This window comes from Alphaproteobacteria bacterium, from assembly GCA_041396705.1.
Classification (GTDB): Bacteria; Pseudomonadota; Alphaproteobacteria; order CALKHQ01; family CALKHQ01; genus CALKHQ01.
Genome location: JAWKYB010000011.1, coordinates 115,344 through 171,858 on the forward strand (window position 1 = coordinate 115,344; position 56,515 = coordinate 171,858).

A 56,515-nucleotide genomic window follows, 5' to 3' on the forward strand; every position below is an offset into this window, starting at 1 on the left:
TGTCCGCCGCCCGCGCGTTGCTGGCGGCGAAGGTCAGGCCGTCCAGGCGCATGAAATAGACGACGTCGGCCCCGGTGGCGCGCTGGGCGGCGGCGGCCAGCGAATCGCCGAGATCGGAGCGTGCGGCGTTGCCCTGAGCGTCGAACAGGTCGATCACGTCCGGCCGGCTGGCGAGCAGGTCGGGCAGGGCGGCGAACTTGCCGAGCTCGCCGGCCAGGTTGGCGACGAACAGATCGAGGCTGGCCTCGGCGCCGGCGCGTGCCTCGCCGCGCGCGCGGTCCCAAGCCCAGCCGGCGACGACCCAGACGACGACGGCCGTCGCCGCGGCGACCGCCAGCGCCGCCGCGGCAAGCCGCAACGCCCCGCGGCGCGGCGCCTCGGGGCGCGGTTCGGCCGGCGCCGGGATCGGATGCCTGTCGTCGAGGGCGGGAAGCTCGCTGGCCATGCGGGCATCGTGCACCGCCGGCCGGCGCGCGTCGAGATGTCAGCGGCCGCCGCCGCGGCCGGTCACGCGGTGCCGTTCAGCCGGCGTAGCTCCATTGCTGGAACGGCGGCGGCTCCATCAGGCTGGGGTCGTTGGGCCCGCGCTGCAGGTTCTCCAGGTGGTAGTCCAGGGTCCACGGAATGCCCTCGTCGCCGCCGCAGCATTCGGTGAACACGCCCTGCAGCTTCACCTGCAGGAAGATGCCGTCGTCGGTCAGCCAGGCCTCGCCGTGCAGGCTGGCGAAGCCCTCGCCGTCGTCCCAGTCCAGCCTGACCCGCGTCACCGTCTCGCCGAGCAGCGTCTCGCGGCCCAGCGGCTGCGGCACGATGCCGAGGTCGAGCACATAGGGCTCGAGCACGATCGGCGGGAACAGGCAGCAGGGCGTGCTGGCGCCGAACTCGGGCTCGTCGCCCCAGAACAGCATGTCGCCGACGTCCGGGCGCACCATCACGGTGCTCTGGGTCTCGTTGTCGTAGACCCGGCCGCGGATGCCGTTGACGATGGCGGCGTCGACGTGGCCGTCGGCGTGGACCATGTCGGCGATCCATCCGGTCCAGGGCGGCAGTGTGCTGCCGTTCGGCGGCTCGCTGCGCTGGGCGTTGCGGTTCAGCGCGCCGCCGTCCTCGATCACGCGCAGGAACTCGACATTGGTCTGCTCGACCGGCGTCAGCGTGACGTTCTGGCCGACCGGCGCGTACCACGACCGCGCGCCGAAAAAGCGCTGCAGGTCCTCGCTGTTGAAGCGATAGCCGTGGCGGGCGAAGATCTCGTTGCGGGCCAGCCGCAGCTGGTAGCCGGCCATGTAGCGGACATCCTGGTTGGTCAGCGGCCGGTCGTCGGAGAACGGCAGCACCTCGGCCCCGGCGCAGTCGGCGCTGTCGGTCGCCGGCGCGCAGTAGCCGGCCCCGAGATAGATCTCCTCGCAGATGCCGTTGCCGGCCAGCGAACAGCTTTCGTCCGCATGCGCCGCCGCCGACAACAGGACCATGCCGGCGAAGGCGCCCAGTCTGCCGAACCGAAGCATCGCGCCCCTCCTCTTTCCCAGGCGCCACCGGCTTAGACCGGCGGCGGGGCGAATTCAAGGCGGCGGTCAGCCGCCGTGCGGGCGGGCGCGCGCCATCAGCGCGCAATAGGACTGCGGGTCGATGTTGCTGCCGCAGGCCAGCACGACGACGTGACGGCCGGCCAGTTCCGCCTTCAGCGGGCCGAGCAGGGCGGCCAGCGCGCTGGCCCCGGCCGGCTCGACCGCCAGCTTCAGGTCGCGGAAGCTCAGATCCATGGCGTCGATCATCGCCTGGTCGTCGACCACGACCACGTCGTCGACATAGGCGCGGACCAGATCGAAGGTGCCCTGGGTATGCAGCGGCGCGCCCAGGCTGTCGGCGATGGTGTCGACGTGCACCTTGGCCGCCGGCGCGCCCGCGGCCAGGCTGTCGCTCATGCCGCGCGCACCGGCCGGCTCGACGCCATAGACCGCGATGCCGGGCTTGACCTGCTTCAGCGCCGCGGCGATGCCGGCGATCAGGCCGCCGCCGCCGATCGGCACGATCACCGCATCGACGTCGGGCGCCTGCTCGGCGATCTCCAGCCCGATGATGCCGGTGCCGGCCACGGTGTGCGGGCCTTCGAACGGGTGGATCAGCGCCCGGCCTTCCTCGTCGCGCAGCCGCATGCCCTCGGTGAAGGCGCCGGCAATGTCCTCGGCCAGCGAGACCTCGGCGCCGTAGCCGAGGCACTGCGCGACGCGGTACTGGCTGGCCTTGCGCGGCATCGCCACCTTGGCGGTGGTGCCGAGCTGGCGGGCGGCATAGGCGACCGCGATGGCGTGGTTGCCGGCGGAGACCGCGGTCACGCCGCGGGCACGCGCCTCGGCGTCCAGCAGCATCATCACGTTCAGCGCGCCGCGCGGCTTGAACGAGCCGGTGCGCTGCATCAGCTCCAGCTTGACCGAGACCCGGGTTCCCGCCCCCAGCAGCCAGGGCAGTCCGCCGCCGTACCAGGGCACCAGCGGCGTCTCGATCAGGTGCGGCATCACCCGTTGCCGGGCCTGCCGGATCGCCTCGAGCGGCAGCAAAGCCTCGTCCGCCATCGCATCCTCCGTCGGCCCGCCTCGGGCGCCGACCTTAACGGCAAAAGAAAGGGCCGCGGAACGGATTCCGCGGCCCTCGCATCGTCGGGAAGGGGCCGGACTTAGAAGTCCATGCCGCCCATGCCGCCCATGTCCGGGGCGCCGCCGGCCGGGGCCTTCTTCTCCGGCCGCTCGGCGACCATGGCCTCGGTGGTGATCAGCAGGCCGGCCACCGAAGAGGCGTCCTGCAGCGCGGTGCGCACGACCTTGGTCGGGTCGATGATGCCGGACTTGAACATGTTGACGTACTTGCCCTCCTGGGCGTCGTAGCCGTAGTCGCTGTCCTTCTGCTCCAGCAGCTTGCCGATGACGACCGAGCCGTCGTCGCCGGCATTCTCGATGATCTGCCGCGCCGGCGCCTGCAGCGCACGGCGGACGATTTCGATGCCGACGCGCTGGTCGTCGTTGCCGGGCTTCAGCTTGTCGAGGGCGCGGATGCCGTAGAGCAGGGCGCAGCCGCCGCCGGCGACGATGCCCTCCTCGACCGCGGCCCGGGTGGCGTGCATCGCATCGTCGACCCGGTCCTTCTTCTCCTTCACCTCGATCTCGGTGGCGCCGCCGACGCGGATCACCGCAACGCCGCCGGCCAGCTTGGCCAGCCGCTCCTGCAGCTTCTCGCGGTCATAGTCCGACGAAGTCTCGTCGATCTGGCTGCGGATCTGGTTGCAGCGGCCGACGATCTCGGCCTTCTTGCCGGCGCCGTCGACGATCGTGCTCTCCTCCTTGGTGATGGAGACCCGCTTCGCCCGGCCCAGCATGTCGAGGGTGACGTTCTCGAGCTTCACGCCCAGGTCCTCGGAGACGACCTGGCCGCCGGTGAGGATCGCGATGTCCTCCAGCATCGCCTTGCGGCGATCGCCGAAGCCCGGCGCCTTCACCGCCGCGACCTTCAGGCCGCCGCGCAGCTTGTTGACCACCAGGGTTGCCAGGGCCTCGCCCTCGACGTCCTCGGCGATGATCAGCAGCGGCTTGCCCGACTGCACCACGGCCTCGAGCACCGGCAGCATCGACTGCAGGTTCGACAGCTTCTTCTCGTGCAGGAGGATGTACGGGTCCTCCAGCTCGCAGACCATCTTCTCGGCGTTGGTGATGAAATACGGCGACAGGTAGCCGCGGTCGAACTGCATGCCCTCGACCACCTCGAGCTCGGTCTCGAGCGACTTGGCCTCCTCGACCGTGATCACGCCCTCGTTGCCGACCTTCTGCATCGCCTCGGCGATCATCCGGCCGACCTCGGCGTCGCCGTTGGCCGAAATCTTGCCGACCTGGGCGATCTCCTCGTTGGTCTTCACCTTCTTGGAGCGCTTCTGCACGTCGTCGACGACGGCCTCGACCGCCATGTCGACGCCGCGCTTCAGGTCCATCGGGTTCATGCCGGCGGCCACGGCCTTGGCGCCCTCGCGCACGATCGCCTGGGCCAGCACCGTGGCGGTGGTGGTGCCGTCACCGGCCAGGTCGTTGGTCTTCGACGCCACCTCGCGCACCATCTGCGCGCCCATGTTCTCGAACTTGTCGCCCAGCTCGATCTCCTTGGCGACGGTCACGCCGTCCTTGGAGATGCGCGGTGCGCCGAAGCTCTTGTCGAGCACGACGTTGCGGCCCTTCGGCCCCAGCGTCACCTTCACCGCATCGGCCAGGATGTCCACGCCGCGCAGCATGCGCGTACGGGCATCGGCGCCGAACTTCACGTCTTTAGCAGCCATTCGTCATCCTCCTCAGTCAAACCGGGCCCTGGCTCCCGCGATGGATCGCGCGCCGCCGGGGACCTGTCTGCGATTTCAGCTGTCGTCCGCGGGATCCGGCCCGCCGACGGGTCGGGGTCAGGCGGCCTTCTTCGACTTGGCCGGCTTGACGACCTCGATGATGCCCATGATGTCGGATTCCTTCATGATCAACAGGTCCTCGCCGTCGATCTTGACCTCGGTGCCCGACCACTTGCCGAACAGGATGGTGTCGCCTTCCTTGACGTCGAGCGCCACGATCTGGCCCTGCTCGTTGCGGGCGCCGGGGCCCACCGCGATCACCTTGCCCTGCATCGGCTTCTCTTTCGCCGTGTCCGGGATGATGATCCCGCCGGCGCTCTTCTCCTCGGCATCGATGCGACGCACGACCACACGGTCATGCAACGGCCGAAACTTCATGTCGATCCCTCCACGCACATCCACTTCGTGATATCACTGTCACCGATCGGGTCGGCTTGCCCGTTCGCGTCGACGCGACGGATGCCTGTTAGCACTCTCCCCTGCCGGCTGCCAAAGCAGGTAGGAAAGTGGCGAATTCCTGTCAAGGGATGTTTCCCGCGGCTGGCGAAAATTTCAGGCCGGCGCGGCGCCTGCCGGCCGGCCATGGCTGGCAGCACTCCGCCGGATCGGCTGCTAAGTTATTGATTTAACACTCCTTTTACCTTGCGTTTGGCACGCTGGTTGCTAACCATCGTGGAAGCGCCGCTGCGCGCCGTACCACCGCAGGTAAAAGGATGGTGCCATGTCGCAGGACTCGTTGACCGCCCGGACCGCCGGAACGACCGATTTCCGTCGCCAGTGCGCGAACTGGCGCCTGACCACCGCGGAAATCCTCTACCGCATGCCCGATCATCCCTCGATGCTGCAGACCTTCATCTGGCAGAAGCTGGACCTGCCGCCGCGCTTCCCGGAACTGCTCAAGTTCCTGGCGTTCTGGGAAAGGAACATCGAGGGGCCGCTGCATTCGGTGCGGGTCGGCCACGTCGACATCATCGCGCCGGGCCGCTGGCGGGCGCTGGAGTCCGCGGCGCTGGTGCACTGAGCGCGGCGGGCCGCCTCCCGCGAACCCGGTCGGCGGCCGGCCGCCTCAGCGGGTCTGGTCGGCGGCCAGGCCGTTGCCCGCCGGGTCGGTGCGGGCCAGGAAGCCGTCCGGGTCCAGCGGATCGCCGGGCTCGGGGTCGGCGGCATCCGCCGGCCAGTCGCGCAGCAGCTGCTCTGCCAGCGCGCGCGCGATCGGCAGGGCGCGGTCGCGGGTCAGGCCGATGCGCAGCCGCGGGTCGTAGAGCATGCGGATGGCGGTGGCGTCGAGCGCGGTGAAAGTACGCATCCGCGCCGGCGCGCCCTGCTCCAGCACGCTGCGGTTGCCGTTGTCCTTCGGGTGGGCATAGAAGCCGACCGCGTGCATCAGCTCGTGCGCCATGCAGTTGTCCAGCCACATCGTCTCGCCGACCGGGATGTAGATGTCGGCGGTGTCGATGGCGCCGGAATCCGGCTCGTACTGGGTCAGGCACAGGGTGTCGGCCGAGCCGGCGCGCTGGGTCACCTCGGCGCTGGTGGTCAGCGAGATGCGCAGGTTGGCGTCCTCGCGCCGCGTCACCCGCGCGATGTCGGCGCCGGACAGCAGGCGGAACCGCTCCAGGTGCCAGTCGAGCCTGGCGATCATGCCGCTGGATCCGCCTTCGATATGCACCCGGATCGGGCCTTCCCAGCGCGACAGCGGCTTCGGCACCGTCCCGGCCGAGCCGAACATGCTGTTGTCGTCCTGCAGCGCGATGGAATCGAAGAAGCCGACCAGCTGGTCCAGCGAAGGCGGTTCCGCGGCCAGAGCCGGCGCGGCCAGCATGGCGGCGAAGGCCGCCGCCGCCCAGGGTGCCCGTCTGTGTCCGGTCATCGCGCCCGTCCTTTCCGGCGTGGTGGTGTGTCTGCGCCCCATCCTGCGCGCGAATGCGGCAGCGGTGCGGCGCTCAGTGCTTCGTTGCGTCGGGCTTCAGCACGCTCGCGATCGCGTCGGTGGCGTAATAGCCGAACGGCGGCGGCACATGCAGTCCCGACGCCGGATAGACGTCGACGAACATGTTGACCCGCGGCCGCTTGCTCAGGTTGCGCACCGAGTGCCGCTTGCGGTTGTTGAAGTCGTATGCGCGGCCCTTGCGCATCTTGAACTTCTTGCCGTCCACCTTGTACTCGACGCCCTCGGCATTCGACAGCGGCACGTGGATGCGGTGCGCCTTCTCCGCCATCGGCTGGCCGTCGATATGCGGCGCGATCACCGCGCCCGGCTCCAGCCGCACCAGCGCGATCCGGGTGACCACCGGATGCGGGTATTTCAGCAGCGCCAGCACCTGGTCGATCACCGGCTGGATCGCCGCCTCGTGCGCCGGCCAGTCGGGGAAGGTGTAGATCGGCCCGACGTCGGTCTCCTGCTTGTCGATCGGCATGAACGGCCGCGGGTCGCGTCCGGTCTGCTTCGCCCATTTCTCGATCAGCTCGCTGATCTCGACCATGCGCCACGGGTTGCGCCAGCGGTCCCATTCGTGGCGCATCAGGATCGCCTTGGTCACCGCATGCACGCCGTCGGCCAGCACCTCCTGGCGGAAGGCGTTGGCCTCCCACTGCGCCTCGCTCAGCGTCTCGACATGGGCGATCAGGCCCGACACGTCGACCTCGCCCAGCATCTTGAACGGCACGCCGATATCCATGGCCTCACCCCATGCGCATGGCGGCATCCGCCGCCGGGATCACGTCGAACGGCTCGATGAAGATGGCGGAGGTGCTGTTCTGCTCCGCCTTGTCCTTCTCGACGAAATGCTGGAAGCGGAAGCGCGCGCCGCGCACCAGGCGCTCGATCGCGGCGGTCCGGCCGGCATCCTGGTCGCGCAGCAGCATGGCCGGCACCCGGCCGGCGGCGAATGCGGACTCCAGGTTTTCCAGCAGCTGGAAGGTCGGAAAGTAGGTCGCGGCCGAATCGAACAGGATCGCACCGCCCGGCGCCATCACCGGCAGATAGGTCGCCAGGATGCGGATCACGTTCTCCGGCCGGTGGTTGTAGTCGACGAACAGGAAGTCCAGCGTGCCGCGCGGGGTCGGGAAGGGCGGCAGCTCGGATTTGTGGTAGGTCAGCCGTTCGGCCACGCCGAAGCGGCGGGCGTGCTCGGCCACGAATGCGGCCATCGTCGTCGTCGCCGGCATTCCGAGCCGGTCGAACGGCAGCTTGGCGGCGATCGCCGGCCAGGCCTGCTCGTTGTCCACCGTCAGCAGGCGACCGTGGCCGTTCTCGCACAGGGCCTGGGCCATGCAGAAGGCGGTGGCGCCGGTGCCGCAGCCCAGCTCGATCACATGCTCGGGGCGGCGGATGCGAACCAGGCTGTAGAGCAGGAAGGCGATCTTCTCCGATCCGAAGATCGGGCCGATGTGCCTGGCGAACTCGAAAGCGGACTGCACCGGCGCTCCCCCAGTCGTGCACCCTGGTGTTTGGCGCAGGCGCCTCCGCTTGGCAACATCGGCGCGGCAATTGGTGGCGTCGCCGGCCCGCCGGCGGGTGGCCGGCGGGCCGCCGCCCGGCCTCAGGCCAAGTGCTCGCGGAAGAAGGCGAGCGTCCGCTCCCACGCCGTCGCCGCGTCCTCCTGGTCGTAGGCCGCGCTTGTCGGGTTGGCGAAGGCGTGCTGGGCCGAATACCAGTGGTCGGTATAGGTCTTGCCCGCCGCATCCATCGCCGCCTCGAAGCCGGCGACCATGTCGTGGTTGATCCACTGGTCCTGCTCGGCAAAGTGGCCCAGCACCGGGCCGGCCAGCGGGGCGAGGTCGTCCGCGCTCTTGGCCACGTTGCCGTAGTAGATCACCGTCGCCTCGACCGGCCGGGCCAGCGACGCGTTCAGCGACCAGCCGCCGCCGAAGCACCAGCCGACGGTGCCGACCGGGCCGCTGACCGCCCGGTGCGCCTTCAGCCAGTCGATCCAGGCGCCCAGCGTCGCCGTCGCCTTGGCGCCGTCGACCGCACCCATGTAGGTCTGGGCGGCCTCCGGCGTGGTGGCGACGTTGCCGTCGTAGAGGTCGACGGCAAGGGCGACATAGCCCTGGTTGGCGAACTCGGCCGCCACCGCCTTGATCTGGTCGTTCAGGCCCCACCATTCGTGGACCAGCAGCACGGCCGCGGCGGGCGTGGTCTGCGGCAGCGCCAGCGCGGCGCTGGCCTGGCCGTGGCCGGGCAGGTCGATCGTCACGGTTTCCAGGCCTTCCGCCGCCGCCCGGGCCAGCTTCGGGTCGGCAAGCACGGCGGCCAGCGGCGCCGCCGCCGAACCCGCCACCATGCCGCGCAGCACGTCGCGTCGCTTGATCTCCATCCTCGCTCCCTCCTTATCTGTTCGGGCCGGTCTGCCGGGCAGAGGCCCGTGCCAGAATTGGCCCCGTCGCACACGGAGGGAAGGCCGGCGATGTTCAAATCTTGGTCAGCACGGCTGGCGTTCGTCGCGGTCGCCGCGATGCCGTCGGCCGGCTGTGCCGACGGACTGACCAACCCGCTGCTGGAAGCCGGGCCGGTTCCGCTGGTGGCGACACCGGTGCCGCTGTGGCCGGGCGACCCGTCCCGCACCGCGCTCGGCGCGCTGGACTTTCGCGGCGGCGTCGAGCTGGACGGCGCCGGCGTCGGCTTCGGCGGCATCTCGGCGCTGGCGCTCGATGCCGACGGGACCGGCTTCCTCGCCCTGTCCGACATCGGCTTCTGGGTGACCGGCCGGCTGGTGTTCGAGGACGGCCGGCTGGCCGGAGTCGCCGATGCCGTCGCCGGCAGACTGCGCGATCGCGACGGCGCACCGGTCGACCGCGCGCTGCGCGATGCCGAGGCACTGGCCGTGGTCGGCGACGGCACCGTGGCGGTGGCGTTCGAGCGCGAGCATCGGGTCTGGGCCTATGCGCCCGACGCCGCCGGCGGACTGTCCGGCGTGCCGACGCCGATGCCGATGCCGCCGGGGCTCGCGGCGGCGGCGCGCAACGACGGGCTGGAGGCGCTGGCCCGGCTCGCCGACGGCCGCTGGGTCGGCATTGCGCAGGACCTGGCCGATGCCGACGGCCGCATGGGCTGGATCGGCAGCGGACCGCCGCACGCCATCGACTGGCAGCCGTTCCGCTATGCCGCCGCCGACGGCTTCGACGTGGCCGACGCCGCGGCGCTGCCGGGCGGCGACCTGCTGGTGCTGGAGCGCAGCATCGGCCTGCTGACCGGCGCCCGCGCCCGGCTGGTGCATGTGCCGGCGGCGGCGCTGCGGCCGGGCGCCGTGACCGCCGGCACCGAACTCGCCTGGCTGGCGCCGCCGCTGACGGTCGACAATTTTGAGGCGGTGGCTGTGGCGCGGCGGGCCGAGGGCACCGTGATCCTGATCGCCAGCGACGACAACTTCCAGCCGTTCCAGCGCAGCCTGCTGCTGGCGTTCCTGTGGCCGAACTCACCGCCGCAACGGCCTTGATTCGGCACAGAGATTGACAGGGACATGCCCGTCCATGAGACTCGCTGCCCGGGCATGTTGACAGGGGGAGGCCCGAAGTGACCGACCAGCGTCGTCTACGGAGGGCCGGGGCCGGCCGCGGCGGATTCGTCGCGGCTGCCGTCGTCCTGGGCGGAACATGTCTCGCGCCGCCGCCGGCGGCCGCGATCGCACCCGAGGCCTTCCTGCAGCTGCCTGCGGTGGAGGCGTTCAAGGCCGGCCGCTTCCAGGAGGCGATCGACGGCCTGCGCGCCCTGCCGATCGCGGGGCCCGAGGACGCGATCATCCTGCGCTACATCGCACTGGCCTATCAGCAGCTCGGCGACCACACCGCGGCGGTGGCGGCGATCGACGAGGGGCTGGCGGTCGCGCCGGACAACGCCGCGCTGTACTACTTCCGCGCCGTCTCGCTGCTGGAACTCGGCCGCGCCGAGGACGCGCTGGCGGCGCTGGAGCGGGTGCAGGCGCTGGCGCCGGACAGCCTCTACGCCCAGCAGTCGCTGCAGATGACCGCGGCGCTGCGCGCGCTGACCGGCGGGGGTGAGGCGCCGGCGGCCGCGGCGGAATCGACCTGGCAGGCCAGCCTCGAGGCCGGCGCGCAGTACGACAGCAACATCCCGGCCGCGCCGGACGGGTTCGGCAGCAAGACCGGCGGGTTCCGCCTGTTCCAGCGCGCGACCGGCTCCGGCGAGCTGTGGCGGTCCGGCGCCTGGCGGCAGACCGTCCAGGGCGAGGCCTATTCCAGCGAGCACCTGGACAGCGAATTCGGTGACTTCAACACCATCACCGCCAGCCTGGGCACCGGGATCGACTGGCAGACCAGTGTCGGCGATGTGCCCGCGTCGCTGGGCCTCGGCTACGGCTTCGAGGCGACCTGGGTCGGCGGCGACCCCTACAGCCGCATCCACACGGTCGACCTGACCGCGCTGGCCGCCCTGGACGAGGACTGGCTGACGCAGCTGCGCTACGGGCTGTCGCTGGAGGAGTACGAGGACGACGGCGTGCTGCCGACCATTACCTCGCGCGACGGGGTCGGCCACAGCCTGGGCTTGACCCAGTACTGGTTCGTCGATGGCCGCGACAGCTTCCTCTACGCCGGCTACGCCTTCGGCTGGACCACCGCCGAGGGCAGCAACTTCGACCGCCGCTCGCACACGCTGATCGGCGGCGGCTTGACCCGCGTGGTCAAGGACATCCGGCTCGATGCAGGCGTCACCTACCTGCATGAGGACTATCCCGACTTCATCGGACCGCAGCAGCGCCGCACCGACCGCTTCGACCTGACCTTCGGCGCCGCCAAGGAGATCTTCGACAACACGGAAATTTCAGCGTCGTGGACCTATATCGACGAGAACTCGTCGATCGACGTGCTCAGCTACGACCAGCACGTCGCCACCGTGTCGCTGATTGTTTCATTCTGAGGAGGGAATGATGCGCGTTTCGTCCCGATTGCTCCTCGCCGCTGCAATAATCGCCGCCGCCGCCCCGGCCCTGGCCCAGAACGATGCCGACCCGGCCGCGCAGGCCGCCGGCGACCAGCAGGTCGATCTGGCCCTCGGCACGCTGGATGCGCCGCCGCCGCTGCGGCTGTCGATGGCGCTGGAGCCGCCGGCGCTGGGCGTCGGCTTCCGCGGCCGCCAGCCGTTCGACCAGCAGCCGCCGGCAGCGCAGAGCGACTTCAGCGATCCGACGGTCACCGTCAACCCGCGCGGCTCGAAGCCCTGACGGGCGACGCATCATGATTTGAACCAGATCGGCCGTCACCGCGTCTGAGCGGATGAGCGGGCCCGACATCGGGATGGACAAACGTGAACAACCCCGTGCCATCGGATGCCGAACTGCTCAGCCGGGTAGCCGCGCAGGATCGCCAGGCCATTGCGCCGCTCTATGAGCGATATCAGCCGCGCGTCTACCGGTTCCTGGTCCGCATGGTGAAGGACGGTGGAATGGCCGAGGAACTGGTCAACGAGGTTTTCCTGGATGTCTGGCGCGGCGCCGGCCGGTTCGAAGGCCGTTCCTCGCCGTCGTCCTGGATCTTCTCGATCGCCCACAACAAGGCCATCAGCGCGCTGCGCAAGCGGCGCGAGGCGCCCCTGGACGAAGACGACGCGATGGAGATCGTCGACCCGGCGGCGCTGCAGGACGAGACCGTCCATCACGGGGACATGCGGCGGATGATGAGGGCGTGCCTGGACCGCCTGAGCCCGGAACACCGCGAGGTGATCGAACTGACCTACTATCAGGAGCTTTCGGTCAAGGAGATCGCCGAGATCGCGGATGTGCCGGAGAACACGGTCAAGACGCGCATGTTCCACGCTAGGAAACGCCTGCGCGCGATGCTGGGATCGCAAGCCGGCGGGGACGGGATCCAATGACCGACAATCTGACGCTCGACGGGCCGCGCGACGACCTCGAGGCCCTGCTGCCCTGGTACCTGAACGGCACCGTCAATGCGGACGAGCGCCGTGCGATCGACGCCTGGCTGGCCGAGGATGCGCAAGCCCGCCAGCTGCTGCAGGCGATGCGCGAGGAGCGCGAGATCGTCGACGAGGACAGCGACGCGATCGTCGTCCCCGATGCCAAGGCGGGCCTCGCGGCGCTGATGGCGGCGATCGATGCCGAGACGCCGGCCGCCCGGCGCGAATCGGCGCCGCGGCAGGCCGTGCAGGCCCGGCCCGGCCTTCTCGCCCGCATGGCGGCCTGGCTGCCGACCCCCGGCCATCGCCTGGCCGCCGGCCTTGCCGGCGTGCTGGTGATCGCCCAGGCGGCGGCGCTGGCCGTGGTGCTGTCCAGCGGCGGCGGCGAGGGCGGCGGCGCCGAGCCCGGCTTCCGCGTCGCGTCCGGCGGCGAGGCGGCGGCGACCGGGCCGCGCTTCATCGTGATGTTCCCGGAGACGATGACGATGGCCGATGTCGACGCCTATCTGTCGGCCCAGCAGATGCTGATCGTCGACGGGCCGCGCGGCGGCATGTACCAGATCGCGCCGGCGTCCGGCGAAGCCGACGAGGCCGCGCTGGCGGCCGCCGAGGAGAACCTGCGCAGCGACCCGCAGGTCCAGTTCATCGGCCGCGCCGAGTAACCGCACCGGTCGCTTGCCACGGGGGGGCACCATGTTCCGCCGCCTGTTGATTTCGCTGTGGATCGCTTTCGCCGCTGCCGCCTTCGCGGCGGCGGCGCAGGCGCAGCAGAACAACCCGTTGGGCGGTCCGGTCAACCAGCCGCCCGGGGGCGGCAGCCGCGTCAACCCGGTGCCGCTGCCCGATCCCGGCCACGCGCCGGTGACCCTGCCGCAACTGCCGCAGCTGCCGTCGCTGCCGCTGGGGCCGGCGCCGCTGGCACCCGGCGCCTTCTTCGACAACCAGGTGCTGCTGCTGGTGCCGATCGGCTCGCCGCCGGGGGCACCGCAGCAGATCGCGGCACCGCTCGGCATGGGCGTGCTGCGCGAGTTCGACCTCGCGACCATCGGCCTGCACGGCGCGGTGCTGTCGCTGCCGTCGACGCTGGACGTGGTCACGGCGATCGAGTTCCTGACCCTGACCCCGAACGCACTGGCGCAGCCGGTCTATCGCTACGGCCTGACCATCGGCCCGCAATACGCGCTGGACATGATGCAGGTGGACGCCGCGCACCAGTACGCCACCGGCTCCAGCGTCACGGTGGCGGTGATCGACACCGCCGTCGATGTCGGCCACCCGGCGATCGCCGCCCGCATCGCCGGTATCCAGGATTTCATCGGCGCCGGTGCGCCGGACGTGCACGGCACCGCGGTGGCCGGCCTGATCGCCGGTGCCGGGGATGTGGCCGGCGTGGCGCCCGGCGCCCGCATCCTGGCGGTCACCGCCTTTCCCGGCGGCGGCGCCGACGGCGCCACCGACCGCATCGCCCAGGCGATCGACTATGCCGTCGCCGCCGGCGCCCAGGTGCTGAACATGTCGTTCGCCGGCCCGGCCGACCCGGTGGTGGCGCAGCTGGTGCAGGCGGCGCTGGCGCGCGGCCGCACGGTGGTGGCGGCTGCCGGCAACGGCGGGCCGAGCGCCGCGCCGAGCTGGCCTGCGGCGGTGCCTGGCGTGATCGCGGTGACCGCGACCGGCCCGGCCGACGAGGCCTATTCCAGCGCCAACCGCGGCAGCTACATCACCATCGCCGCACCCGGCGTCGACGTGCTGCCCATCGCACCGCAGGGCCGGGTCGGCATCCTGTCGGGCACCTCGATGGCCGCCGCCCATGTCAGCGGCCTGGTCGCGCTGATCCTTGAGCGCTATCCCGGCGCCAATCCGGCCCAGGTCCGCGCCCTGCTGGAGCGGACCGCGCACGACCTCGGCGCACCCGGGCGCGACACGGTGTTCGGCGCCGGCCTTGTCGACGCGCTGACCGCGCTGCAGACCGGCCTGTGACCGCACGCCGCCCGGCTTGCCGGGCGCGCGCCGATCGGCCAAAACTCGCCTCCCGGACCAGGGAGGGAAAGCCGCGATGACCAAGGGCCCCGGCATCTACGATGCGCCGTTCCTGCAGCGCGGACCGGCCAACCACATGCCGCTGACGCCGCTGACGGCGATCGCGCGGGCGGCGCAGGTGTTCCCCGACCGGCCGTCGCTGATCGACGGCGACCGCCGTTTCACCTGGGCGGAGACCTATGCCCGCTGCCGCCGGCTGGCCAGCGCCCTGTGGCACCACGGCGTCGGCAAGGGCGATACCGTGGCGGTGATGGCACCCAACGTCACGGCGCTCTACGAAGCGCATTTCGGCGTGCCGATGGCCGGCGCCGTGCTCAACGCGCTCAACACCCGGCTCGATCCCGGCACCATCGCCTTCATCCTGGAGCATGGCGAGGCCAAGGTGCTGATCGCCGACACCGAGTTCGCGCCGGTGGTGAAGAAGGCGCTGGCCGAGATGGCCAGCCCGCCGATGGTGGTCGACATCGCCGACCCGCGCGCCCAGGACGGCGAGCGGCTGGGCGACCGCGACTACGAGGCGCTTCTCGACGACGGCGACCCGGAGTTCGAGTGGCTGATGCCGGACGACGAGTGGGACGCGATCGCGCTCAACTACACCTCCGGCACCACCGGCAACCCGAAGGGCGTGGTCTATCACCACCGCGGCGCGCTGCAGGTGGCGACCGACAACATCCTGGTCTGGGGCCTGCACGGCCATCCGGTCTATCTGTGGACGCTGCCGATGTTCCACTGCAACGGCTGGTGCTTCCCGTGGACCCTGGCGCTGCTGGCCGGTACCAGCGTCTGCCTGCGCCGGGTCGAGGCCGAAGCGATCTACGGCGCCATCGCCGCGCACGGCGTCACCCACCTGTGCGGCGCGCCGATCATCATGAACATGCTGATCAACCACCCGGCCGGCCGGCGGCCGGACATCGGCCACGGTGTGGCGATGATGACGGCGGCCTCGGCACCGCCGGCCGCGGTGCTGGCCGCGATGGAGGGGATCGGCATCCGGGTGACCCATGTCTACGGGCTGACCGAGGTCTACGGCCCGGCCGTGGTCTGCGCCTGGAAGGCGGAATGGGATGCGCTGCCGATCGCCGAGCAGGCGCGGATCAAGGCGCGCCAGGGCGTCGCCTATCCCGGCACGCCCGGCCTGATGGTCGCCGACCCGGAGACGCTGGAACCCTGCCCGCCCGACGGCACGACCATGGGCGAGGTGTTCATGCGCGGCAACGGCGTGATGAAGGGCTATCTGAAGAACCCGACCGCCACCGGGAAGGCCTTCGCCGGCGGCTGGTTCCACACCGGCGACCTCGGCGTCATGCATCCGGACGGCTACATCGAGCTGAAGGACCGCTCGAAGGACATCATCATCTCCGGCGGCGAGAACATCTCGACCATCGAGGTGGAGAGCGTGCTGTATCACCACCCGGCGGTGCTGGAGGCCGCGGTGGTGGCGCGGCCGGACGACAAGTGGGGCGAGACGCCCTGCGCCTTCGTCGACCTGAAGGCCGGCAGCAGCGCGAGCGAGGCCGACATCGTCGCCTTCTGCCGCGAGCGGCTGGCCGGCTTCAAGATCCCGCGCACGGTGGTGTTCGGCCCGCTGCCGAAGACCTCGACCGGCAAGGTGCAGAAATACGTGCTGCGCGAGCGGGCGGCGGCGCTGCCGCCGCGATAGCGGCGAAGGCTGCGCCTATGCTCCGGTCTGGATGAACCGGCGCGCGGTGCCTTCCAGCACCAGGGCGGTCAGCACGCCGGTGGCATAGGCGCCGGTGTCGATGCCGATGCGGTTGGGCCGCACCTGCGGTGCCGGCGCGATGGTGTGGCCGTGCACGACGACATGGCCGAGGTCGGCGTTGGAGCGCAGGAACTCCTCGCGGATCCACAGCAGGTCGTTGCGGTGCTGGTCGCCCAGCGGCTTGCCCGGCCTGACGCCGGCGTGGACGAACAGATAGTCGCCCTCGACATGGAACAGCGGCAGCCCGAGCAGGAAGGCGCGATGCGGCGCCGGCAGCCGCTCGCGCAGCTTCAGGCGGGCGGATTCCATCCGCTCGTTGGCGCCGGGGATGTCGGACGGCAGGGTGACGCCGTAGCTGAGCAGGGTCTCGCCGCCGCCGTTGCGCAGCCACATCGGCCCGATGCGGATGTCCTCCAGGAAGCCGATCATCGCCTCCTCGTGGTTGCCCATCAGGCAGACCTGCTCGAAGCCGGGCGGCGGTCCGGCCAGCAGCGTGTCGATCACCCGCGGCGATTCCAGCCCGCGGTCGACATAGTCGCCGAGGAACACCAGCACCCGCCGCGTCGGTGCGTCGGCGCCCTCGGCGGGCAGTGCCGCATCGGCGCGGATGCGCTCAAGCAGGGCGTCGAGCAGGTGGGCGCTGCCGTGGATGTCGCCGACGGCGTAGACCCGCGTGCCCGGCGGCACGGCGGCGGCTGCGCCGGCGGGAGCCGCGGCCTCGCGGCGGCGCAGCAGGGTGCGCAACATCAGACCGCCCGTCCGGCCATGGCCGTGCCTCGCATCGCCCCGACCCGCCTCACCAAACCCTGCCGCGCCGAAGCCCGGCGCCGGCCATGGGCCCGGCGCTCAGCCGGCCACGGCGAGGGTCTGCCGGCCCTCGGGCTCGCTGTTGTCTTCCCAACCGGCGACCAGCTCGCGCCCGCCGCGGTTGTCGAGCACATTGCCGAGCGCGCTGACCACGGCGCGGTCGAACACGGTGCCGACATCCTGGTGGATATGCGCGAGCGCCCGGTCGATGTCCACCCCCGGCCGGTGCGCGCGGGCGCTGACCAGGGCGACGAAGGCGTTGGCGACCGCGACGATGCCGGCGCTGAGCAGGATGCCGTCGCCGGCCAACCCGCGCGGAAGGCCGCTGCCGTCGAAATGCTCCTGCGCCTGGCGCACGGTCTCGGCGACCGGGCCGTCGAAGGCGACGCCCTCCAGCAGGTCGGCGCCGCGCAGGATGCTTTCGCGCACCTTGCGCATCTCGGCCTCGCCCAGATTGCGGTGCGAGGTCAGCACGTCGGCCGGCACCAGGATCTTGCCGACGTTGAGCAGCGTGCCGGCGATGCGGGTGGTGGTGATCACCGTCTGGTCGACCACCATCTCGCGGGCGATCCGCTCGGCGATCTCGCCGACCCGCACCGAATGCTCCGCGGCATAGGGGTCGCGGGCATCGATGATGGTGACCAGCGTGTCGACCAGCTTGTGCAGGTTCTGCGAGTTGCGCTCGCGCTCGGCCATCAGTTCGGTGATGTCCTCCTCGACGGTCAGCACGGCGCCGTCGAGCTCGGGGGAGATGTCGGACATCGGCACGTGCAGCGCCTGGACCACCCGCTTGCCGCGGTCGGCCGACTCCACAGTGCAGCGCAGCGCCACTGTGGCGTTCTGGGCCAGCGCGTCGTCGTGGGCGCGGGCGTATTCGCGCGCCCGGTCGCGGCCGAACGCGGCGTTCAGCGAGGCGCCGACCACGTCGGACAGGCCGACGCCGAGGCGGTGGGCGAGGGTGGCGTTGGCGAAGCGGCAGATGCCGTTGGCGTCGGTGACGAACATGGCGGAGGGTTGGGCGTCGGTGACCAGCCTGAGGAAGCGCTCCTGCCGGGCGATGCGGTCGGCCGCTCCGCGGAAGCGGGCGGCGGCGCGGGCGGCCCGGACCGAGGCGCCGTGCCGCCACAGCGCGGCCATGATGCCGACCACCAGGGCGACGATCAGCAGCAGGAAGATCATCAGGCGGGTCAGGCGCGAGTCGCTCTCCGCCAGGGCCTCGTCGCGGTCCAGCTGGTAGACGACGACCCACGGCGTGCCCGGCACCGCCCGGGCGCTGGCCATCACCTCCGCGCCGGTCTCGCCGGCACCCTCGACGAAGCCGTCCGCGTCGTCGAACACCTGGGCCAGCACCAGCGACCGGTCGGCCGCCTCGGCGCCATAGGCCAGCGGTGCCAGCGCCGCGTCGGTGCTGGCGATCACGTCGACCCGTTCGCCGGCCCGGCGCGCGATCAGCGTCTTTGCCGATTCCTCGGTGGTGCCCGGCTGCTCGAGCAGGGCCAGGAAGTCCGCGTCGAGCGGGCGCAGCCCGACCACCAGGCCGACGAAATTCTCGGCGCCAGGCTCGGTCTGCAGCCGGAAGATCGGCGCGATGAAGCCGACACGGGGGCCGCCGTCGGACAGATAGGCGTCGATCAGCTCCGGCGCGTCGTGCGAGGCCAGCCGCAGCGCCTCGGCCAGCTCGCCCTCGAGCGGCGGCATGTCGCGGGTGGCGGCGACCACCTCGCCGCGCGGATCGACGATGGCCATGCCGGAGGTGCGCGGGTGCGCCACGTCGGCGCCGACCGAGGCTGCGACGGGCAGCGAGAATCCGGCCTGCTCGGCCACCGTGGTCAGGTAGTTGCGCAGATAGGCGGCCTGGCCGTCGAAATCGACCACCTGCCCGCGATTGCCGTCGGCCATCGCCAGCTCGGTCAGGGTCAGCGACACCGACGGGTTGGCGGCGATCGCGGCGACCTCGTGGCTCTGCGAATCGATCCATTCGGCCAGCGCGGATGCGCGGCTGTCGGCGACGATGCCGAGACGCACCTGCCAGGCCCGCGCCTCGCGGTCGGCGGCGTCCTGCACCAGCCGGATGGCCGCGACCATGCTGGCCACCCCGGCTACCACCAGCAGGATGGAGATCAGGCCGATCTTGTTGCGGGCGCGCCGGGATTCGGCGGCGTCCTCGGCCGCCATCTCGGCGGTGGCGCGCGCATCGGCGGCGGGCGCGACGTCCAGTGCGGATTCCGGCGGCTGGGCCATTGCAGGTCCTCGAAGAAGATCGTTTCGAGCATTTACGCAACCAGGCGTTAAGCAAAAGCCAACGCCGGGCCGCTACGGCCTGCCTGCGCCGCACCGTCACATCATCGCGATCCGGCCGGCGCCGACAACAGGGCATTAACCCTCGTGCCCCTATTCTCGGCCGTTGCCCAGGCAGGGCAACCACGACGCACAGGAAGGCGCCATGCGGGCACTGGCATCAGTCGCCCTATCCCTGGTCTTGACGCTGGCCGCCGGCCTTCCGGCGGACGCCTCCGCACGCCAGAACCTGTTTGGCTCCAGCGAGATGCGCGGCGACAACCTGGCCTTTTTCCCGCAGTTCGTCGACATGCTGCGCCGCTACTCCGCCGACCTCAGCCAGGTCAACGCGCCCTGCGACCACAGCGGCCAGACCTCCTGCGCGTTGCAGGATTGGGCCGCGTTCATCGTCTCGGTGCAGGGGCTCGACCGGCGCAGTCAGATCGAGCAGGTCAACCGCTACATCAACCAGATCGACTACGTCGAGGACCACACCAACTGGGGGGTGGAGGACTATTGGGAGACGCCGGCCCAGTTCTTCACGCGGGCCGGCGATTGCGAGGATTATGCCATTGCGAAGTACCTCACGCTGCGCTCGCTCGGCGTGCCGATCGAGCAGATGCGCATCGTGGTGCTGATGGACACCAACCTGGGCATCGGCCACGCGATCCTCGCGGTCTACACCGACAGCGACGTGCTCGTGCTGGACAACCAGATCCCGCAGGTCGTGTCGGAATCCTCGATTCACCATTACCAGCCCGTATATTCGTTGAACGAACGTAACTGGTGGCGCCATCGCTGAGCGCGATAGGCTCCGACCGTCGTCGCCGGACCGCCTGTCGGCCGGGCGCGCGGGTGCCCGCGACGGCAAGAACTATTAACTTTTGCTCACACATTTCGTCTGATACTGGATGAACATTCGCTAACCCCCGGCGGCAGGAAATTTCGTGGGCGGGCCCTCGTTCAGCCAACTCAACAGCAACGCGCAGATCTACGTCTCGGGCGGGCTGCGGTTGGCGGATGCGATCGGCGTGGTCGTCGCCGGGCTGCTGGCCTATGTGCTGCGGGCGGGCGACGTGGCGCTGGACGAGACCTATCTCGTCGCGCTCGGCCTGTGCATGCTGCTGACGGTCAACGCGATGGGCCTGGCCGACCTCTACAGCCTGCGCACGCTGCGCTCGCCGGCCGCCCAGGCCAGCCGCATCCTCGCGGCCTGGGGCGTGGTCATGCTCGCCCTGCTGGCGTTCGGCTTCTTCACCAAGACCAGCCACGAGTTCTCGCGCATCTGGTTCCTGCTGTGGGGCGCGATGGGCCTGGCCTTCCTGTTCCTCAACCGCTTCGTCGGTGCGTTGATCGTCGCCCGGCTGAACCGCAAGGGCCGGCTGCGCGCGCGCGTCGCCATCGTCGGCGCCGGCGGCATCGGCCAGCGGCTGGCCGAGCATCTGAGCGGGCAGGGCGCGCGCGGCTCAACCGTTGTCGGCGTGTGGGACGACCGCGCCAGCCGGGTGCCGACGGCGATCTCCGGCTTCCGGGTGCGCGGCACGGTCGACGACCTGATCGGCTATGCCCGCGACCATGAGATCGACGACATCATCATTGCGCTGCCGTGGCAGGCCAGCGCCCGCATCCGCCAGGTTGCGCGCCAGCTCTACGTGGTGCCGGCCAACGTGCGGATCTGCCCCGACCTGGTTGGCTTCGGCATCCCGCTGCGCGGCTTCTCGTCGATGGAAGGGGTGCCGCTGCTGAACATCTACGAGCGGCCGTTGAGCGGCTGGGCACTGGTGACCAAGGCGCTGGAGGACCGGGCGCTGGCGGCGATCATGCTGGCGCTGTTCGCGCCGCTGATGCTGCTGATCGCGCTGGCGATCAAGCTCGACAGCCCGGGCCCGGTGCTGTTCCGCCAGCGCCGCTACGGCTTCAACAACAATCCGTTCAGCGTCTACAAGTTCCGCTCGATGCGCCAGGACGCCGGCAACGATCCGAACGTGCCGCAGGCGACCCGCGACGACCCGCGCATCACCCGGATCGGCGCGTTCCTGCGCAAGACCAGCCTGGACGAGCTGCCGCAGCTCCTGAACGTGCTGAAGGGCGACATGTCGATCGTGGGCCCGCGGCCGCACGCGGTGGCGCACAACGAGAAATACGCCCAGATGATCGACGAGTATATGTGCCGGCACCGGGTGAAGCCGGGCATCACCGGCTGGGCGCAGATCAACGGCTGGCGCGGCGAGACCGAGACGCCGGAAAAGATGAGCATGCGTGTCCAGTACGACCTGTACTACATCGAGAACTGGTCATTGCTGTTCGACCTGCGCATCCTGTTCATGACGGCGTTCGTCGGCTTCACGAGTCGCAACGCCTACTGAACCCTCCTTGCCGCCCCCAGGGGTCCGACCATGCCGAAGAAGGCCAAGATCGAGACCGGCGATTCCGCCGGCGTGCCGTTCTGGTTCTATGCCGCGGTGCTGGCCTGGGCGCCGCTGCCGTTCGGCAGCAACACCGCATGGTCGAGCAACCTGCTGGTCGCGCTGGTCGCGCTGGCCGGTGCGCTGTGGGCGGTGTTCGCCATCGTGCGGCCGACCGTGATCCGTATCCCGCTGCGCCGCTTCGCGCCCTACGCGCTCGCCGCCGCGGCGCTGCTGGTCTGGTTCGTGGTGCAGAACGCCAGCTGGACGCCGGCAAGCTGGCACCACCCGATGTGGGCCTCCGCCGCTTCGACGCTGGCCACGCCGATCGCCGGCGCGATCGGGCTCGATCCCGCCGCGGCGACCGAGACGCTGGGCCGGCTCGGCGCCTATGCGCTGGCCTTCCTGCTCGCCGCCCAGATGGGCCGGCGGACCGAGACGGCGGTGCGGCTGGCCTATGTGCTGGCTGCGATCGCGGTCGCCTACGCGCTGTACGGGCTGGTGGTGCAGCTCGGCGACCTGCAGATGGTGGCGTGGGAGCCGAAGCGCTATTACCAGGACAGCCTGACCAGCACCTTCGTCAACCGCAACAGCTACGGCACCTTCGCCGGCCTCGGCCTGCTGGTGCTGTGCGGCCTGCTGGTCCGCGCCATGCGGCGCTCGGCGGCCGAGGGCATCGCCGGCGGCGGCCTGTCGCAGATGCTCGACAACATGAAGTTCCGCGAGTTCTTCCTGATCGGCGGCTTCGTCGTGGTCGCCGCGGCGCTGATCCTGACCAACTCGCGCGGCGCCACCCTCAGCACGCTGGTCGCGCTGATCCTGTTCATCGTGCTGACGGCCTCGAACCAGCGCTCATGGCGGGTCGGCACCATCGTCGCGGCGGCGATCATCGTGGTCGGCGGCTGGATGGTGTTCAGCGTATCCAGCGCCGGGCTGGTCACCCGCCTGCTCGATTTCGAGCAGGACCTGATCGGCCGCCGCGAGGTGGCGGAGATCACCCTGCGCGCCATCGGCGACCGGCCGCTGGTCGGTTACGGGCTCGGCAGCTTCGAGGGCGCGTTCCACCTGTTCCGCGACGGCTCGCTCGACCCGGCGATTCCGGCCTTCGACAAGGCGCACAACACCTATCTTGAGCTGGCGCTGGAGGCGGGGCTGCCGGCCGCGATCCTGATGGTGGCGATGGTCGGCGCGCTGGCGCTGGCCTGCACGCGCGGCGCGCTGATCCGCCGCCGCAATTCGGCCTATCCGGCGATGGCGGCTGCGGCGACGACGCTGGTCGGCATCCACGCGCTGGTCGACTTCAGCCTGCAGATCCCGGCGGTGACGGTGTATTTCGCCGCCATCCTCGGCCTCGGCTACGCCCAGGCGCGCTCCAGCCAGGGCGAGGCCGAACGCCCGTCCGCCGAGCCGGCGCGCGGCCTCGACGCCTGGCGCTCGGCCGCGGAGATGTGACGGCCCGGGGTTGATTCGCCGGCGCCGGTGCCCATATGCTGGCCGTCCCGTCGTTCACCAGCCGGAGGAGCATCGGATGAGTGCCATTGTCGCCTGCCCGGCCGGCTGCGGGAGCGCTGCCGCCGGACGCTGACGCGTCCGCGCCGCCTTTCTTTCTCTCTCGATCAGACCCGGCCTTGTTGCGCCCGTCGGCTTGCCGATCGGCAGGCAGCTGTCTGCCCAGAACCCAGCGCGGACCGCGCATGCGTGCCGGCCGCGCCAAGTCCGATCGAGATCATGCAACAGGATTCCCAGGCCCTGGCCGGCTTCGGCTGGGGTCCGTTCTTCCAGGCCCAGCTCGGCGTCGCGGAGCTGGACCGCACTCTGGCCGTGCGCGTCATGGCCGTGCATCGCGGCGCGCTGGATGTCGAGGCGCCGGGCCTTGCCGCCCGGGTCGCCGCGCCGCGCGCCGACCGCGAGGACGACCGCCCGACGGTCGGCGACTGGCTGCTGCTCGACCGCGCGAGCGGTCGTCCGTTGCGGCTGTTGGGCCGCCGCAGCCTGTTCAGGCGCAGGGCGGCCGGCACCGGCCGCGCGTTCCAGCTGATCGCGGCCAATGTCGACACGCTGTTCGTCGTCAGCTCCTGCAACCGCGACTTCAACGTGGCCCGGCTGGAGCGCTATCTGGCGCTGGCGCGCCAGGCGGAGGTGACGCCGGTGGTCGTCCTGACCAAGGCCGACACGGCCGACGACGTCGACGGCTATCGCAGCCGCGCGACCGCTCTGCTGCCAGGGCTGGTGGTCGAGGCGGTCGATGCGCGTGCGCCGGAAGCGACGGCCTGCCTCGCGCCCTGGTGCGGCGACGGCCAGACCGTCGCCCTGCTGGGGTCGTCCGGCGTCGGCAAGTCGACCCTGGTCAACAGCCTGAGCGGCCGGGCCGGGCAGGCGACCGCCGGCATCCGTGCCGACGACGACAAGGGCCGGCACACCACGCGGTCGCGTTCGCTGCACCGGCTGCCGTCCGGCGGCTGGCTGGTCGACACGCCGGGCATGCGCGAGCTGCAGCTCGCCGATGTCGAGACCGGGCTAGACGCGGTGTTCGCCGACGTCGCCGAGCTCGCCGCGACCTGCCGCTTCGCCGACTGCCGGCACCAGTCGGAACCGGGCTGTGCGGTGCGCGCCGCGATCGCCGACGGCCGGCTCGACGCCGAACGGCTGCGCCGACACGCCAAGCTGGCCGCCGAGGAAGCCCACAACCGCCGCAGCCTCGCCGAACGCCATGCACTGGAGCGCGGTTTCGGCCGCCGGGCGCGCAACGCCATGCGCGAGAAACGCAACCGCCAGGGCGGGTGAATGCCGGTCAGCCGGCCTTGCGGCCGGAGCGGGCGATGATGGCGGTGGTCGAATGGCCGGGGCGGATGTCGGCCAACAGGACCTGGCCGCCATAGCCCTGCACGACGTCGGCGCCGACCACCGTCTCGATGGTGTAGTCGGCGCCCTTGACCAGCACGTCGGGGCGGATCGCGGCGATCAGGTTCAGCGGCGTGTCCTCGTCGAACAGGACGACGGCGTCGACCGCGGCCAGCGCGGCCAGCACCGCCGCGCGCGCCTGCTCGGCCTGCACCGGCCGGTCCGGCCCCTTCAGCCGGCGCACCGAGGCGTCGCTGTTCAGCCCGACAACCAGCCGGTCGCAGGCCGCCCGCGCCTGCTGCAGCAGGCTGGCGTGGCCGGGATGGATCAGGTCGAAGCAGCCGTTGGTGAAACCGATGCGCAGCCCGCGGTCGCGCCACTGCGCGACCCGGCCGGCCAGCGTGTCGCGGTCGACCACCTTGCGGGCGGCATCGGCGCTGTGGGCGTCGGCGAGGGCGTCGGCCAGCTCCGCCCGGCTGACCGTGGCGGTGCCGGCCTTCTGCACGACCAGGCCGCCGGCGAGGTTGGCGAGCTCCGCCGCCTCGGCCACGCCCAGACCGGCGGCGAGGCCGAGGGCCAAGACCGCCATCACAGTGTCGCCGGCGCCGGACACGTCGAACACCTGGCGCGCCCGCGCCGGCCAGTGGATCGCCGCGCCGTCGCGCGGCACCACGCTCATGCCGCGTTCGGCGCGGGTCACGACCAGCGTGGCGGCGCCGCAGCGCGCCAGCGCCGCACGCGCGGCGGCCTCGGCCTCGGCGTCGCTGCCGACCGCCATGCCGGTGGCCGCGGCCAGCTCGCCGGCATTGGGTGTCAGCACCGTCACCGCGCCATAGCCGCGCAGGTCGGCGGTCTTCGGGTCGGCCAGCACCGGCAGCCCGCGCGCCCCCGCCGCCGCGACCGCATCGGCGATCACCGCGGCGGCCAGCACGCCTTTGGCATAGTCGGACAGCACCAGCGCATCGGCGGTCGCGACGGCCGCGGCCATTTCGCGCGACAGGGCGCCGGCAACGGTGTCGGACGCCGCGGCGGCACGCTCGCGGTCGACCCGCAGCATCTGCTGGCCGCGGCTGACGAAGCGGGTCTTCACCGTGGTCGGTCGCGCCGGGTCGACCACCAGGCGGGCGTCGAAGCCGGGTGTCTCGGCGGCCAGCCGGCGCACGGTCGCCGCCTCGGCGTCGTCGCCGACCAGCCCGACCAGCACCGCGTTGCCGCCCAGCGCCGCCACGTTGCGGGCCAGGTTGCCGGCGCCGCCCAGCATCTCGCTGGCCGTGCCGCCCTCGCGGAACACCGGGATCGGCGCCTCCGGCGACACTCTCGCGACCTCGCCGTAGACGAAGCGGTCGAGCATGACGTCGCCGACCACCAGCACGCGCCGGCCGGCGAAGTCCGGCAGGCCGCCGTGGTCGAACACCGAGGGCCGCGCGCCGCTCACGGTATGGCCACGGCCGGCGCGGTGCGCTCCGGCTCGCGCACGCCCAGCATCAGCAGCCCGCCGACCGCGAACAGCACCACGATCACCGCCATGCCCAGGCGCTGGCTGTCGGTCGCGGCAGTGACCACGGCCACCAGCGCCGGTCCGACGAAGGAGGTGACCTTGCCCGACAGCGCGAACAGGCCGAACATCTCGGTCCGCATCGCGGCCGGCGCCATGTGCGCCATCAGCGAGCGACTGGCCGACTGGATCGGCCCCATGAACACCCCGATCAGCATGGCCAGGACATAGAACATGTCCTTGGATTCGATCACCAGGATCGCGACGCACAGCGCCGCCAGCGCGACGATGCAGATCAGCACCGTGCGCTTCGGGCCGATCCAGTCGTCGATCCAGGCGAAGCCGAAAGCGCCGATGCCGGCGGTGACGTTGATCAGCACGCCGAACAGCAGCACCTCTTCCAGCGACATGTCGAACGCGCCGGCGGCATAGATGCCGCCCAGCGCGAACAGCGTGTTGAGCCCGTCGATGTAGATCATGCGGGCGACCAGGAAATGCAGGATGTTGCGATAGCGGCGGACCTGGCGAAAGGTGCCGACCAGGGCGGCAAAACCCTCGCGCGCGGCCCGGCCCAGCGGCACCCCGGTGCCGTTGCGGTCGGGCGTGAACAGGAACAGCGGGATCGCGAACAGCGCGAACCACACCGCCACCAGCGGCCCCAGGATGCGCACGTCCTCGGCCTGGGTCTTGTCCAGCCCGAACGGCGGCGTTTCCGGCTGCACGAACACCACCAGCGCGACCGCGAGGCAGGCCAGCCCGCCGGCATAGCCCAGCCCCCAGCCCCAGCCGGAGACGCGGCCCAGCCGCTCCTTCGGTACCAGGTCCGGCAGCATGGCGTTGTAGAACACCGAGACGAACTCGAACGCCAGGTTGCCGAGCCCGGCCAGGATCAGCGCCGGTACCAGCATGCCGGCATCCGGCACCAGGAACCACAGCGCCGCGCCGGCCAGCACCGCCAGCACGCTGAGCGCGGCCAGCCAGGGCTTGCGGCGGCCGCCGCGGTCGGCGATGGCGCCGACCAGCGGCGCCAGCAGCGCCAGCGCCAGGCCCGACGCGCTCATCGCCATGCCCCACAGCTCCTGGCCGGTGGTCTCGTCCGGTGCGATGCCCTTGGCGAAATAGGCGGCGAAGACGAAGGTGACGATCACGGTCGGATAGGGCGAGTTGGCCCAGTCGAACACGCACCAGGCAATCAGGCCGCGGCGGTCCGTCGGCGTCGCCGGACCGTCGTTGACGCTTGCCGCCTGGTCGGAAACTGTCGCCATCGTCCATCCGCCGCTTGCGCGAAGCCGGCCATCCGTGGCGTGTTGCGCAGCGGCGCACACCGAATCCGGCACGGGAGGCATATCATGCTCGTCACCACCACGCACTCCATTCAGGGCAAGGACATCGACTATCTCGGCCTGGTCAGCGGCGAGGCGATTCTCGGCGCCAACATCTTCAAGGACCTGTTCGCCGGCATCCGCGACATCGTCGGCGGGCGCTCCGCCGCCTATGAGCAGGAACTGCGCAAGGCCAAGGACACCGCGATCCGCGAGATGTGCGAGGACGCCGAACGCATGGGCGCCAACGCGGTGATCGGCGTCGACCTGGACTTCGAGACCGTCGGCAGCGGCGGCGGCATGCTGATGGTCGCCGCCAGCGGCACCGCGGTGCGGCTGCGCTAGGCCGGACCGCCGGGCGGGCGCCAAGCGCAAGGCGCCTCGGTCCGGGCTCGTTGCGTCCTTCGAGACGGCGTCCTGCGGACGCCTCCTCAGGATGAGGAACGGTTCGGTCTGCCACCCGGAGCTTGTTCACCTGCAGCGTGCCGCAAGCAGCCGCTGGCGCTCAAACGGGCCGCCGTGGTCGCACAAGGCGCATCATACCCTCGAACCTGGTCCGCCGGCGCTTCTGCCACCCACTGCCGCTCCTCATCCTGAGGAGCCGCCCGTCAGGGTGGCGTCTCGAAGGACGCACGCCGGATCGGCGAGATGTGCGCGGATAGCGGCGGCACCGCGGTGCGGCCACGACGTGCCATACCCTCGAACCTGGCCCGCCGGCGCTTCTGCCACCCACTGCCGCTCCTCATCCTGAGGAGCCGCCCGTCAGGGTGGCGTCTCGAAGGACGCACGCCGGATCGGCGAGATGTGCGCGGATGGCGGCGGCACCGCGGTGCGGTTGGCCGGGCCGCCTGTGCGTTTCGTCATTGTCCGGCAAAGGTTTTGCAGGCAAGATGCGGGCGTTGCCGTCGCCGGTTCTGGCGGCGGAGTCCTTTCACCCGCGGCCGCAATGGCCGTCTGTCCGCGCCGGGCCGGCCCCCGGGGCGGCTCCAGCCCGGTGAGCGCCGATGGCGGATCGACCGATGAACCTGCCGCTGGGGCGTGCGCCCGGCGTCGACCAGCAGGCCTCGCTCGTGCGGGCGTTCCTGGAGGACATCCGGGAGCTGGGCTATGCCGCTCTCGATGCGCGTTCTGCGTCGACCCGCAGACGCTGGACGACCCGGTGCGCGACGGCAACTGGGCGATCGCCAGCTACGATTTCGGGCTGATCCGCGACTATGTCGCGTCCGGCATGGCCGCGCTGTGCCCGGCGCTGGTCGAGGCCGGGCGCAGCCTCAGGCCCTATGACTATGTGGCGCTGCTGGAGGCACATGCGCAACGCCTCGGCCCGCTGGCAGAAGCGCCTGTTGTGGCTGTTCGGCGTGCGCCACGCCTGGATCGTGCCGATGAGCTCGGTCGGCTACCTGAAGGGCGTCACCGTCTACATGGCCGGGCGCGGCAAGGCCGCCGAGGACCGGTTCCACGCCACCCGCGACCAGGTGCACCTGCGGGCGATCCACTTCTTCGCCGAGCTGAGGCGACCGCGCCGACGGTTCCCGACGAGGCGACCGGCGCGGCGTTGCAGGCCGGGCCGCTGAGCGCGCGCGAGGCGGAATGCCTGCGCTGGGCGGGCGAGGGCAAGACCAACGCCGAGATCGCCATCATCCTGGCGATCTCCGAGAACACCGTGCGCTATCACTTCAAGAACATCTTCGGCAAGCTGGGCGCCACCTCGCGCGCGCAGGCGGTGAGCCTGTTCGGTCTTCGCCGAGGCTGACCCGGCAGACCGCGGCACCCCCGACACGGAGCACAGCCTAGCAGCCAGTGCCGCGCCGCGACCCTACCCGGACGGGTAGGTGACACTCGCCACTGCATATCCAGTCTGCTCGCCATTGTCGGCCGGCGGACAGGTGGGGGACTGCATGGAAACGGGACGGAGCGCGACGGCATGCCGGCGGCTGGCCCTGGCCGCGGCCATTCTGGCGGGCGGCCTCGCCGTGTCGGGCGAGGCGAAGGCGCTGTCGAGCGGCTGCACCACCTTGTAGGGCAAGGTCGACACGGTCACGCCGGTGCGGGCGCGTTCACCGTGCAGATCGACGGCGGCGCGCTGTTCACGCTGGAGCCGGGCGAGGTGCTGACCATCCGCGCCAACGTGCCCGCCGGCACCAATGTCACGATCACGACGCCGGCCGGATCGGTGAACTACGACAACTCCGGCGGCGGCGCGGCGGTAGACTTCCAGCAGTCCATCGCGGTCGGCGATTCCGGCGGCGCCGTCGTCGGCGCGATCACGGTATCCGGCAACGCAGCGGTGGGCGGGCAGACCATCACCATCACCTTCAACTGCGGCGCCGGCGGCCTGGACAACGCACAGCAGGCGGCCGACCAGATCCAGAACGTGATCCAGAGCATCGTGCCGGGCGGTGCCAACGGCGGCGACCTGATCGCCGACTTCGCCATCCCGTTCGAAAGCCCGCTGAACCGTATCGGCATCCACGCCCCAAGCTTCCGCGGCGACCCGTGCATCGAAGAGATACGCCGCCTTGAACAGGCCATTCGGGCCGCGCAAGCAGCGCGGGAGACTGCCATTGATCGCGTCAGCAACGCCGAAGATGCGTTGCTCCGGGCAATCGATGCCAAGGTTGCAGCCGAAGCCGAGGCTCGGTCAGCGGCGTCTAGCCTGTTAACTGAAACGCCGATAAGGTCCGCATTCGACGATCAAAGCGATCAAGATGCCGCGATCATTACGGCCCGAGACGCTCTGCCGCCGGAGGCGCAGGTGCGGCAGGCGGCAGTGGACGCCGATGCCGCCCAGGCGCGCCAGCGCGGACTTGGCGGACGCGCAGACCCGGCTGGAGCGTACGAAACCGCAGCGGAGCAGATCCAAGCCCAGATTGACCAGTTGGACGCCCAGCTGGAAGCAGCCTTCGCCCGTCCGGGCGTTGAAGATGCCTTTGCCGGCGATCATGACGGCAGCATCCAGATCGCGGCCGCCGACGGGACGGCAACCGACATCGGGTTGCTGCGCGTCACCTTGGACGACTCGTCGGCCGGCGGCCGCATTGCCGGCAGCTTCAACCTGCTCGCCATGCGACAGCAGGCTCAAGCCGCGGGTGACACCTTGCCTGGCTTGCTCGGCGACCAGAAGTTCAACGCCTGGGTCAGCGGCGGTATCACCCTGCACCGGGACAACCGCGAGGGCCTGGCCAGGACGGCGAAACCGTGACCGTGGCCGGCGGCGCGAGCTACCTGATCGATCCGGCCGTCAACCTGGGCGGTGCCCCCGCGTTTCGGGCGTACCGACCGCTCCGGCGCCACCGGCACCACCGCGGTCGACACCTGGTCGCTCGGCGCCTTTGCCCAGACCCGGCTCGACGAGCAGGTCTTTCTCGACGCGATGGTGTCCTACTCGCTGCTGGCGATCGACGCCCGCTTCGACCAGAACGGGGCCGGTGCGACCGGCTCGACCGAGGCCCGCTCGCTCGGCGCGCGCGCAGCTCAAGGTCCGGCGTGATGCCGCTGGCGGACTGGCAGATATCGCCCAGCATCGGTGCCGGCATCGTCGACGTCGACCGCGATGCCTTCACCGCATCCGACGGCACCCGCATCGGCGGCGCGCGTTCGACCCAGCTGTCGCTGAATGCGGCCTTGAACGTCGGCACCAGCTTCAGTGGTGACTTCGGCGCCGACGGCAGCGCGGTCTACGCCCTGCATTTCGGCCTGTCGGGCTTCGCCAATGTCGGCCGCTCGATGGCGCTGACCGGCGCGGCCGGCACGGTCAACGAAAGCGATCGGTTCGGTCTCGGCGCCAATGCCGGCCTGGATGCGACCTTCGACAGCGGCGCGACGGTTGGGTTCAATGCCGGCGTCGGCGGCCTGACCGGGGACCAGAAGAGCTATTCGCTGACCGCCTGGTTCTCGCCGTTCTGAGGGGGGCGGAACGGCAGCGGGGATCCCGGGTGGGGCGGGCTGTGGGGCGTCGGCATCGGCCATGGCGGCCGCGCGACGCGGGCGTCCCGCTCCACCCGGGCTTTCCGGCCCCGGACGGGCCGGGCTCAGACGTTGCGGATCTGCAGCATCGCCTGGTCGGACCAGCGGCTCCACTCGATCGCCTGGGCGCGATAGGCCTGGTAGGCGTCGTTGACCTTGGTCGACATGGCGTCGGTGGCGGCGACGTCGGCGATCACCGCTTCCGAGGTCGTGCGCATGGCGTCGATCACGACTTCCGGCCACATCCTGAGCTCGACCTGGTTCTCCTCCACCAGCGGCTTCAGCGAGACGATGTTGTTGAACTGGAAGTCGGCGATGGCGGTGGCGGTGCTGGCGCGGGCGACCGCGGCGACCAGGTCCTTCAGGTCGTCGGGCAGCGCGTCATAGGACGCCTGGTTGGCCGAGAATTCCAGCGACGGCCCGGCCTCGTGGAACGAGGGCTGGTAGTAGTACTTGGCGATGCGCTGCAGGCCGAAGGCGAGGTCGTTCCAGGGCCCGACCCACTCCGCCGCGTCGATCACGCCGGTGTCGAGCGCAGTGAAGATCTCGCCGGGCGGCATCAGCACCACCTGGGCGCCGAGCCGGTTCATCACCTCGCCGCCCAGGCCGGCGATGCGGAACTTCAGGCCCTGGTGGCACCGTCGAGCGTGTTGATTTCCTTGCGGAACCAGCCGCCGGCCTGCACGCCGCTGGAGCCGGCGTAGAACGGCTTGACCCCGAACGGGGCATAGGCCTCCTCCCACAACGCCTGGCCGTCGCCGAAATAGATCCAGCCCATGAACTCGTTGGCGGTCAGCCCGAACGGTACGCCGGTGAACCAGGTGAAGGCCTGGCTCTTGCCGACCCAGTAGTAGGGGGTGCCGTGCAGGCAGTCGGCGTTGCCGGCGGAGACCGCGTCGAACGCCTCGAACGGCGGCACCAGCTCGCCGGCGGCGAACAGGTTCACGGTCAGCCGGCCGCCGGACAGGCTGGTGATCATGTCGGCAGCGCGCTGCGCGTTGACGCCGACGCCGGGCGCGCCCTTCGGCCATGGCGTCACCATGGTCCACTCGATCCGTTCCTGCGCGATCGCCGGCTTCGGCAAGTGCGAGGCGGCGGCGATGCCGGCGGCGGCGCCGGTGGCACCGGCGAGAAATGTCTCGCGTTGCATCTGGTCGGTCCCTTCTCTTTCAGACGGCCGCCGGCCGGCGACGCACGGCTGCTCGTAGAGTAACGGATGGAAGGGGTCCGGCGGATCGCGAAATTTTGGCGCGGGTGGCGCCGTCAGCCTTCGCGAACAGCACCAGGTCGACCTCGGAGCATGCGGCCGTGGTGACGGCTGAAGCTAGCCGGGAATCACCTGCATCAGGGCAAATCCCCGCGGCTCGAGGAAGTCGAGCACGGCGCGATAGCCAGGTTGGCCTTGGTAGACCGGGTGCAGCGACGCCTCGACCTGGATGCCGGCGGTCTCCGCCAGCCGGTCGCCGGCGCCGGTCAGTACCGCCAGGTCGAAGCCCTGGGTGTCGGACTTGAGGAACACGCGCGCGCCCGCCGGCACCAACTCGGACCACAACGCGTCGAGCCGGAAGAGCGGCACGGTCTCGGTCGCGACGAAGCGGTCGGACTCGAAGTGCTGGGCGCTCTCGGCGGTGAAGGGCAGGGCGGAGCTCATGTCGCTGGCGGCCGAGATGTTGAGCGCGATCGTGCCCGCTTCGGCGCCGACGGCACAGCGCGGCGCGACCTGCCACAGCGGGTCGGCGCCGGCGGCCTGCCGCAGCGCGGCATGGGCGGCCGCCTGCGGCTCGAACGAGACGATGCGCCCGCCGTAGCCGGCGCCGCGCAGGCCCAGCGCGTACTGGCCGACATTGGCGCCGACGTCGAGGACCAGGTCGATGCGATGGCGGGCGAGCAGGAAGGCGGTCTGCGCCCGCGGCTCGGCCAGGCGCTGGCTCATGCCGCGTCGGTCTTGGCGGCCGGCCCGCCGCCGCGGCCCGGGATGGCGGCGCGGGCCAGCGCATCGGCGCGCTCGTTCTCGGCATGGCCGTTGTGCGCCTTGACCCATTGCCAGCGCACCTTGTGGCCCGCCGCCGCGGCCTCCAGCCGCTTCCACAGGTCGTCGTTCTTCACCGGCTTGTTCGCCGCGGTCTTCCAGCCGCGCGCCTTCCACCGCGGCATCCATTTGGTGATGCCGTCGTGCAGGTACATGCTGTCGGTATGGACCACGATCGCCACCGGCCGGGTGATCGCCTCCAGCGCGGCGATCGCCGCCATCAGCTCCATCCGGTTGTTGGTGGTCTCGGCCGCGCCGCCGCTCAGTTCCTTCTCCACGCCCTTGAAGCGCAGGATCGCGCCCCAGCCGCCGGGGCCGGGATTGCCGCTGCAGGCGCCGTCGGTGAAGGCGTGGACCGTGGCCGCGTCGTCAGCCAACGCAGCATTCCTCGGCGCTGAGCCCATAGTCCTGCGGGTCGGCGACCTGGGCGTGGAAGCGCAGCTTGCGCAGATACTCCAGCGGGTCCTTCGGCTTCACCAGCGCGCCGGGCGGCGTGTTCAGCCAGTCGTAGAGCCGGGTCAGCAGGAAGCGCAGCGCCGCGCCCCGTGCCAGCAGCGGCAGCGCGGCGAGTTCCGCCACGGTCAGCGGCCGGCGGCGGACATAGGCGCCGAGCAGGCGGCGCGCCTTGGTCACGTTGAAGCTGGTGTCGTTCTCGAAGCACCAGGCGTTCAGGCATACCGCCACGTCGTAGGCCAGGAAGTCGGTACAGGCGAAATAGAAGTCGATCACGCCCGACAGCGCGTCGCCCAGGAAGAAGACGTTGTCGGGGAACAGGTCGGCGTGGATGACGCCGACCGGCAGGTCCGCCGGCCACGCACCCTCCAGCAGGTCGAGCTCGGCGTCCAGCGTCGCGATCAGGCCGCGGGCGACGCTGTCGCCGTCGGCGCGGCAGGCGTCCAGCAGCGGCCGCCAGCCCGGCACCGACAGCGCGTTCGTGCGGGTGATGGTGAAGTCGGCCGCCGCCAGGTGCATGTCGGCCAGCGCGGTGCCGACGCCGGCGCAATGCACCGGCAGCACCCGGCGCGGCCACAGCCCGCGCAGGAAGCTGATGATCGCGGCGGGACGGCCGGCCAGCCGGCGCAGGCTGTGCCCGTCGCGGCCGGGGATCGGGGTCGGGCACGAGAAGCCCTTGGCGGCCAGGTGCTCCATCAGGCCGAGGAAGAACGGCAGGTCCGCCTCCTCGACCCGCTTCTCGTAGAGGGTCAGGATGTACTGGCCGGTGGTGGTGATCAGCAGGTAGTTGGAATTCTCCACCCCCTCGGCGATGCCCTTGGCCGACACCACCTCGCCGATCGCGTATTCGGCGAGGAAGGCGGCCAGGTCCTCGTCGCTGACTTCGGTGTAGACCGCCATGCTACGCGACGAGCGCCCGCGGCAGCTTGAAGGTGATGTGCTCGTCGGTCAGCCGCACCTCCTCGACCGTGACCGCGAAGCGGGTGCGGCAGGCGGCGATCACCTCGTCGACCAGCACCTCCGGCGCCGACGCGCCGGCGGAGATGCCCAGCGTGCGCACGCCGTCCAGCGCGGCGAGGTCGAGGTCGGCGCCGCGCTGCAGCAGGAAGGCGCGCGCGCAGCCGGCCCGTTCGGCCACCTCCACCAGGCGGCGGGAGTTCGACGAGTTCGGTGCGCCGACCACCGCGATGGCGTCGCAGCGCGCCGCGATCGCCTTCACCGCCTGCTGCCGGTTGGTGGTGGCGTAGCAGATGTCCTCCTTCTTCGGGCCGACGATGGCCGGGAAGCGGGCGCGCAGCGCATCGACCACCGCCGCGGTGTCGTCGACCGACAGCGTGGTCTGGGTGACGAAGGCGAGCCGGTCCGGGTCCGCCGGCGCCAGCGCCGCCACGTCGTCGACCGTCTCGACCAGGCTGACCGCGCCGGCCGGCAGCTGGCCCATGGTGCCGATCACCTCCGGGTGGCCGGCATGGCCGATCAGCACCACGTGGCGGCCGTCGGCGTGCTGGCGTTCCGCCTCGCGGTGCACCTTGCTGACCAGCGGGCAGGTGGCGTCGAGATAGAGCATGCGGCGGCGCTGCGCCTCGGCCGGCACCGCCTTCGGCACCCCGTGGGCGGAGAACACCACCGGCGCGTCGTCCGGCACCTGGTCCAATTCCTCGACGAACACGGCGCCCTTCGCCTCCAGGTCGGCAACCACGAAGCGGTTGTGCACGATCTCGTGCCGCACATAGACCGGCCGGCCGTATTTCGCCAGCGCCAGTTCGACGATCTGGATCGCCCGGTCGACTCCGGCGCAGAATCCGCGCGGCGCGGCGAGCAGGACGGTGAGCGGCGGCTTGGTCATCGGCATCCGGGCGGGCGGTGCGTACGGGTCGCCCAGGCGCCTTGCGTCGCCGGAACGCCCTCTCTACAGTCCGCGCCAATATAATGATCCGGCTGGGAAAAGCGATTCGGATGGGGCGTGCGAGACAGGCGTTCGGCGGCACTGCACGGGCGCTGGCGGGAACGGCTGCGCTGGTCCTTGCCGGCTGCGGGTCCGATTCGGCCGAATCGCTGGGCCTGCTGTGCCCCGATGCCGCCATCGTCGGCGAGCTGTCCAAGCTGTCGCGCTTCGGCGGCCAGGCGGCGACGCCGGACGCGCTGGCCTTCTACGGCGAGATCGTCGGCGTGACCGGCAACTGCGCCTACGACGACGACATCGTCGCGGTCGAGCTGCAGGTCTCCTCGGTGTTCGACCGCCCGCCCGGCGGCCCGGCGGTGACCGAACCGGTGCCCTATTTCGTGGCGGTGACCCGCCCCGACGGCGCCGTGGTCGGCAAGCAGGAACTGACCATCCCGGTGGAGTTCCGCGACGGCGAGATCCGCGCCGGCTTCAGCGACGAGGTGACGGTCGAGCTGCCGCTGCCCGGCGGCCGGGCCACGGGCGGCGACTATCGGATCTATCTCGGCTTCCAGCTGACCCAGGCCGAGCTGGACTACAACAGGCGCGCCGCCCCCTAGCGGCGCCTGCCGGCCGGTCAGGCGGACTTCAGCGTGGAGCGCCGGGCGCCGCCGCGCTGGGCCGACTGCAGCGCCGTGATGTCGGTGGAGATCAGCACCGTATCGCCGCAGTCGGTGCGGCTGGCGCAGAACAGCACGCGGCGGCCGTCGGCAAGGCCGATCTCGACCATGCTCTGGCCGCTGGCCGGGTCGGTCAGCCGCGGCGGCGCGGCGGTCAGCGACGACGCATCGGTGTCGACGAACCAGCCGGACTTGAGCGCGTGGTTGAGCAGCTTGGCAAGCTCGATGCCCGGCGGCACGCCGTCGCGGCGGCCGAAGTCGTCGGCCAGCTGCGGGTTGGCGCAGATCAGCATGCCCAGCGAGTCGAACACGGCGAAGCCGTCGCGGATAGCGGCAAGGCCCATCAAGAGGCGCGACTCCGCCCGCTGCGCCGCGTCGACCGCCGACAGCCGCAAGGTCTCGTCGCGGGCGATGCCGCGATAGCCGGCGAAGCCGCCGTCCTCGTACATCGGCACGCCGGCGAAGCGGATGCGCCGCAGCGAGCCGTCGGCGTGGCGCATGTCGGCCATGCGGTCGGCAAAGGGCTTGCGGCGGGACGGGTCGAGCTGGGCGGCGAAGGCGTCGGGGCCGGCATCGAACACGCCCAGTTCCGGCAGCCGGCGGCCGATCATCGCCGCCGGCACTACGCCGAGGTCGTCGTGCACCCGGTCCGACATGAAGGTGACGGTCAGCTCCGCGTCGGTCTCGTAGAGCCATTCGCTGGACAGGCGCAGCACGTCGTGCAGGCGCTGCGCCGCGGTGCCGGACGCGGCCGTGCTGCGGGGCGACGCCCGCTGCGAGGCCCGATCTTCCGGCGCGCTAGGCAACGGCCGCCTTCTCCCGTTCGTCGATGCCGAACCGTTCGCGCAGGCTTCGCGGTTCGCGCCGCCAGGCGCGCATCAGCGCGGCCGCGGCCTCCTTGTCCAGCCGCTGGAACAGCGCCAGTGCGCGCTCGTGCATCTCGTCCGCCACCGCGCGGCTGCGGCGCGAGCTGCGCCGGGTCAGCTCGAACACGTCCGAGAAGCAGGCCGGGGTGACGCCGATGGCGCGGCACAGCACCGCCAGCGGCTCGCCGTCGGTGTCGTAGACGACCCAGCGCACGTCGCCGGGCCTGAGCCCGGATTGCTGGATCAGCATCGCCTCGAACAGCGCCACCTCGCCGCGTTTCAGCGCGTCGACCATCAGCCGGGCGTCGAACCGCTCGGTCTGGGCCAGTTCGTCGGCCAGCGCCTGGGCCATGGTCGGGTGGCGGCGGCTGGCCGCCAGCGCCGCCGTCGCGGCCTGGATGACCTGCTCGATCACCGCGTCGAAGATGGTCACGTCGATGTCGAATCGGGCGGACAGTTCGTCGCGCAGGGCGCCGGCCACCAGACGGTACAGGCGCTTGGCGACGTGCGGCGGCAGGTCGTGGCGGTGGACCAGCGGCTCGCGGAAGGCGTCGACCCGCTCGGCCTGCTCGGCGAGGTAGGCCAGGGTGGCCTCGCGGATGCGCGCGCCGTGATTGCGCAGCAGCGTGGTGATGACCCGGGTCTGGCCGGTGCCGACCAGCTCCTCGCTGACCTCCTCGCTCAGCGAGTCGCGCGCCGCCACGGCCAATTGGTGCTCCAGCGTGCGATGGCGGACGATCTCGACCAGGTCGTCGTCCTGCAGCGCGCGGCTGTGCAGCAGCACCGGGCGGGCGATGTCGATGTCCTGGTTTGCGAGCAGGGCGATTAGCGGCCGCGGCGCGTCGGGTCGTGCCGCCAGCCGTTCGGCGAGCCTGGCCCGCACGTCATGCTCGATGGAGGCCAGCAGCTGGTCGAGGATGCCGTCGAACAGCAGGCGCTCGCGCTCGCTCGCCGCCGCGATCCGGGCGCCGACGCCATCGTTCAGCGCCTCGATCAGCGCGGCGCGGTCGACGGCATTGCGCCCGCGCGCCAGCGCGGCGATCTCTTCCAGGTCCAGCTCGGTCGGTGCTTTCTGCACGGTCATCGGCTCTTGCCCCCCGTCGGCTCCGCCCGTTCGTGGGTGGCGGTAACCTGGCCAGGATTCGCCTGAAACGATGCCAATTTCGCGTTAAGGACCGGTAAAATTCGACGCGACGCGCCTGCCGCGACGGCACATCTGCGCCGCTCGCCGGCCGGCCGGCGGCGGACTGGGCGCGGTGCCGGGCTTCAGCGAACATTAACCGCGATCCGCCTAGGTTCGCTCCGCTCCCGACCCCGGAGCCGTTGCCCGCCCATACGGCCATCTCGCTTCGGCGGCGAAGCCGCGCAAGGGCGGGCGTGGGCCGACCGACCGTGCAGGATGCTGTGTTGACGGAAAACCTGGCTGACAAGGCCCTCCTCGATCCCGCGGCGGCTGCCGACGCGCCGCTGACCAAGCCGCGTGCGGGCGGCTTCCTGCTCTTCCTGGCACTGGCCGCGGTGGCCGCGCTGGTGGCCGGCTGGCTCGGCTCGCGTGCCCTGCAGCGGGACGTCATCGCGCACGAGGCGACCGAGATCGCCCACAACTGGCAGGTCTTCCTCGACCACATGGCGGAGCACGACCGCCGGCTGCTGACCCTGCGCCTGCTCGACATCGAGCTGCGGCACATCCTGGAGAAGGCCGAAACCGACGAACATTTCGCCGGCTATCGCATCTACGATCACGACGGCTACGTGGTGTTCAGCAGCGAGCCCGGCGAGGTCGGCCGCAGCAACCGCGAGCCGTTCTTCGCCACGCAGGTCCGTGCCGGCCAGAGCTTTACGCGGGTCACCGAGGCACCGGCGGCGCATCCAGACGTCACGGTCGCCGGCGATGCCTTCCTGCCCCTGATCGCCGACGGCAATTTCCGCGGCGCGGTCGAGATCACCATCGACATGAGCCACACCGCCGCGGCGATGACCCGTTTCGGCTGGATCGGCATGACGTTCCTGGCCGGCCTGCTGGCGGCGATCGGCGCGGCGATCTGCGGCGCCGGCGTCCGCTTCGTCGGCGCCTACCGCAGGCTGGCGGCGGCGCACCAGGCCGCCCGCCGCCGGCTGGCCCGCTCGCACGACGAGCTGGAGCAGAAGGTGCAGGAACGCACCGCCGCGCTGGAGGCCGAGGTCGTGCGTCGCGCGGAAGTGGAGCGCACGCTGGCCAGCGCCAACTATGAGGCACACCGGATCGCCGAGGAGGCGAGGGAAGCCAACGAGGCCAAGTCGCGCTTCCTGGCGACGATCAGCCACGAGATCCGCACCCCGATGAACGGCGTGCTCGGCATGGCCGGGCTGCTGCTCGACTCGGAGCTGGACGCGGACCAGCGGCTGCAGGCCAACGCGATCCACAGTTCCGGCGAGGCGCTGCTCGACCTGATCAACGACATCCTCGACCTGGCCAAGATCGAGGAGGGCCGGATCGAGCTGGAGCACATCGATTTCGAGCTGCCCGACATCGTCGACGGCGTCATCGAGCTGATGGCGGCGCGCGCCCACAACAAGGGCATCGAGCTGTCCGCCTGCATCGAGGCCGACGTGCCGGTGCTGCTGCACGCCGACCCCGGCCGTATCCGCCAGGTGCTGTTCAATCTGGTCGGCAACGCGATCAAGTTCACCGAATCCGGCGGCGTCGGCGTGACCGTCTCGCGCGACGGCGGCGACGGCGATGCGGTCCGGCTGGCGTTCGCCGTCACCGATACCGGCATCGGCATCCCCGACGAGGCGCGCCACCGGCTGTTCCAGAAATTCACCCAGGTCGACAACACGACGACCCGGCGCTTCGGCGGCACCGGGCTGGGCCTGGCCATCTGCCGCGAGCTGGCGACGCTGATGGGGGGCGAGATCGACTGCACCAGCGTGCCGGGCCAGGGCAGCACTTTCCGTTTCGTCGTGCCGGTGAAGAACCTGAACGGCACCAACAGCGAGAGCCTGGCCGACCTGGCGGCCGAGCTGGCCGGCCGGCGGGTGCTGGTCGTCGACGACACCGAGATCAACCGCGACATCTGGCTGCGCTCGCTGGCCGCGCTCGGCCTGGCGGCCGATGCGGTTGCCAGCGGGCCGACGGCGCTGCAGCGCATCCTGGTCGGCCGCTACGACGTGGCCATCATCGACCACATGATGCCGGGGATGGACGGCGTCGCGCTGGCCCAGGCGATCCGGGGCCTGAGCCTGGAAACGCAGCCCAAGCTGGTGCTGTCCTCCTCATCGGGGGTCGGCATGTCGCACCGCGAGGCGGGGCGGCTGGGCTTCGACGCCAGCATTCCGAAGCCGCTGCGCCGCGCCAGCCTGATCGCCGGCCTGCGCACCCTGGTCGAGCGCACCTCCGACACCCAGCTGCGCGAGCGCCCGCGGCTGCCCGACCCGGTGACCGCGCCGGCCGCCGAAGCCGCGGCGGGGCAGCCGCCGGTCAGGGGCCGGGTGCTGCTGGTCGAGGACAACCAGGTGAACCAGATGTTCGTCAACGTGATCCTGTCGCGCGCCGGCTTCCGCGTCGACGTGGCCAGCAGCGGCGTCGAGGCGATCGAGATGTTCCACAAGCTGCCCTACGACGTGGTGCTGATGGACGTGCAGATGCCGGAGAATGATGGCTGGAGGCGACACGGCGGATCCGCGCCCGCCATCCGGACCGCCAGACCCCGATCATCGCGCTGACGGCGAATGCCATGGCCGGCGACCGCGACATCTGTCTGGCGGCAGGTATGAACGACTATCTGACCAAGCCGATCGACCACAGCCGTCTGATCGAGAAGATCGGCGTCTGGCAGCAGGCCGGCGCCCGTCGGGACGGGCCCGAGGCGAGGCGGCGGACGCCGCCTGAGGCAACGGCCCCGGGGCCACCCGGCCGGAAGGTTTGTATCGGCGTTGCGCCCGCCCGGCGGCAGCGGTCCCGCGCCCACGGGCTCGGCCGGGTATCGCAGCCGGCCACGACCGGCTCCAGGAAATACAAAGACGTCGCGCTAAATGGATCGGGAATTACTGCCGTTTAACCATGATCTACTCGGCAGGACCTGGGCACATCCATTTCCGGTTTACCGATTGTTCAGCCTGTTGCGCGAAAGATCGCAGCCATCGCCACCATACGGATCCCGCCCGATGTCGCCCGAACTCGACACTGTCCTCGCCGCCCGGAACCGCACGGCGAAGCTGCGACCTGTGGATTACCATCGCGATCACCATTGTGTGCATGCCTGGTCATTGCGCATTTCACCGAGCTCGCCGAGCTGTGGAACGAATGGGCGGAGGCGAACGAGGGTCTGGAGGTCGACGAAGTGCCGATGGCGCTGGCGATCTCCGCCTTCGGCGTCGCCTGGTTCGCGTTCCGGCGCTGGCGCGACTCGCAGGTCCGCGCGGCGGCACTGATCGATGCCAACGAGAGCCTGGAGAGCGAGATCCAGCGCCGCGCCGAGGTGGAGCGCACGCTTGCCGAGGCCAACCGCGAGGCGCACCGGATCGCCACGGAGGCGAAGGAGGCCAACGAGGCCAAGTCGCGCTTCCTGGCGACGATCAGCCATGAGATCCGCACCCCGATGAACGGCGTGCTCGGCATGGCCGGGCTGCTGGTCGATTCGGAGCTGAACGACGATCAGCGCCACCAGGCCAAGGCGATCATCAGCTCCGGCGAGGCGCTGCTCGACCTGATCAACGACATCCTCGACCTGGCCAAGGTCGAATCGGGCAAGATCGTGCTGGAGCCGATCGACTTCAGCCTGCCGGAGATGGTCGACGGCGTGGTCGAGCTGATGGGGCCGCGCGCCCACAAGAAGGGCATCGAGATCGCGTCCAGCATGGACGGCGAGGTGCCGATCCTGCTGCACGGCGACCAGGGCCGCATTCGCCAGATCCTGCTGAATCTGGTCGGCAACGCGGTCAAGTTCACCGAGGAGGGCGGCGTTGCGGTCAGCGTGGCGCTGGAGCGCAGCGAGGGCGACCAGTCCTGGGTCCGGTTCGAGGTCTCGGACACCGGGATCGGCATTCCCGACGCGGCACGCGGCAGCCTGTTCCAGAAATTCAACCAGGTCGACGGCACCACCACGCGCCGCTTCGGCGGCACCGGGCTCGGCCTCGCCATCAGCCGCGAGCTGGTCGCGCTGATGGGCGGCAGCATCGGCTTCGACAGCACCGAGGGCAAGGGCAGCACCTTCCGCTTCACCTTGCCGCTGAAGAACCTGAACGGCACCAACCGCGAGAGCCTGTCCGACCTGGCCGGCGACCTCGTCGGCCGCACCATCCTCGTGGTCGACGACACCGACATCAGCCGCGACGTCTGGGTGCGTTCGCTGGCCGCGCTGGGGCTGGAGGCCGACACCGAGGCCGACGGGCCGGCCGCGCTGCGGGCGTTGATGCATAAGTCATACGACATCGTCATCCTCGACCATATGATGCCGGGCATGGACGGCGTCGCCGTGGCGAAGGCGATCAAGGGGCTCGACCTTGCGAAGCGCCCGTTGCTGGTGCTGTCGTCGTCGTCGGGGCTGGTCACCAGCCAGGTCGAGGCCGAGAAGCTGGGCTTCGACGCCAGCATGCCGAAGCCGCTGCGGCGCTCGACCATGACCGCCGGGCTGCGCATCTTGGTCGAGCGGTCGTCGGAGGTGGTGTTCCCGCGCGGCGAGATGACGCCGCAGATGCTGGCGGAGGCCGTGAACCCGGCCGCGTCGGCCAACGCCGGCAAGGGCCGCGTCCTGCTGGTCGAGGACAATGCGGTGAACCAGATGTTCGTCAACGTCACCCTGTCGCGCGCCGGTTATCGGGTCGACATCGCCAACAGCGGCGCGGAGGCGCTGAACCTGTTCCACCAACTGCCCTACGACGTGGTGCTGATGGACGTGCAGATGCCGGAGATGGACGGGCTGGAGGCGACGCGCCGCATCCGCGCCCGCCATCCCGACCGCAGGACGCCGATCATTGCGCTGACCGCCAATGCGATGAAGGGCGACCGCGACATCTGCATCGAGGCCGGCATGAACGACTATCTGGCCAAGCCGGTCGACAAGACCCGGCTGCTGGCCACCGTTGCCGCCTGGATCGAGGAATCGCGGAACGGCGGCGCGGCGGATCAGCCGGCCGGCCCGGAGCGGGTCGAGCGCCGGGCGAGCTGAGCCGGCCGGCGCACCGCAACGAACAGGCGGCGGCCTTCCGGCAACGGCGCGTCGCCCAGCCGGTCGCGGACGTCGACCGCGAAGCCGGCGCCGTCCAGCCAGGCAACGACGTCGCCGACCTGAAACAGCCGCACATGGTGCCGCTCGCGGCCGCGGCGATAGCCGCCGCCAACCATGCGGAAGGTCTCGATGCTGCGTTCCAGCCGATCCGGCTGCGCGCCCGGCCGCACCTCGTACAGCACCGCCCAGTCGACCCCGCTCTGCCAGCCGCGCCGCACCGGCCCGGCCGCGTCCGGCGTCAGCAGGTCGAAGACCAGCAGCCCCTCCGGCGGCAGCGCCCGCGCCGCAGCGGCGAAGACGGCGCGCAGGCGGGCGCCGGCGTCGTCATCCGGTTGGTGATAGGTCAGCGGCTCGCCCAACGCCACCACCGCCTCCGCGGCCGGCAGCGCCGCGCCGTAGACCGAGGCGTTGACGAAGCGCGCGCCGGGCGCCGCGGCGCGGGCCAGTGCCAGCAGCGGGGCCGAGGGCTCGATCGCCGTCACCGCGAAGCCGGCGTCGCAGAGCGCGCGCGTTGTCGTGCCGGCGCCGCAGCCGACGTCGCAGACCCGTTCGACCGCGATGGCGGCGGCGCGCAGCAGCGCCACCAGCGCCGGCGCGACCCGGGTCGCGAAGCCGTCGAAGCCGGCCGCCTGGATGTGGGCCAGATCCTCGCCGTACAGCATCGGCCTCCACCTTTCATTCACGAACTGTGGATTTTAACCTTCCGCTAAGCATGACGGCGCACAATGATTGACAGTCAGTGAGGGTTCAGCCCATGCGCCTTGCCACGGTCAGCCGCACAGCCTCCGCCATCGGGCGTCTGGTGGCGTCGCCGTCGGCCAGCCCGCGGGTCGAGGCGGTGCGCAAGGCCGAGCCGGTGCACGAGCGCAAGGAATTCCGCTTCCGCCGCCGCCTGCCGGACAACCAGCCCGACGAGCCGACCGAGCGCGGCACCTACCTCAACGTGGTGGTCTGACCGCCGCGGCGGCCTATTCCGCCGCCTGCGCCCTTCCTTCCGCCAGCACCTCGCCGATCGCCTGGTCGAGGATCGCCAGCGCACGGTCGATCTCGGCGCGGGTGACCGTCAGCGGCGGGGCGATGCGCCAGATCGCGGACATCAGCCCGACCGAGACGATGTTCATCGACAGCCCGAGCTCCATGCAGCGGGCGGTGATGGCGCGCCCGGTGGCGGCGTCGGGTGCGCGGGTCTCGCGGTTCTTGACCAGCTCGACCCCCTGCAGCAGGCCGAAGCCGCGCACGTCGCCGATGATCTCGTGGCGCGCCTGCAGGTCCTTCAGGCCGGCCTGAAGGTAGGCGCCCATCTCCAGCGCCCGCGCGTTCAGGTCCTCCTCGGCCAGCACGTCGAGCACCGCCAGCGCGGCCTGCGCCGGCAGCGGGTCGGACACGTGCGAGGTCGGGTGGATGAAGCCTTTCGCGTGGCAGTCTTCCTCCAGTTCGTCGGAGACCACGGTGGCGGCGATCGGCAGGCCGCCGCCCAGCGTCTTCGACAGGGTCAGGATGTCGGGCTCGACGCCGAAATGCTGGAAGGCGAAGTCGCGGCCGAGCCGGCCGAAGGCGGTCTGCGCCTCGTCGAAGATCAGCAGCATGCCGCGCTTGTCGCAGTGCTGTTTCACCTTCTGCCAGTAGCCCTCCGGCGGCACGATCACGCCGCCGGAACTTTCCACCGGCTCGGCGATCACCGCGGCCAGCGCGCCGGTGGACTGGGCGTCGACCATGTCGAAGCCGACCTCCAGGCAGGTGCCGTCGCAGGCGTCGCGGCAGTGGCGCACCGGGCAGTGATAGGCGTTGGGCGCGGGCAGGCTCAGGGCGCCGGGGAGCATCGGGCCGAAGCCCTTGCGGCCGGCGACGTAGTTCACCGCCTGCGCGCCCGATGTCATGCCGTGCCAGGCGCCGGTGAAGCCGACCACCTCGAACTTGCCGGTGTGCATCTTGGCCAGCTTCAGCGCCGCCTCGTTGGACTCGCCGCCGGTCGACAGGAACAGCGCACGCGACAGGCGGGGCGGCAGCATGGCGGCCAGCCGCTGCGACAGCGCCACCACCGGCGGGCTCAGCATGCCGCTGAACAGGTGCAGCGCGCCTTCGCAGGCCTGGCGCACCGCGTCGACGATGCGCGGGTGGTTGTGGCCGATGGTGGCGCACATCTGGCCCGAGGTGAAATCGAGGACCTCGCGGCCCTCGGTGTCCCAGATCAGGGTGCCGCGCGCCTTGGCGATGAGATGCGGGGCGAACGGCATGCCGTAGCGGACGAGATGCGCGTCCCACGGTTCGTTGGTCAGGGTCGGGCCGGACGGCGGCGTGTCGGCGCTCATCGGGTGCGGACTCCCAGCATTCTGCCACGCTTGCGTGGACCGGCGGCATTCTACTGCGCCTGCGCGGAATCCGGATTTCTTTGTTGGACGCAATTCTGCAGAGTCTCGGCTGGAATCCGCCAACTGAAGAAATCCAGAGCAAGCGAAATGGCCTCTGACTTTCCGAACGAGACGCCAGCCGCGGCGACGCTCGATGCCATCGACCGGCGCATCCTGCGCGCGCTGCAGGCCGACTGTGGCATCGCCAACCAGGCGCTGGCCGACGCGGTCGGGCTGTCGCCGCCGGCCTGCCTGAAGCGGGTGCGGCGGCTGAAGGCGGCCGGCGTGATCGCGCGCCAGGTGGCGCTGGTCGATCCGGCCGCGCTCGGCTGGCCCCTGCTCACGGTGGTGCGGATCAAGCTGGAGCGGCCGCGCGAGGCGGTGATGCTGGCCTTCGAGAAGCGGATGCGCGCGCTGCCCCGCGTGGTGCAGTGCCTGACTGTGGCCGGCGACATCGACTACATCCTGCTGGTGCGCAGCCGCGACGTCGCCCATTACCAGGACTTCGCCCGCCAGGTGCTGACCACCGGCCCCGGTATCCGCGCCTATACCAGCGAGATCGTGCTCGACATCCCGAAGTGGAGCACCGAGGTGCCGATCGGGGAGGGGTGAGCGCGCCGGGCACATCGCGATGGCGCGGCCGGCGCGCAAGCGGCTATTCTGCCGCCTTGCCCCGACCCAGCAGGCGGCACAGATCGTTCCGATGGCCGAAAACCGCGACGCAGCGGCCGGACAGGCCTTTTCCCGCATCGTGCCGCAGGGCGACGACCGCGAGCGGCTGGTCTGCGATACCTGCGGCCACATCCAGTACGACAACCCGAAGGTGGTGGTCGGCTCGGTCTCGACCTGGCAGGGCCGCATCCTGATGGTGCGCCGCGCCATCCCGCCGCGGCTCGGCTTCTGGACCCTGCCGGCCGGCTATCTGGAGCTGGGCGAGACGGCGCAGGCGGGCGCAGCGCGCGAGGCCTGGGAGGAGGCGCGCGCCCGCATCGACCTCGACGGGCTGATCGGCCTCTATTCGATCCCGCGCATCAGCCAGGTCCAGCTGATCTTTCGCGGCCGGCTGCGGTCGGCCGAGATCGCGGCCGGGCCGGAGAGCCAGGCGGTGGCGCTCTATGCCTGGGACGCGATTCCGTGGGACGACATCGCCTTTCCGTCGGTGCGCTGGGCGCTGGCCCATGCCCGCGAGATCGGCGACGCGCCGGTGTTCGCGCCGCGCGCCAACCCGCCCGGCGAAGTCGGGGACTACTGAGCGGTGACAATCCCGGTCTCCTGGTCCGATGCCGACCGCAAGCTGCCGCCGATTGCCATTCTCGGCGTGCCGGTGGAGGCGGGCACGCACGAGCCGGGGCCGGCGATGGGGCCGGCGGCGCTGCGCACCGCGGGTCTGGCCGCCGCGCTGCGCGACCTCGGCCACGACGTCGAGGACCATGGCGACGTCCAGCCGGAAGGCGTCGGGCCGGCGCAGGTCGCGGTCGCCGGCAATGCCCGCAACCCGCAGCTGGTCGCCGAATGGACCCGCGCGCTCAGCGCCCGCGCACACACGCTGATGGCGGCCGGATATCTGCCGATCTTCCTGGGCGGCGACCACACCATGGCGATGGGCAGCATCAACGGGGTCGCCCGCCACTGCCGCGAGCGCGGCCGCGACCTGTTCGTGCTGTGGCTGGATGCCCATGCCGACTTCAACACCCCGGAGTCCTCGCCGTCGGGCAACCTGCACGGCATGCCGGTGGCGATGCTGTGCGGTGAGCCGGGGCTGGACTGGATGCTGGGCGACGAGCCGCGGGTGCCGCTGGACCCGCGCCGGATGATCCAGTTCGGCATCCGCTCGGTCGACCGGGTCGAGCGCGATGCGGTCAGCCGCCGCGGCGTCACCATCGTCGACATGCGCCAGATCGACGAGTTCGGCGTGCCGCTGCTGATGCGCCAGGTGCTGGACACGGTGCAGCAGGCCGGCGGCGTGCTGCACGTCAGCCTCGACATCGATTTCCTCGACCCGTCGATCGCGCCGGCGGTCGGCACCACGGTCGCCGGCGGCGCCACCTATCGCGAGGCGCACCTGATCATGGAGATGCTGTACGACTCCGGGCTGGTGATCTCGCTGGACGTGGCCGAGCTCAACCCGTTCCTCGACGTGCGCGGGCAGAGCGCGAGGCTGCTGGTCGACCTGGTCGCCAGCCTGATGGGCCGGCGCATCATCGGCCGCCGCATCGCCGACCGGCCCGACGAGGGCTATTCGGAGCCGTCCTCCTCCGCCCGGTAGCGGAACGGCGACTGTAGCCGCTCGTCGGTGAGGAAGCCGTCGTCGGTCAGCGCCTCCAGGAAGGCGATCAGATCGGCGCGCTCGCCGGGCGTCAGCGCGAAGCCGGCGACCAGCGGCGAGGCCAGCGGCGAACGGGCGCCGTCGACGGCGGCCCGGCCGCCGGCGGCATAGGCGTCGACGACGGCATCCAGCGTCGCGATCGAGCCGTCGTGCATGTAGGGCGCGGTCACCGCCACGTTGCGCAGGCTGGGCGTGCGGAACCGGCCCATGTCGCCCGGCGCGCCGGTGCGGTCGATCAGCCCGCGGTTGCCGGCTGGCAGGCCGCCGGCGCCGTCGAGGTTGTAAAGGCCGGTGTTGTGGAAATGCGCGCCGGTCGCCGCGTCGGTGAAGTGCGGCGGCACGTGGCAGGCGACGCAGTGCAGCCGCTCGCTCGCGAACAGCGCCAGGCCGCGTTGCGCCGCCGCACTCATGGCACCGGCTTCGCCGTCGCGCGCGAAGCGGTCATAGGGGCTGTCGTCGGAGATCAGGGTGCGCTGGAACGCGGCCAGCGCCCGCTGGATCGAGGCGAAGTCGATGGCGCCGCCGGTCTCCGGAAAGGCGGCGGCGAACAGGCGGCGATAGACCGCGTCGCCCTCGAAGCGGCGCAGCACCTCGGCGCGCCGGCTGTCGGTCATCATCTCGACGATCGGCTCGCGGCCGAACAGCGGCGCGCTCGACTGGGTCTCCAGCGCCGTCTCGGCCGGGTCGGCCCAGGTCAGCACGGCGAAATAACCGACATTGGCCAGCCCCGGCGTGTTGCGCGGATGCGCCTGCCCGGTGCTGCCGATGGCGACCGGGCGGCCGTCGCTGAAGCCCAGTTCCGGCCGGTGGCAGGTGCCGCAGGACATGTAGCCCGGCCCGGACAGGCGCGAATCGAAGAACAGGTGCCGGCCCAGCTCCACCTTCGCCGGCGTGGTCGGGTTGTCGGCCGGCGCCGGCGGCGGCACCGCGCCGGGCCAGCCGGCGTCGCCGTCCTGTGCCGGCCCGGCCCACGGCGCCAGCAGCAGGAGCAGGGTGAGGATCGCGGTGGTGCGCTGTGCCATCGGCCGCTCCGGCGTTCGCGGCAGCGTCGGCGCATCGGCACGCAAATGCAAGACCTGGCCGGCGTCCCGGCGCCGGTCAGCGCGATGCCGCCGTCAGCCTTCGCTGGGCGTCAGCACCACCTTCATCGCCCGGTCGATGTCGAAGGCGGTCGCCATCGCCTCCTCGACCCGGTCGAGCGGGAAGGCGTGGCTGACGAAGCGGTCGAGCGGGAAGCGGTCCTTGAAGCGGGCGAGCAGCCGCATGCTGTTCACATAGCCGGTCGGCGGATGGTTGGTCATGCCGATCAGGTTGATCTGGTTGGCGAGCAGGTGGCGGTGCGGATTGATCGGGATGTCGCCGACGTCGGCGAACACGCCGGCCACAACATAGGTGCCGCCGCGCCGCGCCATCTCCAGACCCTCGGGAATCGCTTCCGCCTCGCCGGTGCATTCGACGATCACGTCGGCGCCGCGGCCGTCGGTCAGCGCGCGCACCGCCTCCACCCGCTCGGCCCGGCTGGCGCCGGCGACGGCGATGGTGTGGTCGGCGCCGAAGTCGCGGGCCAGCGCCAGGCGGGATTGCGACCGGTCGAGCGCGATGATCCGCCCGGCGCCGAGGATGTGCGCCTTCAGCACGTGCAGCAGCCCCATCGGCCCGGTGCCCTGGATCACCACCGTGGCGCCGGAACCGAAGCCGTCGCCGGCCAGCGTGTAGAGCTGCTTGGCCTTGTCCAGGTTGTAGGTCACCGCCATCAGCTCGGCCATCACCGCCAGCCGCGCGTCGAGTTCGTCGGGCACCTTGAACACGAAGGCGTCGGGCCGGACGTAGATGTAGTCGGCCCAGCCGCCCATCAGGTGCGGGGCCTCGTCGCTGCAGAAGGCGTTGCCGTAGCCGCGGATGTTCTGGCACAGCGGGAAGCCGAAGGTGTTGCGGCAGTACCAGCATTTGCCGCACAGGATGTCGGGGCACATCACCACCCGGTCGCCGACCGCGAGCGGCTGGCCGGAATATTCCAGCGACGTCGCCGCCGCCTTGCCGATCTCGGCGACGGTGCCGACGACCTCGTGCCCGGGGATCAGCGGGAACGGGGTGTGGGATTCGGCCGGGGTGCCGGCATATTGCACCGTCTCGCCGCGATAGGTGTGTTTGTCGGTACCGCAGATGCCGCACATCTCCAGCTTCATCACCATCGCGTCGGCGCCGACGTCGGGATAGGGATAGTCGCGCAGCTCCAGCCGCCCCGGCGCCGTCATCACCGCGGCGCGCACCCGGTCGTTGCGCATCGGCCGTCCTCCCCACCAGCGTTCGCCGCGGCGCCGTCTCGCCGTGCGGCTGCTGCCGCCAGACTAGCGCAGGCCGGCCGTCGGCCGCCGCAGGAATCGACGCTAGCGCGCCGCGGGGAAATGCCGGCGGGTGCGGTTGGCGAAGGCGACCAGCGACAGCATCACCGGCACCTCGACCAGCACGCCGACGACGGTGGCCAGCGCGGCGCCGGATTCGAGCCCGAACAGGCTGATCGCGACCGCCACCGCCAGCTCGAAGAAGTTGGAGGTGCCGATCAGGGCGCAGGGGGCCGCCACCTCGAACGGCACCCGCCATGCCCAGGCGGCGCCGTAGGCGAGGGCGAAGATGCCGTAGGACTGGATCAGCAGCGGGATCGCGATCAGCGCGATCACCAGCGGGCGGTCGAGAATCACCTGGCCCTGGAAGCCGAACAGCAGCACCACGGTGGCCAGCAGGCCGAGCACGGAGAACGGCTTAACCGCCGCGGTGAAGCGGGCCACCGCCGCCCGGCCGTTGCCGCGGCGCGCCCCGCGGCGGGTCAGCATGCGGCGGGTGGCGGCGCCGGCGATCAGCGGGATCACCACGTAGAGGCCGACCGACAGCAGCAGCGTCTGCCAGGGCACCGCGATGTCGGTGACGCCGAGCAGCAGGGCGACGATCGGCGCGAACGCGACGATCATGACGATGTCGTTCACCGACACCTGCACCAGGGTGTAGTTCGGGTCGCCGCGGGTCAGCTGCGACCAGACGAACACCATCGCGGTGCAGGGCGCGGCGCCGAGCAGGATCAGGCCGGCGATATACTGCTGCGCATCGGCCGGCGCGATCAGGTCGGCGAACAGCAGCTCGAAGAACAGCACGCCGAGGCCGGCCATGGTGAACGGCTTGACCAGCCAGTTGACCGCCAGCGTTATGATCAGGCCGCGCGGCCGGTCGGCGATGTGGCCCAGGCTTGCGAGGTCGACGTTGACCATCATCGGATAGACCATCGCCCAGATCAGCACCGCGACGACCAGGTTGACGTGGGCGTACTCCCAGCCGGCCAGCGTGCCGAACAGGCCGGGCAGCAGGCTGCCCAGCCCGATGCCGGCGGCGATGCACAGGGCGACCCAGACCGACAGCCACTTCTCGAAGAAGCCGATGCCGCCCGGCGCCGCTGCGGCGGTCGTGTCGGAAGCCATGGCCTAGGCCGATTCCGGCAGGTTGCGGCCGATCTCGCTCAGCCGCCGTTGCAGGCTCAGCCGGTCGAGCGCGGTCATCGGCAGGGCGACGAAGACCGAGATCCGGTTCGACAGCATCCGATAGGCGTCGGCGAAGGCCAGCCTGCGCTCGGCCTCGCTGCCCTCGGCCGCGGCCGGGTCGGGCACGCCCCAGTGCGCGGTCATCGGCTGGCCGGGCCAGACCGGACAGACCTCCGCCGCCGCGCTGTCGCAGACGGTGAAGACGAAATCCATCTTCGGCGCGCCGGGCGCCGCGAATTCGTCCCAGCTCTTCGAGCGGGCGAACGCGACGTCGTGGTTGAGCCTGCCCAGCAGGTCGAGCGCATAGGGGTGGACCGCGCCCTTCGGGTGCGAGCCGGCCGAAAAGGCGACGAAGCGGCCGGCGCCCGCGCGGGCGAGGATCGCCTCGGCCAGGATCGAGCGCGCGGAGTTGCCGGTGCACAGGAACAGGACGTTGTAGGGGCGCTCGGCCATGTCGGCTTTCTCCAAAGTCAGCAGCGGCAGACCACCGCGTCGAGCACCGGCCGGCACAGGTCGGGCCGGCCGCCGCAGCAGTCTTCCATCAGGAAGCCGAGCAGGCCGCGCATGCCGTCGAAGTCGGCGGCATAGCGGATGCTGCGGCCGTCGCGGCTGGCGCGGATCAGGCCCGCGCGCGCCAGGATGGCCAGGTTGGCCGACATGGTGTTCTGCCGCACCCCGAGCCGCGCCCCGATCTCGCCGGCGGGCAGCCCTTCGGCGCCTGCCCGCACCAGCAGCCGGAACACGTCCAGCCGGGTCTCGTGCGCAAGCGCGGCCAGCGCGTCCAGGGTTCCTATCTTATCCATATATCATGGATAATCGATATTGAATTCGGCGACAAGGGGCGGCGCGATGGCGGCCCGAACGCCGCGGCGGGCGCGCGGTGGGGTCGATGCCGATGGATCGATCTCACCGCCATTTTTCTGTCTGAATGTTTAGTATAAATCCGGTCGATTGCAGCGTGGCCGAGTCCGGGCGGTGCCGGGTGCACAGCGGAGCCGGCGACGCGAAGGCGGCCACGGCATGGTCACCCCGATTTCCCGGCTTCAGAGGTCCGCTTGAGCGGAACGGTCAAGCTCGCGCGGACCGAATATGGTGTCGCCGAGACGGCCGGCACGCTTGCCGTCGAGATCGTGCGCACCGGCGACCTGTCCGGGCCGGCCACCGTGCAATACGGACTCACCGCCGACACTGCGACGGCCGGCGCCGACTATTTCGCGCTCGACGGTTTCGTCGTCATGGACGCCGGCGTGGCCAGCGTGACCGTGTCGGTCGCGATCCTGGACGATGCGCTGGCCGAACCCACCGAGACCTTCGTGTTTTCGCTGGTCAATGTGGAGGACGGCGGCTTGCTGGCGCCGCGCACCGCGCGGATCGCCATCCTCGACGACGAGAATCCGGCGGTCGACCCGCCGCAGCCGCCGCTGGTCTCCGACTATCATGTCGACCAGGTCTCGGTGCTGACCGGGCTCGACCAGCCGATTGCGCTCGAATTCGCACCGCAGGACCCGAATCTCGTCTACGTCGCCGAGAAGGGCGGCGTGATCGCCGCCTACCATCTCGACGACGGCAGCCTGGTCTCGGTCGTCGCCGACCTGTCAGCGGCGACCAACGCCGCTCTCGACCGCGGGTTGCTCGACATCGCGCTGCATCCGAACTTCCCGGCCGATCCCTACATCTACGCCTTTTACGTCGTCGACCCGCCGGATACCGCGGCCGAGACGGGAAATGCCGGGCCGGACGGCGGCGGCAACCGCTTCGCCCAGGTGGTGCGGATGACCGCCGACGCGACAACCGGCTATACCACCGTGGTCGCCGGCAGCACGGTCGTGCTGGTCGGCGCTGCGGGGCAGACCCTGGCCGACATCGGCGGCGGCGGCCACGTCGACAGCACGTCCGACCTCGGCCAGCCTGCTTCCGACATCCTCGACGCCAGCGACCCCGACAACCCGGTCTACCGGCAGGACTACATCAAGGTCGATTCGCGCAGCCACGCCGGCGGGTCGCTGGCCTTCGGGCCGGACGGCATGCTCTATGTCGGCATCGGCGACGGCACCTCGTTCGACGCAACCGATCCGCGCACCGTCAGCGTGCAGCAACTGGACAGCCTGTCCGGCAAGATCCTGCGCATCGACCCGATGACCGGCGCCGGCCTGGCCGACAATCCGTTCGTGACGGCGGAAACCGACCTGGACAGCAACCGCGCCAAGGTCTGGCAGCTCGGCCTGCGCAACCCCTTTTCCATTGCCTTCGACGACGCCGGCCACCTGTTCATCACCGACACGGGCTGGAACAGCTACGAAGAGATCGATACCGGGCCGGCCGGCGCGAATTTCGGCTGGCCGTTCTTCGAGGGCGCCGACGGCGGCACCCTGGCGCAGCCGCCCGGCTATAGCGGCCTGCCCGCGGCCCAGGCGTTCTATGCCCTGGTCGCCGGCGGTGCGGTGTCCGTGACCGCGCCCTATCGCGCCTTCGCCCATGTCGAGGCGGAGCCCGGTTACCAGGTCCAGGCCATCACCGGCGGCGAGGTGGTCTATCGCGGCGACCGCTATCCCGATGCGCTGATCGGCGATTTCTTCTTCGCCGACGCGGTGCAGGGCGAGGTCTATGCGGTCGATTCCGCCGACCCGAACACCGTGAAGTACCTGTTCAGCAGCACGTCCGGCTTCGGTCCGGTCGATTTCGTGCTCGGCCCGGACGGCTATGTCTACTACGCCGACCTTGTCGGCGGCGCGGTCGGCCGGATCGAGATCAGCGCCGACGTGGCTGGGATCCGGTTCGGCACGGCGGCGGCCGACAGCCTGGACGGCACGGCCGCCGCCGACGTGATCGACGCGCTGGGCGGTGCCGACACGGTCGACGGCCTCGCCGGCGCCGATGTCATCGACGGCGGCACCGGCGGCGACCGGCTGGTCGGCGGGCTGGGCGACGACCAGGTCCGCGGCGGCGACGGCGACGACGAGATCTTCGGCGACGCCTATGGCTGGGACTCGCCCGGCGACGGTGCCGACCTATTGCTCTGCGAGGCCGGAAACGACGCGATCTATGGCGGCACGGGTGCCGACACCGCCTTCGGCGGCGACGGAAACGACCGGGTCTACGGCAACGCCGGCAACGACACCGCCTATGGCGGTGCCGGCGACGACCTGCTGCGCGGCGACCTGGGCGACGACGTGCTGTCCGGCGAGAGCGGCAACGACTCCCTGGCTGGCGACCACGGCGTCGACACCCTGCTGGGCGGCGCCGGCGACGACACCCTGAACGGCGGCCGCGACGGCGACACGCTGACCGGCGGCCTGGGCGCCGATTTCTTCGACCACGACGGGGTGACGGCCGGCGGCGCGGACGGCGGCGTCGACACGATCGTCGACTACCGTTTCGGCGAGGGCGACAGCGTGCGCGGCGACGCGGCGGTGCAGGCAGGTGCCGACACCCGCGTCCTCGATGCCGACGGCGACCCGATTTTCGTCATCCCCGGCTATGACGCGGCGACGCAGGGGCTGCTGCTGCGCCCGTTCGCCGGCGCCACCCTGGCCCCGGTCGCGCTCGCGCTCGACAATGTCGCGGTCTCCGAGAACGCCTTCATCGGCGCCGTTGTCGGTCGGTTCGGCACACTGGACTGGGATACGCCGGCCGGCCACAGCTATGCGCTGACCGGGCCGGCCGCCGCGCTGTTCGCGGTCGACGGTGACGCGCTGGTGGTGGCCGACCTGCTCGACTACGAAACCGCGCCGCTGCTGCAGCTGACGGTGACGGCAACTGACATCGACGGCAACGGTCTCGCCGCCGACTTCGTGGTCGCCGTGGCCGACGGCATGGACCCGGCGCGGATCGACGGCACGGCCTTCACCGATTCCCTGACCGGTGGCGACGGCCCGGACCTGATGCGCGGCCTGGGCGACGACGACATCCTGGCCGGTGGCCTGGGCGCGGATTCGGTGCTCGGCGGCGCCGGCGACGACCTGATCTTCGGCGACGCCGCCGGATGGGACTCGCCCGGCGAGGGCGCCGACCTGTTGTGGGGTGACGCGGGCGACGACATGATCTTCGCCGGCACCGGCGCGGACAGCGCGTTCGGCGGCGCCGGCGCCGACGTGATCTATGGCAATGCCGGCGACGACGCCGTGCTCGGCGGCGCCGGCGACGACTATCTGCGCGGCGATCTCGGCGACGATTTGCTGTGGGGGGAGGCGGGCGACGACCGGCTGGCCGGCGACCATGGCGCCGACACGCTGGCCGGAGGTGCCGGCGACGACATCCTCGACGGCGGGCGCGACGGCGACAGGCTGACCGGCGGCGGTGGCGCCGATTTCTTCGACCATGAGGGCGTGACGGTCGGTGGTGCCGACGGCGGCGTCGACGTCATCCTCGACTACAGCTTCGCCGATGGCGACACCGTGCGCGGCAACGCCGTGGTCCGGGTCGGCGCCGACACGCACGTGCTCGATGGTGACGGCGATCCGATCTTCATACTGCCGGGCTACGACGCGTTGGCACAGGGCCTGGTGTTGCGTCCGTTCGACGGTGCGACCCTGGCCCCGTTCGCGATCGCGCTCAGCCATGCTTCCATCGCGGAGGATGCCAATCCGGGCGCGCTGGTCGGCGTGCTGACAGCCTCGGATTGGGATTCGCCGACCGGCCTGACCTTCGCCCTGGTCGGCGAAGCCGGTCCGTTCGCCATGGCGGGCAACGCGTTGCGGCTGGCCGGCGCCTTGGACTACGAGACGGTGGCCAGCCACATGCTGACCATTCAGGTCACCGACGCCGACGGCAACAGCTTCGCCGAGAGCGTCGCGATCGCCGTGACCGATGTGGTCGAGGTCGCGCCGCTGGTCGGCACTGCCGGCGCGGACAGCCTGGCCGGCGGTGCCGCAGCGGACCGGATATTCGGCCTGGACGACGCCGACCTGCTGGTCGGCGGCCTCGGCAGCGACACACTGGACGGGGGCGCCGGCGACGATGTCGTGTTCGGCGATGCCGAAGGCTGGGACTCGCCGGGCGACGGCGCCGACCTGCTTTACGGCGACGACGGCGCCGACACGCTGTTCGGCGGCACCGGCCGCGACACCGCCTATGGCGG

At 71.0% G+C, this 56,515-nt stretch carries 55 protein-coding genes and 1 pseudogene (2 of these 56 only partly in view); 28 read left to right on the forward strand and 28 right to left on the reverse strand.

Features of this window, described 5'->3' with window-relative positions:
• The 5 genes from R3F55_16505 to groES form a co-directional block, all read right to left on the reverse strand.
• Positions 1-445, reverse strand: the start of a protein-coding gene (locus tag R3F55_16505) for an ATP-binding protein (protein MEZ5669007.1). It extends 1,490 nt beyond the left edge of the window; the window shows 445 of its 1,935 coding nt (coding positions 1-445); the start codon lies at positions 443-445; its stop codon lies off the left edge, out of view.
• Positions 446-521: 76 nt separating this feature from the next.
• On the reverse strand, positions 522-1,508 hold the full coding sequence (locus tag R3F55_16510; protein ID MEZ5669008.1) for a YARHG domain-containing protein: 987 nt from the start codon (positions 1,506-1,508) through the stop codon (positions 522-524).
• Between the two features lie 66 nt (positions 1,509-1,574).
• Entirely contained in the window at positions 1,575-2,573 is a 999-nt protein-coding gene (locus R3F55_16515) for a pyridoxal-phosphate dependent enzyme (GenBank protein MEZ5669009.1), read from the reverse strand.
• A 101-nt stretch (positions 2,574-2,674) separates the two neighbouring features.
• The gene (groL, locus tag R3F55_16520) at positions 2,675-4,315 is read right to left on the reverse strand and encodes a chaperonin GroEL (protein ID MEZ5669010.1); all 1,641 of its coding nucleotides are present in this window, start codon (positions 4,313-4,315) and stop codon (positions 2,675-2,677) included.
• A 117-nt stretch (positions 4,316-4,432) separates the two neighbouring features.
• Entirely contained in the window at positions 4,433-4,753 is a 321-nt protein-coding gene (groES, locus tag R3F55_16525; GenBank protein MEZ5669011.1) for a co-chaperone GroES, read from the reverse strand.
• A 343-nt stretch (positions 4,754-5,096) separates the two neighbouring features.
• Between groES and R3F55_16530 the strand changes: the two genes are divergently transcribed.
• Complete coding sequence (locus R3F55_16530) at positions 5,097-5,396, forward strand: protein usg (GenBank protein MEZ5669012.1); 300 nt, start codon at positions 5,097-5,099, stop codon at positions 5,394-5,396.
• Positions 5,397-5,441: 45 nt separating this feature from the next.
• Here R3F55_16530 and R3F55_16535 read toward each other — a convergent pair whose 3' ends face one another.
• From R3F55_16535 to R3F55_16550, 4 genes are all read right to left on the reverse strand, one after another.
• Positions 5,442-6,245, reverse strand: coding sequence for a DUF2927 domain-containing protein (locus R3F55_16535; protein MEZ5669013.1), 804 nt, complete (start codon positions 6,243-6,245; stop codon positions 5,442-5,444).
• A 73-nt stretch (positions 6,246-6,318) separates the two neighbouring features.
• Positions 6,319-7,041, reverse strand: a complete 723-nt coding sequence (locus R3F55_16540) for an aspartyl/asparaginyl beta-hydroxylase domain-containing protein (protein MEZ5669014.1) — start codon at positions 7,039-7,041, stop codon at positions 6,319-6,321.
• A 16-nt stretch (positions 7,042-7,057) separates the two neighbouring features.
• Positions 7,058-7,795 carry a class I SAM-dependent methyltransferase gene (locus R3F55_16545; protein MEZ5669015.1) on the reverse strand — a complete coding sequence of 246 codons (738 nt, stop codon included), beginning with the start codon at positions 7,793-7,795 and terminating at the stop codon, positions 7,058-7,060.
• Positions 7,796-7,917: 122 nt separating this feature from the next.
• Positions 7,918-8,694, reverse strand: coding sequence for a dienelactone hydrolase family protein (locus tag R3F55_16550; protein ID MEZ5669016.1), 777 nt, complete (start codon positions 8,692-8,694; stop codon positions 7,918-7,920).
• A gap of 90 nt (positions 8,695-8,784) precedes the next feature.
• Between R3F55_16550 and R3F55_16555 the strand changes: the two genes are divergently transcribed.
• The 7 genes from R3F55_16555 (at position 8,785) to R3F55_16585 (ending at position 15,945) form a co-directional block, all read left to right on the forward strand.
• Entirely contained in the window at positions 8,785-9,813 is a 1,029-nt protein-coding gene (locus R3F55_16555; protein MEZ5669017.1) for an esterase-like activity of phytase family protein, read from the forward strand.
• 77 nt (positions 9,814-9,890) lie between these two features.
• Positions 9,891-11,252, forward strand: coding sequence for a tetratricopeptide repeat protein (locus R3F55_16560; GenBank protein MEZ5669018.1), 1,362 nt, complete (start codon positions 9,891-9,893; stop codon positions 11,250-11,252).
• Positions 11,253-11,262: 10 nt separating this feature from the next.
• Positions 11,263-11,556 (forward strand): hypothetical protein, encoded by a 294-nt coding sequence (locus tag R3F55_16565; protein MEZ5669019.1) that lies wholly within the window; start codon positions 11,263-11,265, stop codon positions 11,554-11,556.
• A gap of 83 nt (positions 11,557-11,639) precedes the next feature.
• Positions 11,640-12,206 (forward strand): sigma-70 family RNA polymerase sigma factor, encoded by a 567-nt coding sequence (locus R3F55_16570; protein MEZ5669020.1) that lies wholly within the window; start codon positions 11,640-11,642, stop codon positions 12,204-12,206.
• Positions 12,203-12,910 carry a hypothetical protein gene (locus tag R3F55_16575; protein MEZ5669021.1) on the forward strand — a complete coding sequence of 236 codons (708 nt, stop codon included), beginning with the start codon at positions 12,203-12,205 and terminating at the stop codon, positions 12,908-12,910. The genes R3F55_16570 and R3F55_16575 overlap by 4 nt, the downstream gene beginning before the upstream one ends.
• A 31-nt stretch (positions 12,911-12,941) precedes the next feature.
• Positions 12,942-14,225, forward strand: coding sequence for a S8 family serine peptidase (locus R3F55_16580; GenBank protein MEZ5669022.1), 1,284 nt, complete (start codon positions 12,942-12,944; stop codon positions 14,223-14,225).
• A 76-nt stretch (positions 14,226-14,301) separates the two neighbouring features.
• Positions 14,302-15,945, forward strand: coding sequence for an acyl-CoA synthetase (locus R3F55_16585; GenBank protein MEZ5669023.1), 1,644 nt, complete (start codon positions 14,302-14,304; stop codon positions 15,943-15,945).
• A 15-nt stretch (positions 15,946-15,960) separates the two neighbouring features.
• Here R3F55_16585 and R3F55_16590 read toward each other — a convergent pair whose 3' ends face one another.
• Together R3F55_16590 and R3F55_16595 are read right to left on the reverse strand one after the other, a co-directional pair.
• Entirely contained in the window at positions 15,961-16,752 is a 792-nt protein-coding gene (locus tag R3F55_16590) for a metallophosphoesterase family protein (GenBank protein MEZ5669024.1), read from the reverse strand.
• Positions 16,753-16,851: 99 nt separating this feature from the next.
• Positions 16,852-19,053: an HD domain-containing phosphohydrolase gene (locus tag R3F55_16595; protein MEZ5669025.1), complete on the reverse strand. Its 2,202-nt coding sequence runs from the start codon at positions 19,051-19,053 to the stop codon at positions 16,852-16,854.
• Between the two features lie 304 nt (positions 19,054-19,357).
• Here R3F55_16595 and R3F55_16600 point away from each other — a divergent pair, with 304 nt between their 5' ends.
• The 4 genes from R3F55_16600 to rsgA all read left to right on the forward strand — a co-directional run bounded on the left by R3F55_16600 (position 19,358) and on the right by rsgA (position 24,278).
• Positions 19,358-19,891: a transglutaminase-like cysteine peptidase gene (locus R3F55_16600; protein MEZ5669026.1), complete on the forward strand. Its 534-nt coding sequence runs from the start codon at positions 19,358-19,360 to the stop codon at positions 19,889-19,891.
• 145 nt (positions 19,892-20,036) lie between these two features.
• Positions 20,037-21,455, forward strand: a complete 1,419-nt coding sequence (locus tag R3F55_16605) for an undecaprenyl-phosphate glucose phosphotransferase (protein ID MEZ5669027.1) — start codon at positions 20,037-20,039, stop codon at positions 21,453-21,455.
• Positions 21,456-21,485: 30 nt separating this feature from the next.
• Positions 21,486-22,946, forward strand: a complete 1,461-nt coding sequence (locus R3F55_16610; protein ID MEZ5669028.1) for an O-antigen ligase family protein — start codon at positions 21,486-21,488, stop codon at positions 22,944-22,946.
• A 276-nt stretch (positions 22,947-23,222) separates the two neighbouring features.
• Entirely contained in the window at positions 23,223-24,278 is a 1,056-nt protein-coding gene (gene rsgA, locus R3F55_16615) for a ribosome small subunit-dependent GTPase A (protein MEZ5669029.1), read from the forward strand.
• A 7-nt stretch (positions 24,279-24,285) separates the two neighbouring features.
• On the opposite strand, the gene rfaE1 is transcribed toward rsgA, so the two are convergent.
• On the reverse strand, positions 24,286-25,749 hold the full coding sequence (gene rfaE1 / locus R3F55_16620; GenBank protein ID MEZ5669030.1) for a D-glycero-beta-D-manno-heptose-7-phosphate kinase: 1,464 nt from the start codon (positions 25,747-25,749) through the stop codon (positions 24,286-24,288).
• Positions 25,750-25,766: 17 nt separating this feature from the next.
• A complete protein-coding gene (locus tag R3F55_16625) occupies positions 25,767-27,095 on the reverse strand; it encodes an MFS transporter (GenBank protein ID MEZ5669031.1) in 1,329 nt (442 codons plus the stop codon).
• Positions 27,096-27,179: 84 nt separating this feature from the next.
• Between R3F55_16625 and R3F55_16630 the strand changes: the two genes are divergently transcribed.
• The 8 genes from R3F55_16630 to R3F55_16665 all read left to right on the forward strand — a co-directional run bounded on the left by R3F55_16630 (position 27,180) and on the right by R3F55_16665 (position 31,058).
• Positions 27,180-27,497 (forward strand): heavy metal-binding domain-containing protein, encoded by a 318-nt coding sequence (locus tag R3F55_16630; protein ID MEZ5669032.1) that lies wholly within the window; start codon positions 27,180-27,182, stop codon positions 27,495-27,497.
• 674 nt (positions 27,498-28,171) lie between these two features.
• Entirely contained in the window at positions 28,172-28,357 is a 186-nt protein-coding gene (locus R3F55_16635) for a hypothetical protein (protein MEZ5669033.1), read from the forward strand.
• A gap of 102 nt (positions 28,358-28,459) precedes the next feature.
• Positions 28,460-28,726 (forward strand): hypothetical protein, encoded by a 267-nt coding sequence (locus R3F55_16640; protein MEZ5669034.1) that lies wholly within the window; start codon positions 28,460-28,462, stop codon positions 28,724-28,726.
• On the forward strand, positions 28,708-28,905 hold the full coding sequence (locus R3F55_16645) for a helix-turn-helix transcriptional regulator (GenBank protein ID MEZ5669035.1): 198 nt from the start codon (positions 28,708-28,710) through the stop codon (positions 28,903-28,905). Before R3F55_16640 ends, R3F55_16645 begins: the two co-directional genes overlap by 19 nt.
• Positions 28,906-29,050: 145 nt before the next feature.
• Positions 29,051-29,173 carry a hypothetical protein gene (locus tag R3F55_16650; protein MEZ5669036.1) on the forward strand — a complete coding sequence of 41 codons (123 nt, stop codon included), beginning with the start codon at positions 29,051-29,053 and terminating at the stop codon, positions 29,171-29,173.
• Positions 29,174-29,214: 41 nt separating this feature from the next.
• Positions 29,215-30,354: a hypothetical protein gene (locus R3F55_16655; protein ID MEZ5669037.1), complete on the forward strand. Its 1,140-nt coding sequence runs from the start codon at positions 29,215-29,217 to the stop codon at positions 30,352-30,354.
• 51 nt (positions 30,355-30,405) lie between these two features.
• Complete coding sequence (locus R3F55_16660; protein MEZ5669038.1) at positions 30,406-30,642, forward strand: autotransporter domain-containing protein; 237 nt, start codon at positions 30,406-30,408, stop codon at positions 30,640-30,642.
• Positions 30,642-31,058, forward strand: a complete 417-nt coding sequence (locus tag R3F55_16665; protein ID MEZ5669039.1) for a hypothetical protein — start codon at positions 30,642-30,644, stop codon at positions 31,056-31,058. Before R3F55_16660 ends, R3F55_16665 begins: the two co-directional genes overlap by 1 nt.
• A 125-nt stretch (positions 31,059-31,183) precedes the next feature.
• Here R3F55_16665 and R3F55_16670 read toward each other — a convergent pair whose 3' ends face one another.
• From R3F55_16670 to ispH, 6 genes are all read right to left on the reverse strand, one after another.
• Entirely contained in the window at positions 31,184-31,708 is a 525-nt protein-coding gene (locus R3F55_16670) for a hypothetical protein (protein MEZ5669040.1), read from the reverse strand.
• A gap of 32 nt (positions 31,709-31,740) precedes the next feature.
• Positions 31,741-32,268 carry a hypothetical protein gene (locus tag R3F55_16675; GenBank protein ID MEZ5669041.1) on the reverse strand — a complete coding sequence of 176 codons (528 nt, stop codon included), beginning with the start codon at positions 32,266-32,268 and terminating at the stop codon, positions 31,741-31,743.
• 174 nt (positions 32,269-32,442) lie between these two features.
• On the reverse strand, positions 32,443-33,051 hold the full coding sequence (locus R3F55_16680) for an FkbM family methyltransferase (protein ID MEZ5669042.1): 609 nt from the start codon (positions 33,049-33,051) through the stop codon (positions 32,443-32,445).
• Entirely contained in the window at positions 33,048-33,524 is a 477-nt protein-coding gene (gene rnhA / locus R3F55_16685; protein ID MEZ5669043.1) for a ribonuclease HI, read from the reverse strand. Before rnhA ends, R3F55_16680 begins: the two co-directional genes overlap by 4 nt.
• Positions 33,517-34,500, reverse strand: coding sequence for a homoserine kinase (locus tag R3F55_16690; GenBank protein MEZ5669044.1), 984 nt, complete (start codon positions 34,498-34,500; stop codon positions 33,517-33,519). The genes rnhA and R3F55_16690 overlap by 8 nt, the downstream gene beginning before the upstream one ends.
• Before the next feature lies 1 nt (position 34,501).
• Complete coding sequence (ispH, locus tag R3F55_16695) at positions 34,502-35,446, reverse strand: 4-hydroxy-3-methylbut-2-enyl diphosphate reductase (GenBank protein ID MEZ5669045.1); 945 nt, start codon at positions 35,444-35,446, stop codon at positions 34,502-34,504.
• A 110-nt stretch (positions 35,447-35,556) separates the two neighbouring features.
• On the opposite strand from ispH, the gene R3F55_16700 reads away from it, so the two are divergent.
• Positions 35,557-36,102, forward strand: a complete 546-nt coding sequence (locus tag R3F55_16700) for a hypothetical protein (GenBank protein MEZ5669046.1) — start codon at positions 35,557-35,559, stop codon at positions 36,100-36,102.
• Between the two features lie 17 nt (positions 36,103-36,119).
• Here R3F55_16700 and R3F55_16705 read toward each other — a convergent pair whose 3' ends face one another.
• Both R3F55_16705 and R3F55_16710 read right to left on the reverse strand, forming a co-directional pair.
• Complete coding sequence (locus R3F55_16705; GenBank protein ID MEZ5669047.1) at positions 36,120-36,968, reverse strand: PAS domain-containing protein; 849 nt, start codon at positions 36,966-36,968, stop codon at positions 36,120-36,122.
• Positions 36,961-38,112 (reverse strand): DUF2336 domain-containing protein, encoded by a 1,152-nt coding sequence (locus tag R3F55_16710; GenBank protein MEZ5669048.1) that lies wholly within the window; start codon positions 38,110-38,112, stop codon positions 36,961-36,963. Before R3F55_16710 ends, R3F55_16705 begins: the two co-directional genes overlap by 8 nt.
• Before the next feature lie 914 nt (positions 38,113-39,026).
• Here R3F55_16710 and R3F55_16715 point away from each other — a divergent pair.
• Together R3F55_16715 and R3F55_16720 are read left to right on the forward strand one after the other, a co-directional pair.
• Positions 39,027-41,068: pseudogene (locus R3F55_16715) on the forward strand (response regulator).
• A 189-nt stretch (positions 41,069-41,257) separates the two neighbouring features.
• Positions 41,258-43,177 carry a response regulator gene (locus R3F55_16720; GenBank protein ID MEZ5669049.1) on the forward strand — a complete coding sequence of 640 codons (1,920 nt, stop codon included), beginning with the start codon at positions 41,258-41,260 and terminating at the stop codon, positions 43,175-43,177.
• On the opposite strand, the gene R3F55_16725 is transcribed toward R3F55_16720, so the two are convergent.
• Entirely contained in the window at positions 43,135-43,899 is a 765-nt protein-coding gene (locus tag R3F55_16725; GenBank protein ID MEZ5669050.1) for a methyltransferase domain-containing protein, read from the reverse strand. The two genes, R3F55_16720 and R3F55_16725, sit on opposite strands and share 43 nt — an antisense overlap.
• A 92-nt stretch (positions 43,900-43,991) precedes the next feature.
• Between R3F55_16725 and R3F55_16730 the strand changes: the two genes are divergently transcribed.
• Positions 43,992-44,192 (forward strand): hypothetical protein, encoded by a 201-nt coding sequence (locus R3F55_16730; protein ID MEZ5669051.1) that lies wholly within the window; start codon positions 43,992-43,994, stop codon positions 44,190-44,192.
• A gap of 13 nt (positions 44,193-44,205) precedes the next feature.
• Here R3F55_16730 and R3F55_16735 read toward each other — a convergent pair whose 3' ends face one another.
• Positions 44,206-45,546, reverse strand: coding sequence for an aspartate aminotransferase family protein (locus R3F55_16735; GenBank protein ID MEZ5669052.1), 1,341 nt, complete (start codon positions 45,544-45,546; stop codon positions 44,206-44,208).
• A gap of 147 nt (positions 45,547-45,693) precedes the next feature.
• On the opposite strand from R3F55_16735, the gene R3F55_16740 reads away from it, so the two are divergent.
• From R3F55_16740 to rocF, 3 genes are all read left to right on the forward strand, one after another.
• Positions 45,694-46,197 (forward strand): Lrp/AsnC family transcriptional regulator, encoded by a 504-nt coding sequence (locus tag R3F55_16740; protein MEZ5669053.1) that lies wholly within the window; start codon positions 45,694-45,696, stop codon positions 46,195-46,197.
• A gap of 91 nt (positions 46,198-46,288) precedes the next feature.
• Positions 46,289-46,837 carry an NUDIX hydrolase gene (locus R3F55_16745; protein MEZ5669054.1) on the forward strand — a complete coding sequence of 183 codons (549 nt, stop codon included), beginning with the start codon at positions 46,289-46,291 and terminating at the stop codon, positions 46,835-46,837.
• Between the two features lie 3 nt (positions 46,838-46,840).
• A complete protein-coding gene (gene rocF / locus R3F55_16750; GenBank protein ID MEZ5669055.1) occupies positions 46,841-47,851 on the forward strand; it encodes an arginase in 1,011 nt (336 codons plus the stop codon).
• Here rocF and R3F55_16755 read toward each other — a convergent pair.
• The 5 genes from R3F55_16755 to R3F55_16775 form a co-directional block, all read right to left on the reverse strand.
• Positions 47,821-48,933: a di-heme enzyme gene (locus R3F55_16755; GenBank protein MEZ5669056.1), complete on the reverse strand. Its 1,113-nt coding sequence runs from the start codon at positions 48,931-48,933 to the stop codon at positions 47,821-47,823. The two genes, rocF and R3F55_16755, sit on opposite strands and share 31 nt — an antisense overlap.
• Before the next feature lie 93 nt (positions 48,934-49,026).
• Positions 49,027-50,196, reverse strand: a complete 1,170-nt coding sequence (locus R3F55_16760) for a zinc-binding dehydrogenase (protein ID MEZ5669057.1) — start codon at positions 50,194-50,196, stop codon at positions 49,027-49,029.
• 102 nt (positions 50,197-50,298) lie between these two features.
• Positions 50,299-51,378 (reverse strand): ACR3 family arsenite efflux transporter, encoded by a 1,080-nt coding sequence (gene arsB, locus R3F55_16765; protein MEZ5669058.1) that lies wholly within the window; start codon positions 51,376-51,378, stop codon positions 50,299-50,301.
• 3 nt (positions 51,379-51,381) lie between these two features.
• The gene (locus R3F55_16770) at positions 51,382-51,891 is read right to left on the reverse strand and encodes an arsenate reductase ArsC (protein MEZ5669059.1); all 510 of its coding nucleotides are present in this window, start codon (positions 51,889-51,891) and stop codon (positions 51,382-51,384) included.
• A 17-nt stretch (positions 51,892-51,908) separates the two neighbouring features.
• A complete protein-coding gene (locus tag R3F55_16775; GenBank protein MEZ5669060.1) occupies positions 51,909-52,241 on the reverse strand; it encodes a metalloregulator ArsR/SmtB family transcription factor in 333 nt (110 codons plus the stop codon).
• A 252-nt stretch (positions 52,242-52,493) separates the two neighbouring features.
• Here R3F55_16775 and R3F55_16780 point away from each other — a divergent pair, with 252 nt between their 5' ends.
• A protein-coding gene (locus tag R3F55_16780; protein ID MEZ5669061.1) for a PQQ-dependent sugar dehydrogenase crosses the window boundary here: on the forward strand, positions 52,494-56,515 show its 5' portion. It continues 460 nt past the right edge of the window; 4,022 of the gene's 4,482 nt are visible here — the first part of the coding sequence; its start codon is at positions 52,494-52,496; its stop codon lies beyond the right edge, outside the window.

Coding starts and splice junctions, on each gene's coding strand:
- R3F55_16510 (MEZ5669008.1), bottom strand. CDS start 1,508: ATGCTTCGGTTCGGCAGACTGGGCGCCTTCGCCGGCATGGTCCTGTTG.
- R3F55_16515 (MEZ5669009.1), bottom strand. CDS start 2,573: ATGGCGGACGAGGCTTTGCTGCCGCTCGAGGCGATCCGGCAGGCCCGG.
- groL (MEZ5669010.1), bottom strand. CDS start 4,315: ATGGCTGCTAAAGACGTGAAGTTCGGCGCCGATGCCCGTACGCGCATG.
- groES (MEZ5669011.1), bottom strand. CDS start 4,753: ATGAAGTTTCGGCCGTTGCATGACCGTGTGGTCGTGCGTCGCATCGAT.
- R3F55_16530 (MEZ5669012.1), top strand. CDS start 5,097: ATGTCGCAGGACTCGTTGACCGCCCGGACCGCCGGAACGACCGATTTC.
- R3F55_16535 (MEZ5669013.1), bottom strand. CDS start 6,245: ATGACCGGACACAGACGGGCACCCTGGGCGGCGGCGGCCTTCGCCGCC.
- R3F55_16550 (MEZ5669016.1), bottom strand. CDS start 8,694: ATGGAGATCAAGCGACGCGACGTGCTGCGCGGCATGGTGGCGGGTTCG.
- R3F55_16555 (MEZ5669017.1), top strand. CDS start 8,785: ATGTTCAAATCTTGGTCAGCACGGCTGGCGTTCGTCGCGGTCGCCGCG.
- R3F55_16565 (MEZ5669019.1), top strand. CDS start 11,263: ATGCGCGTTTCGTCCCGATTGCTCCTCGCCGCTGCAATAATCGCCGCC.
- R3F55_16575 (MEZ5669021.1), top strand. CDS start 12,203: ATGACCGACAATCTGACGCTCGACGGGCCGCGCGACGACCTCGAGGCC.
- R3F55_16580 (MEZ5669022.1), top strand. CDS start 12,942: ATGTTCCGCCGCCTGTTGATTTCGCTGTGGATCGCTTTCGCCGCTGCC.
- R3F55_16585 (MEZ5669023.1), top strand. CDS start 14,302: ATGACCAAGGGCCCCGGCATCTACGATGCGCCGTTCCTGCAGCGCGGA.
- R3F55_16590 (MEZ5669024.1), bottom strand. CDS start 16,752: ATGTTGCGCACCCTGCTGCGCCGCCGCGAGGCCGCGGCTCCCGCCGGC.
- R3F55_16595 (MEZ5669025.1), bottom strand. CDS start 19,053: ATGGCCCAGCCGCCGGAATCCGCACTGGACGTCGCGCCCGCCGCCGAT.
- R3F55_16600 (MEZ5669026.1), top strand. CDS start 19,358: ATGCGCGGCGACAACCTGGCCTTTTTCCCGCAGTTCGTCGACATGCTG.
- R3F55_16610 (MEZ5669028.1), top strand. CDS start 21,486: ATGCCGAAGAAGGCCAAGATCGAGACCGGCGATTCCGCCGGCGTGCCG.
- rsgA (MEZ5669029.1), top strand. CDS start 23,223: ATGCAACAGGATTCCCAGGCCCTGGCCGGCTTCGGCTGGGGTCCGTTC.
- R3F55_16625 (MEZ5669031.1), bottom strand. CDS start 27,095: ATGGCGACAGTTTCCGACCAGGCGGCAAGCGTCAACGACGGTCCGGCG.
- R3F55_16630 (MEZ5669032.1), top strand. CDS start 27,180: ATGCTCGTCACCACCACGCACTCCATTCAGGGCAAGGACATCGACTAT.
- R3F55_16635 (MEZ5669033.1), top strand. CDS start 28,172: ATGAACCTGCCGCTGGGGCGTGCGCCCGGCGTCGACCAGCAGGCCTCG.
- R3F55_16640 (MEZ5669034.1), top strand. CDS start 28,460: ATGCGCAACGCCTCGGCCCGCTGGCAGAAGCGCCTGTTGTGGCTGTTC.
- R3F55_16650 (MEZ5669036.1), top strand. CDS start 29,051: ATGGAAACGGGACGGAGCGCGACGGCATGCCGGCGGCTGGCCCTGGCC.
- R3F55_16665 (MEZ5669039.1), top strand. CDS start 30,642: ATGCCGCTGGCGGACTGGCAGATATCGCCCAGCATCGGTGCCGGCATC.
- R3F55_16670 (MEZ5669040.1), bottom strand. CDS start 31,708: ATGAACCGGCTCGGCGCCCAGGTGGTGCTGATGCCGCCCGGCGAGATC.
- R3F55_16675 (MEZ5669041.1), bottom strand. CDS start 32,268: ATGCAACGCGAGACATTTCTCGCCGGTGCCACCGGCGCCGCCGCCGGC.
- R3F55_16680 (MEZ5669042.1), bottom strand. CDS start 33,051: ATGAGCCAGCGCCTGGCCGAGCCGCGGGCGCAGACCGCCTTCCTGCTC.
- R3F55_16690 (MEZ5669044.1), bottom strand. CDS start 34,500: ATGGCGGTCTACACCGAAGTCAGCGACGAGGACCTGGCCGCCTTCCTC.
- ispH (MEZ5669045.1), bottom strand. CDS start 35,446: ATGACCAAGCCGCCGCTCACCGTCCTGCTCGCCGCGCCGCGCGGATTC.
- R3F55_16700 (MEZ5669046.1), top strand. CDS start 35,557: ATGGGGCGTGCGAGACAGGCGTTCGGCGGCACTGCACGGGCGCTGGCG.
- R3F55_16710 (MEZ5669048.1), bottom strand. CDS start 38,112: ATGACCGTGCAGAAAGCACCGACCGAGCTGGACCTGGAAGAGATCGCC.
- R3F55_16725 (MEZ5669050.1), bottom strand. CDS start 43,899: ATGCTGTACGGCGAGGATCTGGCCCACATCCAGGCGGCCGGCTTCGAC.
- R3F55_16730 (MEZ5669051.1), top strand. CDS start 43,992: ATGCGCCTTGCCACGGTCAGCCGCACAGCCTCCGCCATCGGGCGTCTG.
- R3F55_16735 (MEZ5669052.1), bottom strand. CDS start 45,546: ATGAGCGCCGACACGCCGCCGTCCGGCCCGACCCTGACCAACGAACCG.
- R3F55_16740 (MEZ5669053.1), top strand. CDS start 45,694: ATGGCCTCTGACTTTCCGAACGAGACGCCAGCCGCGGCGACGCTCGAT.
- R3F55_16745 (MEZ5669054.1), top strand. CDS start 46,289: ATGGCCGAAAACCGCGACGCAGCGGCCGGACAGGCCTTTTCCCGCATC.
- R3F55_16755 (MEZ5669056.1), bottom strand. CDS start 48,933: ATGGCACAGCGCACCACCGCGATCCTCACCCTGCTCCTGCTGCTGGCG.
- R3F55_16760 (MEZ5669057.1), bottom strand. CDS start 50,196: ATGCGCAACGACCGGGTGCGCGCCGCGGTGATGACGGCGCCGGGGCGG.
- arsB (MEZ5669058.1), bottom strand. CDS start 51,378: ATGGCTTCCGACACGACCGCCGCAGCGGCGCCGGGCGGCATCGGCTTC.
- R3F55_16770 (MEZ5669059.1), bottom strand. CDS start 51,891: ATGGCCGAGCGCCCCTACAACGTCCTGTTCCTGTGCACCGGCAACTCC.
- R3F55_16775 (MEZ5669060.1), bottom strand. CDS start 52,241: ATGGATAAGATAGGAACCCTGGACGCGCTGGCCGCGCTTGCGCACGAG.